Consider the following 56,319-nt stretch of genomic DNA (forward strand, 5'->3'; position numbering starts at 1 on the left):
CGCTGCCGGTGGCGCTGGCGGTGATGACGTTAGCCAGCGACGAGTAGGTGCCGAAACTGATGGAACCAAAGTCGTTAGTGGTGCCGGAACTGTTGCCGCCGGTGACCACGCACCCGGCGCCGATGGTCATTGTCACGCCCAGCGTGCCCTGAATGGTGCCCGCTGCGTTGGCTGCGCCACTGATGCACAGCAGAGGTGTTAACGAGAGCAAAACCAGCAGAGTTTTTTTCATCATGATTCCTTGCCATGTCAGAGAAAGTCCGCAAAAACGCCACCCAGAGCTGAGTTGCACGCATTTATTTACTTACATTTAAATTAATAGGATAAGAACGTGAAATTGTCTTTATCAAAGGTCAAAACTTTTTAATTGGCACAGGGCAAGCGTGCGTGGGTGAAATAACGTGATGGTGAAATGATTAGAATAATAACGAATGGCGATAGGAATATTGTTATCTTTATTTATCGCCGGGGAAAGCGGCTCCCCGGCGCCAGGGCGATTACAGGTGAAAATCCAGCGCGCCGTCGCGCACCAGCTCGCGCGGCAGGTTGTTCTTGATGCGGCTGCCGATGCGTTTGGCGATGCCCAGCGGTTGCCCCTGATAGGTGACGATGCACTCGTCGCCCGCCGGCGGCTGCTCAGGGTAGAGATCGCGGCCGTGATACCACTCCTGGGCCAGCGCGGCGTCCAGCTCGAAATGCTGTTTGCCGTCGGCGCCCGCGAGGGCGATCGCCGCTTCGTGCTGCCAACGGAAACCTTTCGGGAAGCGCTCCGCCAGCTTGAGGCCGATACGCGAGAAGCGCACTTTGCCGAACAGCGGCTCCAGCTCGGCCGGGAAGAGCCAGATTTCCTTGTCGCGCTCCCACAGCCTGCTGTCATCGCCCCAGGTTAAGCCGGATGCGGCGGCGGCTTGGGCGATCAGCGCCGCCTCTTTGCCGGACAGCGGGCTGAACGGGAATTTACCGACTTTATAGGTCGGCTTCGCCAACGGCGCCACGGCGTGTTTTTTACGCAGGCGGGCGACGAAAAACCCTTCGCTGTCGTAAATCTGCGGGAAGACGTGCAGGAAGCCCTCGGCGGTCAACGCCTTGTCGGCGCCGGGGAACAGCTCACCCAGCGGCTCGATGCTGACCGCGTCGCCATAGGTGTCCAGCAGCCAGCGCACCACCTGCTGATTTTCCTGCGCATTGAGGGTGCAGGTGGAATAAACCATCACGCCGCCCGGCGCCAGCGCATGAAACGCGCTGTCGATCAGCTCGCGCTGGGTGGCGGCGATCTCGGCGACGCTTTCCGGCGACCAGTTGCTCATGGCGTCCGGATCTTTGCGCACCACGCCTTCGCCGGAGCAGGGGGCGTCGAGCAGAATGGCGTCAAAACTCTCCGGCAGCGCGGCGCCGAACACCCGGCCATCGAAGTGGGTCAGCGCCGTATTCTTCACGCCGCAGCGGCTGATATTGGCGTGCAGCACTTTCACCCGGCTGGCGGAGTATTCGTTGGCGACGATGCCGCCCTGATTATCCATCAACGCGGCTATCTGGGTGGTTTTGGAGCCCGGCGCGGCCGCCACGTCCAGCACCCGATGGGGCGCTGCGCCGCCGGCGAACAGCGCGCTGACCGGCAGCATCGAGCTGGCCTCCTGAATGTAGAACAGGCCGCTCAAATGTTCGGCGGCGCTGCCCAATCGCAGCTCTTCATCGTCGCGCTCGATCCAGAAACCTTCCGCGCACCAGGGAATGGGTTCCAATCGCCAGTCGTAGTCCCGCACCAGCGCCAGGAAGTCGGTGACGCTGATTTTCAGCGTGTTGACGCGCAGGCTGCGGCGCAGCGGGCGCTGGCAGGCGGCGATAAAATCGTCCATCGCCAGTTCGGCGGGCATGATGGCGCGGGTGGCGTCAAGGAAAGCGGGGGGCAGAAAAACGGCAGTGGATTTGGCCACGGGGCGAACTCTCAGGGTGCAATAAAGACAAGGGCGAGAGTTTATCACAAAGCGGAAAAAAACAGGGCCCGGCATTGCCGGGCCCTGAGGGAAACGCGAAAGTTAATCGCGCGGAATGGCGGTGCCCCAGGTTTTCCAGTCCTTCGGCTCTTCCGGATTCAGCAGGAAGTGCTTGTTCGGTGTCGCTTTCGGCGCCAGCGGAATGGTTGGCGGCGTGGCGAAGGCGATGCCGCCGCGGATGAACTGCTGGAAGGTGCCACTCTTGATCACGCCGCCGGTCAGGCCGAACTGCAGGTTGTAACCCGACGCCAGCCAGAACACGCTGTTGTTGCGCACCAGATGCTGGTACTTCTTGCTGATGCGCAGCGCGACGTGCACCCGATCGGACATGGCGCCGAGGTAGAAGCCGGTGATGGTGCCGACCTCCACGCCGCGGAACAGCACCGGCGTGCCGATCTGCAGCGAGCCGGTTTCGGCCGCGTCGAGCACGACGCTCAGGCCGTCCAGATAGCGAGAGTCGGTGATGCTGGCCTGCTGCAGTTCGAAGGTGCGCAGCTCGCGCCCGCGGCCCGGCTCCACGTTGATATAAGGCTGGAGCAGGGTATCGAGGTTGCTGACGCCGGCGGCGGAGATCTCCGGCGACACGATCGAGAAGCGGCTGCCGAGGCGCGCGAAGGTCTGCACGTATTCCGGATACAGCACCGCTTTGGCCAACACTTCGTTGCGCTCCGGCGCCAGCTGCAGCGACTCCACCTGGCCGACGTCGATGCCGAGGTAACGCAGCGGCATGCCCGCCGACAGCTTGCTGGCGTCATAGGTTTTCAGCGTGATTTGGCTGCCCACCGCGCGGGCGGCGGTTTCGCTGGCGTACAGTACGCGGTTGGCGCCTTTGTTCAGCGTCACGCCCTGCAGGTTGTCGAAGCTGATGGCGCCTTTCAGCGCGCGGTTGAGCGGTGAAGCCTGCACCGTCAGGCCGCTGCCGTTGAGCTGCACCTTGGCGCCGCCTTCGGCCCAGAAGATGCTTTCACGGGTCAGCAACTTACGGTATTCCGGGCTGATGTAGACGTCCACCTCAAACTCGTTGGCCTTCGGCCGAACGTTAACGATCTCGCCCACCTGGAATTTACGATACAGCACCACTGAGCCGGCCTGCACGTCCGGCAGGCTGGTGGCGCTGAGGGTCAGGGTGGTGGAAGGGGCGTTGCCGACGATGCCTTCCTCGGCTTTTTCGCTGTTGGCGTACAGCGGGTACTGGCCGCCAGGCTCCCCTTTGCTGCCGGGGATAATGCGCACGCCGCCGTCTACCCATTCCTGCGCACTGGCGCCGAGCACTTCCATGCCGTCTATTCCCAGCTTGACGTCGAGGCGGCTGTTGACCACGAATTTGCTGTCTTTGTGCAGCAGGCCGCGATATTGCGCATCAACGGCGGCGGTGAACACCACGCCGCCGGCGGTCAAGGTGCGGCTCAGGATTTGGCCGACTTTCACGCCGTGCACCACCAGCGGTTGCCCGACGTCGATGCCGTAGCTTTGCGGCGCCGTCAGCGTGACGGTCAACACGCCCGGCTGTTGCAACAGCGTTTCGCTGCTGTCCAGTACGTTGAAGCGCTGCTGCGGTTCGCCTTCACCCGGCACCAGTTCCAGCGTGGTGCCGGTCAGCAGTTGGCTGAGCTTGGCGTCGTTGAGGCTGATGCGCGGGCTGCGCATCACGATGCGGGTGCCGCTGCGCATCAGATCGACCACCGAAGGATCGATGGTCAGTTCACCGATGACTTTGCTGTCCTGTTGCAACGTCAGCTTGGTCAGGGTGCCGACCTGCAGCCCCTGGTACATCAGCGGCGTGCGGTTTTCACTCAAATTGTTGCCGCTCGGCAGATCCAGCAGAATATTGACGCCGCGCTGGCTGTGGGCCAGGTCCGGGTAAAGGGTATAGTTCTGATCGCCCTTGGCCTGCTGGCCATCGGCCGGCGAATCGAAGGCGATGGCGCCGTTGACCAGCGCCGCCAGGCTCTCCATCTGCACCGTGGCGCCGGACAGGCTGAAATCGCCCTTGAAGCCGGAGACATTCCAGAAGCGGCTGTTGCTCTTCACCAGGTTGGCGAAGCGGCGGTCGATCAGCACGTCGATGGTTACGCCCCTGTTGCCTTCGCTGATGGTGTAGTCATACACCTTGCCGACCGGGATTTTACGGTAATAGACCAGCGAGCCGCTGTTGAGCGAACCCAGGTCGTCGGCGTGCAGGTGAATCATCAGCTCGCCGGTGTTCAGGCGGTACTTCGGCTGGGTATCGAGCGCGGTGAAGTGGGTTTGCTCCTTGCCGCTGCCGGGCATCATGCCGATATAGTTGCCGCCGACCAGCGCATCGAGCCCGGATACCCCGGCCAGCGAGGCCTTGGGCGTCACCAGCCAGAACTGGGTGCCTTCGCGCAGCGAGTCTTCCAGATCGCTTTTGATGCTGGCTTCCACCACGATGCTGCGCAGATCTTTGCTCAGGCTGATTTTTTGCACCGTGCCGACCTCAACGCCCTGGTAGCGTACCGGCGTGCGGCCGGCGACGATGCCCGCCGCCGATTGGAAATCGATGGTGACGGTGGTGCCGCGCTCCTGGAAATTGTTATAGACCAGCCACCCGGCGATCAGCAGGGCGATGAACGGCAGTAACCAGAACGGTGAAATGCGGCGTTTGTTCTTGACCCGCGCTTCAGTCGGTGTAGTCGGCGTTTCCTGTTGCATGTGCATCCCAAATCAATCGGCTATCGAGCCATTCAACGGCAAGAATAGTCAAAATGACCGCCGAGCCAAAGTAAAACGCGGCCGGTCCCATAGTAAAAGATAACAGTTGATCGCGATTTACCAGCGACATCATCAAGGCGATAACGAACAGATCGAGCATCGACCAACGGCCGATCCAGGTGACCAGGCGCAGCAGACGGATGCGCGTCTTCAGGCTGTGCGAGGTTTTGAAGTGGATGCTCAGCAACAGCACGATCAGCACGATCACCTTGGTGAAGGGCACCAGTACGCTGGCGATGAACACGATGGCGGCGATCGGCACGTTGCCGGAGGTGGCCAATGAGACCACGCCGGAGAAAATGGTGTCTTCCAGCCGTGTGCCGTTGGCGTAAATGATGGAAATCGGCAGCAGGTTGGCCGGTATCAGCAGGATCATCGCGGCGATCAGCGCCGCCCAGGTTTTCTGCAGGCTGTAGGGCTGGCGATGGCACATCGGCACATGGCAACGCGGGCAGCGGCCGCGCGCGTCGGGATAGCCGGTATAGTGGCAGGACAGACAAATGTGCAGCGCCGTCGGTGGGCCTTCCGGCTGTTCCTGCGGATAGTAGCGCTCCCACAGCTGCTCCAGGTTGACGTGGATCAGCGTCAGGATGCTCAGCACCGTGAGCGACAGGTAAGCGATCAGCGCGCTGCCGGGCTGGATGTCGGCGTAATCCTGCACTTTGATCGCCGCCACCGCCATGCCGATCAGATAAATGTCCAGCATCACCCACTCTTTGAGCCGCTCCAGCATCAGCAGCACCGGGCGCAGGTTCATGCCGAGCGCATGGCCAAAGCGCAGGTACAGCAGCGACAGCACCAGCGTCAGCGGGGCGCCGATGGTGCAAAACGCCACCATGCTGGCGGTGAGCGGATCGCCCTGGCGGCTCATCTGCCAGATGCCCTCCAGCAAACTGGCGTCGATGCGCGTGCCGAGCAGGCGGATGCTGATCAGCGGCTCGGTGAAGGCGAACGGCATCAGCAGCAGCATGGCGATCGCCATGGCGGTCAGGCGCGTCATCGACCAGTCGCGGCCGCTCACCACCTTGGCGTTGCAGCGCGGGCAATAGGCGGCCTGATTGCCGCTGAGCGGCGGCAGCACGAACAGCAGGTCGCACTCGCAGCAGCGTTGGTGGCGCGCTTTGGAAAGGGGGGCGGTGATCGCGTGTATTTTCATTTTTGACAAGTAGCTGCCCTTGAGCCCGCCGGAACTGTCAGCGTAGCTGAAAAATAAACCGGCCGCGTCACCGGCGATCGGGCGCCGGACGGTAAAACGAGGTAAACCGGGATTCTGAGCGGCAAACATACCCCGAGCGACGGGGTTTTGTGAAGCAACAGATGATTAACCTTGTGGCTATACGCATTTAATGCTTATTTTATAGGGCTTAAGCTTTGGGCTTCTGGCCATCTTCACTGTTTTAATGGTTAACACATGACAAAAGAACAATTCTACGCGGAATTAAAACGTGACCTGAGCGCGTTGCTCGGCGGGGAAACCAACTTTATCGCGGCGCTGTCCAACGCCAGCGCGTTGCTCAACGAGCGTCTGGATGACGTGAACTGGGTCGGTTTCTATCTGATGGATGGCGACCAACTGGTGCTGGGGCCGTTCCAGGGCAAGATCGCCTGCGTGCGCATTCCGGTGGGTAAGGGCGTGTGCGGCACGGCGGTGGCGGAAAATCGCGTGCAGCGCGTCGGTGACGTGCATGCGTTTCCGGGCCATATCGCCTGCGATGCGGCCAGCAACGCGGAAATCGTGCTGCCGCTGGCGGTTGGCGGCCGAGCGATCGGCGTTTTGGATATCGATAGCACGGTTTATCAACGCTTCGACGAACAGGACGAAGTGGGCCTGAAAGCAGTGGTGGCGGGGCTTTGTGAGCAACTGGAACAGTGTGACAGTGCGAAATATGTGACTGTGGCGGCAAGTTGATCGACGGTTAACGTGGCAATTACCGATGGCGTCATTATAATGACGCCTGTTCATGCCTGTGGCTTGTTGGCAATACCGTTGTAATCAGGAAATTTCATGGAAAATCAACCTAAGTTGAACTCTAGTAAAGAAGTCATTGCTTTTCTTGCCGAGCGTTTTCCGCTCTGCTTTAGCGCCGAAGGCGAAGCTCGTCCGCTGAAAATCGGTATTTTTCAGGATTTGGTAGAGCGCGTGCAGGGGGAAGAGAATCTCAGCAAAACGCAATTGCGTTCTGCCCTGCGCCTATACACCTCAAGCTGGCGTTACCTGTACGGCGTCAAGGTTGGCGCGCAGCGCGTCGATCTGGACGGCAATCCGTGCGGTGAACTGGAGCAGCAGCATGTCGATCATGCTCGCCAGCAGCTTGAAGAAGCCAAAGCGCGCGTTCAGGCACAGCGTGCCGAACAAAACGCCAAAAAACGTGAAGCCGCCGGCGAATCCGCCGATGCCGCTCCGCGCCGTCCGCGTCCAGCCGGTAAAAAGCCCGCTGCGCGTCGCGAAGGCGGAGCCGCGCCGGAAAACCGCAAGCCGCGCCCACAAACTCGCCCACAGCCCGCTCGCCAACCTCGTGCAGCCAAAGAGGAAAGCCAGCCGCGTTATGCGCCAGTCACGGATATCTCTAAACTGCAAATTGGCCAGGAAATCAAAGTCAGAGCAGGCAAGAGCGCGATGGATGCTACCGTACTCGAAATCGCTAAAGATGGCGTACGTGTGCAGCTCTCTTCCGGTCTGGCGATGATTGTGCGCGCAGAACACTTGCAGTTCTGATACGGAGGCCAACCCAGGCATGAACAAATTCGTCAGATTAACAGCGATTGCAGGGCTGCTGTGGGCGGGTGTCAGTTACGGCGCGGAAACAGCCAACATCCGCATCGGCCAACTGCCCCAACTGCAACAGGAACCCCAGCACGCTACGGTGAGTGAGCGCGTCACCTCGCGCTTCACTCGCTCTCATTACCGCCAGTTCGCCCTCGATGCGGAATTTTCAGGCAAGATCTTCGATCGCTACCTGAACATGCTGGACTACAATCATAACGTGTTGCTGGCCTCCGACGTGGCGCAGTTCGCCGGCAAACGCAATCAGGTTGGCGAAGAGCTGAAAACCGGCAAGCTGGACACCTTCTACGCGCTGTTCAATCTGGCGCAGAAACGCCGCTTTGAGCGTTACACCTATGCGTTGTCGTTGCTGGACAAGCCGATGAACTTCACCGGCAACGGCACTATCGATCTCGACCGCAGCAAAGCGCCGTGGCCGAAAGACAAGGCCGAGCTGGATAGCCTGTGGGATGCGAAAGTCACGTATGACGAGCTGAACCTCAAGCTGACCGGCAAGACCGACAAAGAAATCCGCGACACGCTGACCAAGCGCTATCAGTTCGCCATCAAGCGCCTGACGCAAAGCAACAGCGAAGACGTCTTCCAGCTGGCGATGAATGCCTTTGCGCATGAAATCGACCCGCACACCAACTATCTGTCGCCGCGCAACACCGAGCAGTTCAACACCGAGATGAGCCTGTCGCTGGAAGGCATCGGCGCGGTGCTGCAGATGGATGACGACTATACCCTGATCAACTCGATGGTACCGGGCGGTCCGGCGGCGAAGAGCAAGGCGATCACCGTGGGCGATCGCATCGTCGGCGTCGGCCAGGCCGGCAAACCGATGGTGGACGTGATTGGCTGGCGCCTGGACGACGTGGTGTCGTTGATCAAAGGGCCGAAGGGCAGCAAGGTGCGCCTTGAGATCCTGCCGGCCGGCAAGGGCACCAAAACCCGCGTGGTCACCTTGACCCGCGAGCGCATCCGTCTGGAAGACCGCGCGGTGAAAATGACCATCAAGACCGTCGGCAAAGAGAAGGTGGCGGTGTTCGACATCCCCGGCTTCTATGTCGGTCTGACCGATGACGTGAAAGTGCAACTGCAGAAGATGGCCAAGCAGAACGTCAAAAGCGTGATCATCGATCTGCGCACCAACGGCGGCGGCGCGCTGACCGAAGCGGTGTCGCTGTCCGGCCTGTTCATTCCGAGCGGCCCGGTGGTGCAGGTGCGCGACAACAACGGTAAAGTGCGCGAAGACGCCGACACCGACGGCGTGACTTACTATAAAGGCCCGCTGGTGGTGCTGGTCGATCGCTTCAGCGCCTCCGCCTCCGAAATTTTCGCGGCGGCGATGCAGGATTACGGCCGCGCGCTGATTGTCGGCGAGCCGACCTTCGGTAAAGGCACCGTGCAGCAGTACCGTTCGCTGAACCGTATCTACGATCAGATGCTGCGCCCTGAGTGGCCGGCGCTCGGTTCCGTGCAGTACACCATTCAGAAGTTCTACCGCGTCAATGGCGGCAGCACCCAGCGCAAGGGCGTGACGCCGGACATTCTGATGCCGACCGGCGTCGATCCGGCGGAAACCGGCGAAGCGTTTGAAGACAACGCCATGCCGTGGGACAGCATCAATGCGGCGACCTACAGCAAGACCGGCGATATGGCGCCGTTCGAGCCGGAGCTGCTGAAAGATCACCAGCAGCGCATCGCGCAAAATCCGGAGTTCCAGTACATCGCGCAGGATATCGCGCATTACAAGGCGCTGAAGGATAAACGCAACATCGTGTCCCTCAATCTGGCGGTACGCGAGAAAGAGAATCACGATGACGACGCGACCCGTTTGAAACGCATCAACGAGCGTCTGGAACGTGCGGGCAAGAAGCCGCTGAAATCGCTCGACGATCTGCCGAAGGATTACCAGGAGCCGGATCCGTACCTGGATGAAACCGTGCATATCGCGCTGGACCTGGCTCATCTGGAAAAGGATCAGCCCGCTCAGCAGCCGACGCCGGCCAAATAAGGCCGCGGCTTTGCCTGTGAAAAACGCACCCTCGGGTGCGTTTTTTTTTGGTTGCGGCAAACCCGGCTTAAGCCGGTTCCTTGCGGTGACGCAGCCCGAGCTGAATGCAGGAAACCACCACCAGCAGACAGCCGAACAGCGACAGCAGCAGCGGGATCTCATGCCAGAACAGCCAACCCCAGGCGATGTTGAACACGATGCCGATATAGCGCACCACCGAGACCACGATCAGGTTATCGGAAGAGAAGGCCTGGGTTAAGACGACCTGCCCCAACAGCGACACCAGGGCGATGGCGAGCAGAATGGCGAACTGATAGGCGTTGGGCCAAACGAACGCGTTCCACATCAGCGGCAGCGAGATCAGCGTTGCGATGAACAGGAAGTAGAACACGATCTCGTAGTTGTGGTGGCGCTTGCTGAGTTTGTTGACCGACAGATAGGCGATCGAGGCGAACACCGCGCTCATCACGCCGACCAGCGACGCCAGGGTATAGGCCGAGAAGTGCCACGGCCGCACCAGCAGCACGGCGCCGATGATGACCATCGTCAGCCAAAACGCGGTGCAGGCGCTGACCCGTTCACGCAGCACCAGCAAGGAGAGCAAAATGGAGAAAAACGGCGACAGATAGGCCAGCATGCTGGCGTCGGCCAGCGTCAGATGGGCGATGCTGTAAAAATAACAAATGAGATACAGCCCGCCCATGGTGCCGCGCAACACCAGCAGCGGCCGGTCTACGCGGCTGAAGGCGATGCGGTGGCGGTACATCAGCAGCAGAACCAGCACACAGCCGATGCTGCTGCGAAAGAACACGATTTCACCGGTGGGAATAGCATCGGAGATGGTTTTAACCAGCGCGTTCATGACGCTGAAAATCAATGAGGCAAAAATGGCCAGTAGCGCACCCTGATTCATGCTTGCCTCCGCCATTGTCGGTAAATGATGTCCGCCTGCTCGTCGCAGGTATCGTCCAGCAACGAGCGATGGCAATGCTCGGCGCCGATCCGGGTGACGAAGCGCTGCAGCGCCTGCTGAAAGCGGGCCAACAGACGCTGGGCGGCGGGCATCTCGACGTCAAGCCGCTGCGCCAGCAAGACCAGGACGCGCAGTTTGCGCACGTCCTCTTGCGGCACGCGCGGCAGGTGCCAGCGCCCCTGGGCATCCTGGAAGACGCGGGCGACCCTGACGGCGGAAAAATCATAGTAGCGGCCCTGCGCGTCCGGCTCGGAATAGGGGTCGACCAGCAGCGCGGTATAACGCGTAAACAGCGCATAGCATTGCTCCGTCGGCGCGAGCTGCGGGAATTGGTCAATCCAGCGGCGGCTCACCATACGGGGCGGAACCGGGTAGTTGTCGTCATTCAAAAAGCGCAGCAGGTTAATGGCCTCGATGCCGAGCCGGTTGAGCAACTGCTGGTAATCCTGCGAGAGCGCCAGCATGTCGGCGATCGCCTCGGGACAGATGGGGCCCTCGGGGTGGGTTTTATACAGGTACTGGATCGGCGCCTGCGGCTGGAATATCGCCTGCAGCGTGGTTTCGGCCAGCGCCAGCGGAGGATGAACATAATTGGTGATGCTGAAGCGCTCGGCGGCGAGCAGGCTGTTGCAGCGTTGGGCGTCAATGCCGTGACGCGCCAGCAGCGAGCAAAGCCAGTCGAGTTCGGCGCAGTCTGACCTTGCGCCTGCGCCGGCCAGATAAATCCGCTGCTTGAACGCCTTGGTGTAGGCGCGGTAAGGCTGTTCGGCGTTCTGGTATTTGGTATCGGCGTAGTAGCTCGACAGGCTGATGACCTCGACGTGGGATTGCCCGGCCTCCTGCAGCAGGCTTTGCGCCATCAAGCCGGAGCCGATGGAGGGAGAGAGCAGGATCAGTGAGCGCAGTTGGGGCAACGCCGCCCATGGCACCTGTCGCAGCACGTCATGGTATTGATCTGCGGGGACGGCAAGGATCAGTCTGCGCCAGTCGCCGCCGACGAGCGCCAGATCATCGCAATAGCGGTCAATCGTCACCTGCGCATCGTCTTGGGTGCGCTGCGCCTTACCGGCGCCCGTCAGCCACAGGCTGGGCGTGTGCGCCAGATGTTGCTTCAGGCGGCGCCCTTTTTCGCTGGTGCGGTTGTACAGGCCGATGCGCGCATTGCCCGCGGTCTTGATGTCCGCAGCCAGTTGGATCGCCGCCGGGCCGGCGCCGAGGATCAGGGTGGGAAAGGCATTATTCATGGCGGTGAGGCTCCAAAATCAAGAGATCGTACAGCGGGGTGCTGAGCGGTTTACCGCTGACGCGCCAGGGCGAGCCGGCGGCCTGGTGGTGGTAAGGGCAGTTGAAGATCGACTTGAGGCCGTTGCCATAGCGCACCAGCAATTTGCCGCACTGGGGCAGCAAAGGCCGCAGCGCCTTCAGCAAACCTTGCTTGTCCGCCACCAGGGAGGCGATGATGATGTGATCGATATCGTTGCGCGTCAGGCCGTTCAGCTTGTCGATGCAGGGCATCTGCTGCACCAGCCCCAGGTGGCGCGTGAGCCGGCGGGCAAAACGCTGGGCCGCCGGATCGCAATCGTAGCAAATGACGGTGGCGGAGAGCCTGGCGACCAGCGCCAGCGCCGTGGTGGGCAATGCACCGCTGCCCACCAGCAGCACCCGTTCGCCGGGTTTAATGTCGGCGGCCGCGATCTCCAGCTGCAGCGCGCGGTCGAAACTGTTCAGGTAGGCGTTGGTTTGCGCCGGTTCCCGGCACAGCGCCGAGACGCGATGCTTCTCGTAGTCGCACAACGCGGCGTTGGCCGTCGCCCGCAGTTGGGTGATCTGCGCCGTTATCAAACGGTCGTTTTCCAGCTTTTGACGATAGGCCTGCAGCTGCGGTTCGTCGTTAAAGGCCTGCAGGCGGCTGAAACGACGTTCCAGCAGGGAAAAATGGCGCCTGTCTTGCCGGGCGGAACGGTGAAGCTGGTGAATTTCCTGTTGCAAGCCGGCGAGTTGCGCCAGCATGTCCGCCTTGGTCAGAGTGTACATGGGGATTCTCCGTGTGCGTGTAACAGCTGTGTCGGCAGCAGATAGGGGTAGCCCTGCGGGCTGACGCCGTTTTCGATGCCGACGCCAAATACGCGAGACACCATCGGATGTCCCATCATCTGATGGGTATCGCCGTGGCAAACGACGCGTCCGTGCGCGAGCAGCGTGAGTGAGTAGCAATAGCGCAGCGCCAATCCCAGATCGTGGATCACCAGCAGCGTGATGCAGCGGTGGCGCCGGCCGTAGTCGGCGATCTGATTGAGCACGCGCAGCTGGTGGTGGATATCCAGCGCGCTGGTGGGTTCGTCGAGCAAAATGATCTGCGGCTGAGAGACGAAGGCCTGAGCCAGCATCACCAACTGTCGCTGGCCGCCGCTGAGACGGTTGAAGGGGCGATCGGCGAGCGCGGAAATGCCGCATTCCGTAAGCGCCTGCTCGACCGCATCGGCCTGGGCGGCGCTGACGCGCCAGCTCAACTGGCGTACCTTGCCCAGCAGCACCATGTCAAAAGCGGTCAATGCCGAATCGCAGCGATTAAGCTGCGGCACATAGGCGATACGGCTGGTTTTCGGATCGAGAGGGCGCTCGCGGTAAGCGATCTCGCCGCTGCACGGCACCATGCGGTTAATCGCTTTGAGCAGCGTCGATTTGCCGGCGCCGTTGGGGCCGATGATGCCGCCGAGCTGCGCCTCCGGCCAGCTCAATGAAACGTCTGCCAATAGCGAGCGGCGATGCAGCGAGACGCCGACGCGGGTGAGAGTCAGTTGAGTCATGGGCGTTTAACCTGTCGAGTGACGAAGTAAAACAGCACCGGCACGCCGATCAGGGCGATAACGATGCCGATGGGCACCACGCCGTTCGGCATCACCAGCTTGGCGACGATCGAGGCGCACAGCAGCAGCAGGCTGCCGCAGAGGGCGGAAATGCAGATCAGGTAGCGCTGATCCTCACCCACCAGAAAGCGGGCGAAATGCGGGGCGATCAGCCCGACGAACCCGATGGTGCCGACAAACGAGACCGAGGCGGCCGTCAGCAAGGTCGCCAGCAGAAAGGCCAGCTTGCGCAAGGCGCTGACATTGATGCCCAGCCCCTGGGCCTGCTCTTCGCCGGCGGACAGCGCCGTCAGCCGCCAGGCGAGCCGCAGACTGACGAACAGCGCGCACAGCAACACGACGCCGGTGATCGCCACGCCGTGCATATTGGCTTTGAGCAGGCTGCCGAACAGCCAAAAGACAATTTGCTGCATGGCTTCCGGCGAGGCCAGAAACAGCAGCAGCGATTGCAGCGACTGAAAGAAAAACAGCACCACGATGCCGCTCAACACTAATATTTGCGGCGTCATGCCGCGGCGTTGTCCCAGCAGATAGACAGGCACGCAAGCTAACAGCGCCATCAGCGAAGCCAGCAACGGCGTGCCCAGCGCCAACGCGCCGCCCAGGCTGAAGCCGGTGAGGATCGCCAGCGCCGCGCCGAACCCCGCCGCGGCAGAGATCCCCAGCGTATAGGGGCTGGCGAGGGGATTGGCCAGCACGGTCTGCATCAGCAGGCCCGCCAGCGCCAGGCTGGCGCCGACCACCAAGGCGGTGAGCGTCATCGGCAAGCGAATCGACCAGAAAACCGCCTGATGCAGTGCGTTGCCGGGGGCAGAGCCGGGCCAAAGCATCCGCACGATATCCGTGAGGCCAAGTTGCGCGGCGCCGACGGTGAGATCGATGGCGGTCGCCGCCAGCAGCGCGCCGAGCAGCGCCAGCGTCAATAGCCCGCGGCGCAGCCTGCGCCGTCGCAAAAACGCACGTCCTGTGTGGGCCACGGTTATTCTCCTTGCCAGCGTTGCAAGAAGATGCCGTCCGCCTCTATCGGCAAATATTGATGGTAGAACTGCGCCAGATTGCGCGCGGGATCAACATCGGCAAACGCGGCGGGATAGAGCGCTTTTGCCAGATACTGGACAAAGATAAAATCGTAAATCGTGCGCGCGCCGCCATGGTAAAGCGCATAAAGACGCTGATTTTTTACCGCCGGCAGTTGCGGCCATCCCGCCCGCCGGGCGTATTGCGTCAGGCGCGTCTGTAGGGGGGCTGCCTGCGTGCCGTAGCCCATCGGCACGGCGTTCGGCATGTTTTCCCAGTCGCCACCGGCGAGAAAAATCACCTCGGGCCGTCGGGTCAGGACATAGTCGGCGCGCAAGGGGGAAGGGCTGCCGACGACGCCGGCGGCGATATTGTCGGCGGCGGCCAGCTGCAGCAGCGGCCCCCAGATCGATGCGCCATAGCTGCTGCTGTACTCGCTGGGGCCCTTGTCCCCCAGCTCAATGTAGGTGACCGGCGGCGGCAGCTGCGCCTGGCGGATGCGCCGCCGGGTATCCTCGAGACTTTGGCGATATTCGTCGGCCAGCCGTTCCGCTCGCTCGGCGTGGCCCATCGCCTGGCCCATTAACCGGATGCTGGCGAGCTTGACTTCAACGCCCTGATTGAAGTCGACGACGATGTAAGGAATGTTGAGCTGTTGCAGCACCGGCAGGTAGTTGGCGAAGCCGTCGAGCTGCCACTTCGCCAGGATCAGCAGGTCTGGTCGCGTGGTCAGCAGGCGTTCAAAATCGAAGCTCTGGTTATAGAGCGAACCGACATCGACCAGTTGAGCGAGCCGTGGCAGCGCCGCCTGATAGCGCGTCCATTGGCTGGCGCGCAACGCCCAGTCGCTTTTGGAGAAGGCGACGACCTGTTGATAACTCTCCGGGCCGTTCACCGCCAGAAAATCTTCGTAGTAAAAGCCGATATAGGCGCGCTGTGCGGGGGCGGCCAGGGTAACCTGGCGTCCTTCAACGTCGGTGAGGTGAATTTCAGCGTGCGCGACCTGGCAGAAAAGCAGCCACGTCGCCAGCATCCAGACGACACGCGATAACATGATTGACATCCCTTTATGATTAATTGTGATGTTATAATGTAACAATTGATCGCGAGATTCAAACTTTCGTCGCCGCTGAATCAGGCGGGGCATGATGAAATGCGCGGAGCGGATATTGGCCTATAAAGCGTGAGGATAACGGTTCTCGTTGTCATGGCGTGCGGGCAAAGAAATTTTTCTGCAAAACCCCTCCGCCTTGCGCAACAATCGTTTACAATTTGCCAAATCCCGGTCGCGCGTCGTTTTTGTAAAGTTTCGTATTTTTAGTAGGTTAATGGCGCGCAACTCTTGAAACTGTGACGAATGCCCATACGATCCAGGGTATCTGGACAGTGTTTTGTTAACATTTATGAGGAAGTAAACATTTTATGATGCGTATAGCTCTGTTCCTGCTCACCAACCTGGCGGTGATGTTGGTTTTCGGGCTGGTGCTCAGCCTGACAGGAATCCAATCCAGTAGCGTTCAGGGCCTGATGATCATGGCCGGTCTGTTCGGCTTCGGCGGCGCTTTCGTGTCGTTGCTGATGTCCAAATGGATGGCGCTGCGCTCCGTGGGCGGGGAAGTGATTGAACAGCCGCGTAACGAAACCGAAAACTGGCTGCTGGAAACGGTGCGCCGTCAATCGCAGCAGGCGGGCATCGCCATGCCGCAGGTCGCTATCTACCACGCGCCGGACATCAACGCCTTCGCCACCGGCGCACGGCGCGACGCTTCGCTGGTCGCCGTCAGCACCGGCCTGCTGCAGAGCATGAGCCGCGACGAAGCGGAAGCGGTTATCGCGCACGAAATCAGCCACGTCGCCAACGGCGATATGGTGACCATGACCCTGATCCAGGGGATCGTGAACACCTTCGTCATCTTCATTTCGCGCCTGATCGCACAGGTTGCCGCCGGCTTCCTGGGTAACCGCGACGGTGAAGGGGAAGGCAACGGCAACCCGATGATTTACTTCGCCGTGTCGATGGTGCTGGAACTGGTGTTCGGCATCCTGGCGAGCATCATCACCATGTGGTTCTCGCGTCACCGCGAATTCTATGCCGACGCCGGTTCCGCCAAACTGGTGGGCCGCGAGAAGATGATCGCCGCCTTGCAGCGTCTGAAAACCAGCTATGAACCGCAGGAAGCGGGCAGCATGATGGCGTTCTGCATCAACGGCAAATCCAAGTCGTTCAGCGAGCTGTTCATGTCGCACCCGCCGCTCGACAAGCGCATCGAAGCGCTGCGCACCGGTCAGTACCTGAAGTAATCGGCTGAATGAAATGAAAAACCCCGGCTTGCCGGGGTTTTTTTTATGGCATGCCTGAACCGCTTTTTCAGCGGTGGCGACGGATTCAGCAATGAAATTCGGCAATGAATGGGGTGAGCGCTTCACCGAAGTTTGCGGGCGTTAATGCCGTGCAGCAGCGCCCGAAGTCCCTGAAGCCTACCTGCAAACCGCGTCTTTCGGCCTCTCAGCCTGGGCAGGCGCGGTGCCAGATCACCCGGTGAGAGGGCAAGCCGCATCGGGCCCGGTCACGACCGCCTGTTTGGCTTTGGAAGCACATGTTATATGCTCTGGCACAATGACATTTGTCCCTGAGGCCCTATGAAAATCAACCACCTTCCCTTACTCAACGGTGATGAGGTGTCGGCGCGCCTGGCCGCATTGGCTGGCGGTGTCGCCGATGCGGTTGCGGAATTGTTGAACCGGCATGATGACGATGATGAATCGCCGGCTATTCGCTGGCATTCAGGCGATCTGCGCCTGCCGGCGTTTTTCCCTGACGAGCACGACGGCCACGATTACGATTACCTGATCGTGGACGGCGATGTGATCGTGGAGGGATGCCTGGCGGTGTCACCGCAGCGAGAGGACGGCGGCATTGTCGTGCTGGGGCGGCTGCAGGCGGATACGCTGATTTGCTGGGGCGGGCTGGTCGTGCGTGACGATGTCCGCATACGCCATGCCTATTGCAGCTCAGGAAACGACGGCGCGCTCGTGGTGGGGGGAGACCTGACCGCGCTCACCCTGGTAGAAACGGGGGAGTTTATCCATGTCCATGGCGACCTCGACGCGCGATGTCTCGCTTCGTTGCAGAACTTCGTTCAGGTTGACGGAGAGACGCGCTGCGACTGCCGCATCGACAGCGCGCAGTCCGAAGATCTGATAAAGCGCATGTTCGCCCCCGGCCTGCTCAAGGCCTTCGAGGGGATGGATAACGACGGTCAACGGCTTGTTGGCTGGTATCCGGATGACGACGCCTATTTAGCCTGTTTACGACAAGGCCGCAGCCCGTTGAGGTGCGGCGACTGACGCCTGGCCTGCCATGCTCCCGGCACCGCACCCGACGCGGCCCGGCCGCCAGTGTTGGCCCCGTCGGTTTTACAATCGATGGGGGCTCGGCTCTTTTATGTGCGCTATTTCACCTCGCGGCTGGGCTGCGCCGTTTGCGTCGTCGGTTGAGTGATGCGCAGGCTGCTGACGGCCGCCGCCAGGGTGGCGAACACCCCAGCCAGGATCAGTGAAGCGTGGGTGCCGGAGGTCGGGAACAGGTTGAACATCAGCGCCACCAGCGCGGCTCCCGAGGTTTGTCCCAGCAGACGGGCAGTGCCCAGCATGCCGCTGGCGCCGCCGCTGCGGTTGCGCGGCGCGGCGGAGATGATGGTGTGGTTGTTGGGCGACTGGAACAGGCCGAAACCGGCGCCGCACAGCACCATGCGCCAGATGATGTCCATATTCGACGGCGCCGCAGGCAGCAGCGCCAGCGAGAACAGCCCGAGCGCGAACACCGCCAGCCCGACGCAGCCCAGCAGGCCGGCATGCACGCGTTCCACCAACCGGCCGGCGATCGGGGCCATCACCACGATCGCCAGCGGCCACGGCGTCAGCAGCAGCCCGGTCGCCACTTCGTCGCGGCCCAATGCGCTTTGCAAGAAGAAGGGCAGCGACACCATCGCCAGCATTTGCGCGGCAAACGAGCAGATTGAGGTGCCCATCGACAGGGCGAAGATCGGAATGCGCAGCAGATCGACCGGCAGCAACGGAAATTCCTGGCGCAGCTGGCGGCGTACGAACACCGCGCCAATCGCCAGCAGCGCGGCGATCTCGCTGAAGATCAGCGTCAGGCTCTGGCCCTGGGCGAAGCCGCTGATGGCGGTGATCAGCAGGCCGAAGGTCAGCGCGTTCAGCACGGCGCTGGTGGGATCGAAACGGCGGTTATCGCTTTTTTGGCCGTTGGCCGGCAGGAATTTCATCCCCAGCAGCAGCGCGACGATGCCGATCGGCAGGTTGATGGCGAACAGCCATTGCCAGGACGCGACCGACAGGATAGCGGCCGCCACCGTCGGCCCGGCCGCCGAGGAGCAGGCGACGATCAGCGAGTTGATGCCCATGCCGCGGCCGAGAAAACGCTGCGGGTAGATGATGCGGATCAGCGCGGTGTTGACGCTCATGATGGTGGCGGCGCCAAAGCCCTGCAGCACGCGGGCGATGGTCAGGGTGAGCAGCGAGTCGGACAGGGCGCAGAACAGTGAGGTGATGCTGAACACCAGCAATCCAGCCTGATAGATGCGGCGATAGCCGACCAGATCGCCGAGCGACGCCAGCGACAGCAAAGAGACGGTGATCGCCAGTTGATAGGCGTTGACCACCCAGATGGAACTGGCCGGACTGGCGTTGAGATCGCGCGCGATGGTGGGCAGCGCCACGTTGGCTATCGCGCCGTCGAGCACGGATACGGTAATGCCGAGGGCGATGGCGAGGATCGCCCCATAGCGTTGCGGGACGGGGAGGCCGTCGGAACAAGGACGCATGCAGGTCTCAGCGGTATTTATTCAGGAGAGTATTATCATGCTAATCATATTCGCCTGCGATTGCATGCCCCTTGTCCGCTTAATTGTAAACGGCGGTGAGCGGCAGGCGGTTATTCATTTGGCTTCAATCGCTTAGCCTTCAGCTGCGTTGCGCGTCGCGATCTGTTCCGATTATACTGAAACCCTTGTTTAAATTTCCTGAAACAAAACCGTTAAGTAGGGTATTCGCCATGGCTAACGCAGATTCAGACAAGCAACCGGATGCCGTCTCATCCGTGATGAAAGTGTTCGGCATTTTGCAGGCGCTCGGCGATGAGCGCGAGATAGGCATTACCGAACTGTCCCAGCGGGTGATGATGTCTAAAAGCACCGTCTACCGGTTTCTGCAGACCATGAAAGCGCTGGGTTACGTTTCACAGGAGGGCGAGACGGAAAAGTATGCGCTGACGCTCAAGCTGTTCGAACTGGGCGCCAAATCGTTGCAGAACGTCGATCTGATCCGCAGCGCCGACGTGCAGATGCGCGAGCTGTCGAATCATACCCGTGAAACCATCCACCTCGGCGCCCTGGACGAGGATGGCATCGTCTACATCCACAAGATCGACGCGATGTACAACCTGCGCATGTATTCGCGCATCGGCCGCCGCAACCCGCTGCACAGCACCGCCATCGGCAAGGTGCTGCTGGCCTGGCGCGAGCGGGATGAGGTGGCGCAGATCCTGTCGCAGATTGAATTTACCCGCAGCACCGAGCATACCCTGACCAGCGCCGCCGAACTGTTGCCGGTGCTGGATCGGGTGCGTGCGCAGGGATACGGCGAAGATGCCGAAGAGCAAGAAGCGGGGATCCGCTGCATCGCGGTACCGGTCTTTGACAGGTTCGGGGTGGCGATCGCCGGGCTGAGCATCTCTTTCCCGACGCTGCGCTTTTCCGAAGCGGCGCGGGAGGAGTATGTGGCGTTGCTGCACGTCGCCGCCCGACGCATTTCCGAACAGCAGGGCTATCACGACTACCCGTTCTGACCTGCGTTTCGATGAGCAAGGCGCCGCCATGACGGCGCCTTGCTGTTATTTTGCGCCGGGCGTCAGCCGCTGAGAAATCCGCTCCAGCACCAACATCAGCAACAGCGTGGCCGCCACCAGGATCATGGTCAGCGTTGCGCCATTGGCGATGCTGCCGCGATCGGTCAGGCTGAAGATCGTGACCGGCAGCGTCGCCCAGCTCGGCGGGTAGATCATCATGGTCGCGCCCAGCTCCCCCATCGACAGCGACAGGCTGAGCGCGAAGGCGGAGATCATGTAGGGGGCGATCATCGGCAGGGTGACGTGGCGCAGGCGAAACAGCGGCGAAGCGCCCAGGCTGGCGGCGACGTTCTCGTAGTCGTCAGGCAGCCGGGTCAGCCCGGCCATGACGTTGCCGAAGGTAAAGGCGGAAATCAGCACGAAGTGGGCGGCGGGCACGATCAGGAAGGTGCCGTTCATCTGCAGCGGCCCCTGGCTGAACGCCACCAGCATCCCCAAACCGATAGAGACCGAAGGCACCGCGCTGGGAATGAAAAACAGCGTGCCCAGCAGCCGTCGGCCGCGTTCAGGCACGTGGCGCAGCGCCAACGCCGCCCAGGTGCCGCACAACAACGCGAACAGGCTGGCGCTGAAACCGATAGCCAGACTGGCGATCAGCGCGTCCCAGGAGGCGCCGCTGAACGCCTGGCGGAAGTGGCTGAGGGTGAAGCCGCTCGGCAGCACGCCGCTCCACTGTTCACTGAGGCTGGACATCAGGATCACCGCCAGCGGCAGGCAGAAGAACAGGGCGAACAGCGTGACCGCCAGTGTGCAGGTCAAGGTGCGTCCGGTGCGGGACCATATCAACATCGTCAGTTCCTCAGCCCGGCGCGCGCCGCGGCGTAGCGGTAAAGGGAGAACAGCCCGAGCGACAGCGCGATATTCACGACGGCGATCGTGCAGGCGACGGCGTAATCCGACTCCAGAATCGCTTTGGTGTAGACCATCATCGGCAGCGTGGTGACGCCCTTGGCGCCGATAAACAGCACGATGCCGAACTCATTGGTGGTCAACAGCAGGCACAGGCTGCCGCCGGCCAGCAAGGCCGGCAGCGCGGCCGGTAAAATCACCTGGCGCACCACCCGTCCCGGCCGGGCGCCGAGGATGCTGGCGGCCTCGAGCTGGCTGCGGTCGATCTGCGACAGCGCCGCCATCAGCGGGCGCATCACCAGCGGGGTAAACACGGTGATTTCCGCCAGGATCACCCCCCAGATGGAGTAAAGAAAATCCACCGGCGGCAGGGTGAAACCAAAAGTCGCCATCAGCGTGCCGTTCAGCAGGCCGGCGGAACCGTAGATGAACGTGAAGGCCAGCGTGATGAGGAAGGTCGGCATGGCGATAAAGGTATCGATCACCCGGGCGATCAGACGGCTGCCGGGGAACGGCGTGAACACCAGCAGCAGCGACAGCAGGGTGCCGAGCACCAGGCAGCCCAGCGTCGCCAGCAGCGCGATCTGCAGCGTGTTGAGAAGGGCGCCGACAAAGCGGCGTGATTCGAACGCCTGCTGCAGCGCAGCGGCGCTGAACAGCCCTTGGTCGTCGGTAAACGCCTGTTTGACGATCAACGCCAGCGGGTAGAAAAACAGCGTCGCCAGCGCCAGCAGCGGCAACAGGATCCACAGGCGGCGCGGCAAACGCAGCCGCTGGGCCGGGCGAATAAGCGTAGAGTCGGTCATGTCAGTCCTCGATCAGTACCGCATCGTCGGGGGCGAAATAGAGCGGCACCCGTTCGCCGATCTGCGGCATCCGGCTGCGATGGGTGGTGACCACGCGCAGCGGGTGGCCTTGCGCGTCGAACTGCAGGTGCGTCAGTTCACCCTGCCAATGAATATCGCGCAGCGTGCCGATAAGGCAGTTGCTGCGCTGAGCGTCGGCATCGAGCGCAATATGCTGCGGCCGGATGCACAGCAGCTTGTCGAAGCCGCGTTGTGCGCCGTAGGTGAAACAGCCGATCACTTTGCCGGCGCAGCTGACGGTGGTCATGCCTTGCCCGGTGGTGGTCTCCAGCGCGGTGGCCGGCAGCAGGTTGGCGCGGCCGAGAAACTCGGCGGCGAAGCGGTTCGTCGGATGGTGGTACAACGCGCGGGTTTCGCCGTGGGCGATCAGGTGGCCGTCGCGCATGATGCCGATCTTGTCCGCCAGCGTCAGCGCTTCGCCCTGATCGTGGGTGACGTACAGGATGGTCAGATGCGGCAGCTCGCGGTGCAGGCGGGCGATCTCTTCCACCATGCTGTGGCGGATTTGCGCGTCCAGCGCCGACAGCGGTTCATCCAGCAACAGCACTTTGGGGCGCACCGCAATGGCGCGGGCGATCGCCACCCGCTGTTGCTGGCCGCCGGAAAGCTGGCTGGGATAGCGCCTGGCGTAGGCGGACATGCCGACGATGGCCAACGCTTCTTCGACGCGCTCGGCGGTCAGGCCGCGCGGCTTGCCCTGGGCGCGCAGGCCGAACGCCACATTGTCTTCGACGCGCATATGCGGAAACAGCGCATAGTTCTGCACCACCATGCCCAGGCCGCGTTCATAGGGCGGCACGTCGGTGACATCGATATCGCCGATGGCGATGCGTCCGGCGGACGGCTGCACGAAACCGGCAATCGCTCGCAGTACGGTGGTTTTGCCCGAGCCGGAGGGGCCGATCAGCGCCAGCACTTCGCCGGGCGCGATGGTGAGCGTCAGGGGTTTCAGCACTTCGGTGCCGCGGTACGACACGCTGACGCGGTCGAGCTGAATGCCCGACGGCCCGGCGATGTCCCGGCTGTTATCCCGCGCCTCAGCGCGGGAAGCGAGAAGAGAAGGCATGGTCAGCGTCATTCTGTCACCTTGTGCCAGCGGGAAATGTCGGCGGACAGGCTGCTCACCACCTGATTCCAGTCCGGCGCCCAGATATCCACGCCCTGCAGCGCAGCCTGCGACTGCCTGAAGTTATCGTCGGTCGGGGTCACGTCTTTACGCACCGGCATGCCGTAGGAAATGGCGCTGACGCTGCTCTGCGCCACTTTGCTCAGCAGGAAATCGATCAGCTTTTTGCCGTTGGCGCTTTGCGGCGCGCCTTGCACCAGGCCGATGTAGTAAGGCAGCACCAGCGTGCTGCGCTTGCCGTCCGGCCCGGCCGGCCAGAACACCTTCACGTTCGGGTTGCTGCGCATCTGCGCCAGGTTCATCTGCAGATCGCCGTTGGCCACCAGCAGCTCCCCTTTATTGACCAGCGCGGTCAGCTTGCCGGTGGAGGCGGAAGGGCCGACGTTGTTGCTTTGCAGCTTGCCGAGGTAGTCGAAACCGGCGTCTTTGCCGCCGAAGCTGTGGAACGCCTGCAGCATCACCGCAGTGCCGTCGCCCGCCTGGCCCGGCGTGGAGTACTGCAGCTTATTGCGGAACTGCGCGTCCAGCAGCTGTTGGTAGCTGGCGGGCGCCTGCGGCAGCAGTTTGGCGTTATAGATGAAGCTCAGGTAGTTGTTCACCAGCGGCACGAACTGTGGCTGCGCATCGGCGATTTGCGCGGCCGCCTGCGGGGTAAAGTCCTGCAGCAGTTTTTCCGCCGCCGCGCGTTGAATGAACGGCGGCAGCGTCACGAGCACGTCGGCCTGCGGGTTGCTGCGCTCTTTCGACAGGCGTTCCACGATGGCGCCGGAGCCGCCTTCGACGTACTGCACCTTGACGCCGGTCGCCTGGGTGAAGGCGTCGAACTGCGTTTGATACCAGCTGTGATCGCCGTCGTGCAAACCATCGGCGGAGTAGACGGTCACCACCGCCTCGGCGGCCCAGAGCGGCGCGGCGCCGAGTGCGATGGCGGTCATCACGACCAGTCGAGAAAGTTTCATAGCTTCAGCCTCACTGTTACGGGTTAATGCGAAACTGGTATACACCAGATATGCGGCCACGCTAATCGGCGAATATGACAAACAAATGAAATCAGCAAAATATCATTGCCGGGAACGGGGAGGACGACGCGGGAGAGAAAGGCGGGCCTGCGTGCGCAGGCCCCGTTGGGCAGGGGGTTAAAGCGTATCGACTTCGATGCGCAGGCTGTCGTGGCGCCAGTATTCGATATCGAAATCGAGAATGCGGCCGTGCTGATCGTAATTCAAGCGGCGCAGCAGCAACGCGGGCAGGCCGACCATGGCACCCAGCGCGTTGGCGGCGCGATAAGGCAGGGCGGTCGGGTAGAACGACAGGTGCATGTTGCTGTAAATCAAATCGTAATGCTGCTGATAAACCTCGGTCAGGCTGCCGTTGAGATCGTGGCTGAGCAGTTCCGGCACCCGTTGCGGCAGGCAGTGGTTCTCGCAATAGCAGATGGCGCGGCCGTCGGCATAGCGCACCCGGCGCAGCAGATACACCTGATCGAACGGTTCGAGCGCCAGCGGTTGCATCACGTCGAGCGGCACCGTGGTTTTTTCGCCGGACAGCAGCGCTGTGCGTGGCGTGCGCCCTTGCTCCTGACAGAGACGGTGGAAGTTGGTGTTTTGCGTCGGATCCAGCCACAGCCGCTCCGGCGTGACGAACCAGCCGCGACGATCGGCGCGGTAGATGGCGCCGGTGGCTTCCAACTGCGCCAGGCTCTCGCGGATGGTGACGCGGGTGGTGGAGAAGATGGCGCACAGCTCGCGCTCCGAAGGCAGCTTGTCGCCTGCCTGCAGCGCGCCGCGGGTGATGCGCGCCTGAAGCTGATCCTTGATCTGCAGATAGTGGGGCATATCGCCCGGATGTTCTTTCATTTCATCTCGCTATGGCATCGGCCTGGCATTCCGGCCCGCTTATTATACATAGCCAGATGAATTTTTTGTTTCACCGCGCTTTGCAGTTTGACCTGGGAAGGAATTTGCCGCCACAATCAGCGTAATCTGGTATAGACCAATAGGTGAATAACATGTCCGACCGTAACTACCTGCTGTTGACCCCCGGCCCGTTGACCACGTCGAAAACGGTGAAAGAGGCGATGCTGTATGACAGCTGCACCTGGGATGAAGATTACAACCTCGGCGTGGTGCAGCGCATTCGCCAACGGTTGGTGGCGCTGGCGACGCCGTCCGCCGGCTATACCTCGGTGCTGCTGCAGGGCAGCGGCAGCTTTGCGGTAGAGGGCGTGCTGGGCACGGTCATCGGCCCGCACGACAAGCTGCTGATCGTCAACAACGGTGCCTACGGGGCGCGGATGATCGAAATGGCGCGGCTGATGGATATCGACCACCACGCGTTCGACTGCGGCGAGGTGAACGAACCGGACGTGGCGGCGATGGAGGCGGTGCTGAAAAGCGATGCGCGCATCAGCCATATCGCCATGGTGCACTGTGAAACCACCACCGGCATGCTCAACCCGCTGCAGAAGGTCGCCGGTCTGGCGGCGCGCAACGGCAAGACCTTTATCGTCGATGCGATGAGCAGCTTCGGCGGCATCCCGCTGGATGTGGACGCGCTGGGCATCGATTTTCTGATCAGCTCCGCCAACAAATGCATTCAGGGCGTGCCGGGCTTTGCTTTCGTCATCGCCCGCCGCAGCGAACTGGAGAAATGCGCCGGCCGTTCGCGCTCGCTGTCACTGGATTTGTATGCCCAGTGGCGCTGTATGGAAGACCAGGCCGGCAAATGGCGCTTTACGTCGCCCACTCACACCGTGCTGGCCTTCGCGCAGGCGCTGAAAGAGCTGGAACAAGAGGGCGGCATTGCCGCGCGTCACGACCGCTATCACGCCAATCAGCGTCGGCTGGTGGCGGGCATGCGTGAACTGGGCTTTGAGACCCTGCTGGACGATGCGCTGCATTCGCCGATCATCACGGCGTTCTATTCGCCGAAGGCCGACACTTACCGCTTCGCCGAGTTTTATCAGCGCCTGAAGCAGCAGGGCTTCGTGATTTATCCCGGCAAAGTGTCGCAGAGCGACTGCTTCCGCATCGGCAACATCGGCGAAATTTATCCGCAGGATATCGAACGTTTGCTGGCGGCCGTCGGGCAGGCGATGTACTGGAATCAATAAGGATTGACCATGAAACAGATCAACGCAGTGATCCTCGACTGGGCCGGCACCACGGTGGATTTCGGCTCCTTTGCGCCGACGCAGATTTTCGTCGAGGCGTTCAAACGCACTTTCGATATCGACATCAGCCTGGCGGAAGCGCGCATTCCGATGGGGCTCGGCAAATGGCAGCACATCGAGGCGCTGGGCAAACTGCCGGCGGTCGACGCGCGCTGGCGACAGAAGCTGGGCCGCTCGATGAGTCACCAGGATATCGACGCGCTGTATCAGGCGTTTATGCCGCTGCAAATCGCCAAAGTGGTCGACTTCGCCGATCCCATCGAGGGCGTGCCGCAGGTGATTGCCGGGCTGCGCGAACAGGGCATTAAAATCGGCTCCTGCTCCGGTTATCCGCGCGCGGTGATGGCGGTGCTGGCGCCTGCCGCAGCGCAGCGCGGCTACGCGCCGGATTACTGGGTCGCCACCGACGATCTCGCGGCCGGCGGGCGACCGGGGCCGTGGATGGCGTTGCAAAACGTGATTGCGCTGGGCATCGATGCGGTGGCGCATTGCGTGAAGGTGGATGACGCCGTGCCTGGCATTGCCGAAGGGCTGAACGCCGAGATGTGGAGCGTCGGGCTGGCGCTGTCCGGCAACGAGTTTGGCGCGACCTGGCAGGAGTATCGCCAAATGCCGCAAGGGGAGATCGAGCGCCGTCGCACGGCCGCCGCCGATAAGCTGTACGCGGCGGGCGCGCACTATGTGATAGACACGCTGGCGCAATTGCCGGGTGTGATCGCCGATATCAACCGGCGGCTGGCGAACGGCGAGCGGCCGTAACGACCGAACGCAGGGCATAAAAAAACCGGGGATCATCCCCGGTTTTTTCGTTCGCGGAAGGCGTTAACGGTGAGCCAATTCGACTTCGTCTTCGCTGTCCATCACGGCTTTATCGGTTTGCTTCATCAGTTGGCTGGTGATGGTGCCCGCCGCCATGGAACCGTTGACGTTCAGCGCGGTACGGCCCATGTCGATCAGCGGTTCGACCGAGATCAGCAGCGCGACCAGCGTCACCGGCAGGCCCATCGCCGGCAGCACGATCAGCGCGGCGAAGGTGGCGCCGCCGCCCACGCCCGCCACACCGGCGGAGCTGAGGGTGACGATGCCGACCAGGGTGGCGATCCACACCGGATCCAGCGGGTTGATGCCGACGGTCGGCGCAACCATCACCGCCAGCATCGCCGGGTAGAGGCCCGCACAGCCGTTCTGGCCGATGGTGGCGCCGAACGACGCCGAGAAGCTGGCGATGGATTCCGGCACGCCCAGGCGGCGAGTCTGCGCTTCCACGTTCAATGGAATGCTGGCGGCGCTGGAGCGGCTGGTGAAGGCGAAGGTGATTACCGGCCACACCTTGCGGAAGAACTTCAGCGGGTTCACGCCGGTGAAGGCCAGCAGGATGGCGTGTACCACGAACATGATGGCCAGACCGATGTAGGAGGCCACCACGAAGCTGCCGAGCTTGACGATGTCGTGAATGTTGGAGCCGGCGACCACTTTGGTCATCAGCGCCAGCACGCCGTACGGCGTCAGCTTCATGACCAGACGCACCAGCTTCATCACCCAGGCCTGCAGGGTATCGATAGCCACCAGCACGCGCTCGCCTTTCGGCTTGTCGTCTTTCAGCAGCTGCAGCGCCGCCACGCCGAGGAAGGTGGCGAAAATCACCACGCTGATGATCGAGGTCGGGCTGGCGCCGGTCAGATCGGCGAACGGGTTTTTCGGGATGAACGACAGCACCATCTGCGGCACGGTCAGATCGGCCAGTTTGCCTACGTAGTTGGTCTGGATGGCCGTCAGGCGCGCGCTTTCCTGCGCCCCCTGCACCAGGCCTTCGGCGGTCAGGCCGAACAGGTTGGTGACCAGCACGCCCACCAGCGCCGAGATCAGCGTGGTGAACAGCAATGTGCCGATAGTCAGAACGCTGATTTTGCCCAGCGAAGAGGCGTTATGCAATTTGGCGACCGCGCTCAGGATAGAGGCGAAGACCAGCGGCATGACGATCATTTGCAGCAGTTGCACATAGCCGTTGCCGACGATGTTGAACCAACTGATGGATTCTTTCAGTACCGGGTTGTCGGCGCCGTACACCAGCTGCAGCCCCAGACCGAACACCACGCCGACCACCAGGCCGACCAGCACTTTTTTCGCCAGGCTCCATTGCTTGTGGCGGGTTTGCGCCAGCAGCAAAAGGAGCGCGACAAACACCAGCACGTTAATCACGAGCGGAAGATTCATCCCCAATATCTCCAATAATCTTTCTTATATAAAAACGACTACGCACCATTAGGTGTGTCGCGATGTAAATATCGTAACAGTTTGCCGAGGGGCCTACTTATATCCAAATGGAATTTAATATAGCTTTTTGTGTGATTTTGTTCGTTTTATATACGTATGGGTGATGGGTTGAGCGATTTTTTGTGATCAGAGTCTAATATTTCTGATTTGCTCTACGTAGGATTGCACCGGGAGGGTGAAATCACCTTGCCAGCAGATGGCAAACGCCACCAGGCAGAGGCACAGCACGCGCTCCAACTGATTGCCTTTTTGCGAGTTGAGCAGCGGCAGGCGAAAACGCCAGCGGCACGGCCACAGCAGCGGTACGCCGGCGGGCGTGAGCATGTCGGCCAGCAGATGGCTGAAGTAACCGATGATCATGGCGTGCAGCGCGTCGGCCGGGATCGGCCAACTGCGCGGCACATCAAGCTGAAACAGCGCCATGCCGCCGGCGATCGCCAGCAGGCTGTGGGTGAAACCGCGGTGGCCGAAGGCGCGGGCGATGGGAATGGCGATCCAGCGCAGACGCTGGCCCAGCACCGACTTGGGGTGATCGATGTCCGGCAGCAATGAGGTCAGCAGCGCGGCGGGTATGATGTGCCACCAGTCGCCGGTAGCCAGCTCTGGCGTCACTTCCGCCTTCTTGGCGAAGATCGCGCAAGCGACAGAGAATATAAGGTGTCCTTCCGCGGTCATGCTGTTGCGATTCCGACTGGTAAACTGTTAATTTATCCAGTATATGGAAAAATTCCCAGTAGTGGAAGCAGTTACCCTGTAACCAATTGTTTATTTTTCCCTGTTTTACAACGGCTTGTTACGGCAATGGGTAACAAAGCATCGATTTTGACGCGCGAGAACAAAAAGCGGGCGATGGGGGGCGTATGGCGGTGAGAAAAAAGACGGTTGCTCGGCGTGTGGCGGGAGGAAGCGGCGGCCTTGAACCGCGCTGCGTGGCAGTGACAACGCGCCGCGGGCCGTCGCTTTCCCTGCCATGCAGCATAATGAGAACGTCATGCCAATTCAATAAAATGAAACGGTGTTTCGTTTATTTTGCGGTGCGGATCCCTTTTATGACGCAGAGCGGCAAACCCAGGGCGCCGATGGCCGGCGCCGCAGGTCAGGCAAAGTGGGCGGGGGTGAGCTGTTCCAGGGTGTCCAGCTTGTGGTCCGCCAGCGCCCAGCGCGGATCGTGACGGTATTCGGCTGCCGGGATCACGATGGAACGCATGCGTGCGGCCTTGGTGGCGATCATGCCGTTAAACGAGTCTTCCAGCGTGATGCAGCGCAGCGGATCGCTGCCCAGGCGTTCGGCGGCGATCAGGTAGACCTCCGGGTGCGGCTTGCTGTACGGCAGGTATTCGGCGGAAACCAGCTGATCGAAGTAATCCTCAAGCTCGAACATCTTCAGCACCTGCCGTTGCATGTGCAGCGGCGAGGCGGAGGCGAGACCGATGTTCAGCCCCTGGCTGCGGCACAGCTCCAGCGCCTGCTGAACGCCCGGCAGCAGCGGGCGCGTCTCGTGCACCAGCTCGATGGCGCGCTCGATAATCCGCGCCGACACCTCATCAAGCGAAACCCCTTGCCACGGCATCGCCTGATACCACATCTTCACCACCAGATCGATGCGCAGCCCCAGCGTGTCCGGCAGCTTGTGACGGTCGGACAGATCCAAACCCAGCGCGCCGAAGATATCCAACTCAGCCTGCAGCCACAGCGGTTCCGAGTCGATCAACAAGCCGTCCATATCAAAAATTGCGGTTTCAATGCGTTGCGAATAAGCCATTAACGATTAACTCCTGCCGGCGCGGGTGAATGTGCCCGACACTTTATCATCGCCGGTGACGAGACTAAAACCTTTGCCTGCGCGTTTGGCTTTTGCCAAAACGCAGGATATTCCACACCTCGCGCAATTTTAGCCACCAGCGCTGGTGTTGACGCTCGGTGACCTGTTGCAACATGCGTGCGTAGTCCAGCACCAAACCCGGCGTCCAGGTCATGCTTTCGCCGCGGCTGCGCAGTACCGCCAGCATCCACAGGTTGGGATCGAGCACCAGCAACAGAAAGCGGCGCCACAGATGTTTATCACCCAGCACGCCTTCCAACGCGCTGTCGAGCGCGCCGATGACCGTGGTGGAGCAGTTGCGCCGGGTCAGATTGTAGGTGGCGTCCTGCCGATAACGCAGCCAGAATGCGCGCAGTGCCGCCGGGTTATAGCGGTAGAATTGAATTTTCTTGTCCGGGGGGCACCAGGCGGCGATCTCGCCCGCCAGGTCGGGCAGGAAACGCCCGTCGACGTTGTTCTGTTCGCCGGCATGCAACAACTGGCGGAAATCCTGAACGGAATGGCTGATGTCGTTGAGCGGGTAGTGACTGATATACACATCCGGCGCGAGCGCCAGGGCGGCGTGACCGGTGGAGATATTGCCGCCGCCGTCAACCGCCGCGATGTATCGGTCGACGATGTAACGCCGGCGCGGATCTTTAGCCGCACCAATCGGTGTCCAGACATACACCGTGAGCGGTGCAGTCTCATCCTCCGGGTGCGGTGGCTGCCGCGCGGGGTGCTGATTCAGAGAGAAGCTTGTCAGTCTCCGGGCGATACGCAATAAGGCCCAGCCGGAAAGCACCATCATCACGCCGAGGCAAAAGGGCACCGTCATCCGATGCGGCGCCGGCCAGCCGACAAAAATCATCAACGAAAGCAGGATCTCGCCGCTGCCCGCCAGCGCCACGCCTTTCCATCGACTGTGTTGAATCACCGTGGAGGAGGCGATGCGCACGGCGCCGTCAAGCAGCAGCGCGCTGCCAAACACCACGGTGGCGACGATGTTATCGTCTGCGGGCACGTCCAGCATTAAAAAGGCCATAAAGACAAAACCCAATCCTTTCAGCAGCACCGGCCTGCTGGCCGAAGAGCCGATCACCAGCGCGGCGGATACCGCCACCAACCCCTCCAGCGCCAGGATGACCGCCAGGGCATCCAGCGCCAGCACCGACCGGCCATCCTGCAGGATGTCGAACAGCATCAGCGCCCCTGCGGCTATCCACAGCCAACCGAACAGCACCAGCAGACGGCGCTGACCGTGCAGCGCCTGCGCGCCCAGCAATAAGATAATCAGTCGAATCATGGCGGCCTCTGCCCGAATGGATAACGTTATCTCTTCAATGATAGTGTGCCGGCGCGGTTAAGTTTTTGATTTCGACTAATTCGGCTAAGCTTGTAGCACAGCGGGAGTGAAGAAAACGGTGGGCGAGTTTCGCCAACAGCAGGTAGACTTAGCCGATTCGGTTACGTCGCTAACAAGGGGAACACATGACGTATCAACAGGCCGGGCGTCTCGCCATTTTGAAACGCATTCTCGGATGGGTGGTTTTTATCCCGGCGTTGCTGTCGACGCTGATTTCCGTGCTGGGTTTTATCTATCAGCACAGTGAAAAAACCAAGGGCATCAACGCGGTGATGCTGGATTTCGTCCACGTGATGGTGGACATGGTGCGTTTCAACACGCCGTTCCTGAACCTTTTCTGGTACAACTCACCGGTGCCCGACGTGGATAAAAGCCTGTTCAGCGGCGCCAATCTGATGTTCATCATCATCTATATTCTGATCTTCGTCGGGCTGGCGCTGCAGGCTTCCGGCGCGCGCATGTCGCGTCAGGTCAAGTTCATCCGCGAAGGGTTGGAAGACCAGATGATCCTGGAGCAGGCCAAGGGCAGCGAAGGGCACACGCGCCAACAGCTTGAGGAGCGCATTACGCTGCCGCACCACACCATCTTCCTGCAGTACTTCCCGCTGTACATCCTGCCGATCGTGATTGCGGTGATCGCCTGGTTCGTGATCCGCCTGTTGGGGCAGTTGGCCGGCGCGGCCTGAACCATGAACGGGGCGCCGCTCGGCGCCCCGGAACGTTATGACGCTTCGGGCTGCAACAGCGCCTCCACCGCGCGTTGGGCAGCCACCAAATGCTGGCCGCCGAACAGATTGCTGCGGTTGAGCAGGTAGTACAGCTGATACAGCGGCTGGCGTTCGATAAATCCGGCCCCCAGCGGCCACACGCTCTGATAGCCGTCGTAGATCTGCGGCGGCAGCTCCGGATACAGCGGCAGCATCGCCAAATCGCACTCTCTGTCGCCCCAGTAGCTGGCCGGATCGAACAGTATCGGCCCGTTGGCGGTCATCGCGCAGTTGCCCGGCCACAGGTTGCCGTGCAGCAGAGAAGGCTGCGGCTGGTGGTGCTGCAAGCGCAGATACACCCGATCGACGATGTCGTCGATGTCGCCGAAGGTCATGCCTTTTTCCGCCGCCAGCTGCAGCTGCCAGCCGATGCGCTGCTCGGCGAAGAATTCCGACCAGCGGCGTTGCCAGGCGTTGGGTTGCGGGGTGGTGGTCAGATCGCTGTCGAAGTCGAGACCGAACTGCGGTTGCTCGCTCCACTGGTGCAGATGCGCCAGTTGTTGCCCCAGGCAGTAGGCGCCATGGGCGTCGAGGGGTTTCAACTGCTGATACTCCAGCAGCAGGAAGCTGTAGTCGCGATCGCTGCCGACGCCGTACACTTCCGGCACCCGCACGCTTTTGCTGCGCGCCAGCAGCGCCAGCTGATCGGCCTCGGCGGTGAATATCGGCAGTTGTTCACGGGCGTCGCATTTCACGAACACCTCGTTGTCACCGTAACTCACGCGCCACGCCGGGTGAATGTCGCCCCCGGGCAGTTCAATCCTTTCGCGTATCTCTGCGCTGCCAAGATGTTCACTTAACAGACGGCTAACGGCTTGCCACATGGTATTTCCCCCTCTGTGCTGCCTGATAATTCATTAGGTTAGCGTCTTTCCCGTGGTGAAAACACGACGCGGCGCACAGCCGGCGTCAAAATAGGCGATTTTTTCAGCATCCCGCCAGCTCACAGTATATACCCTATTGATTAATTTAAGCGCAATACCGGTTGCAACTTGATGACAACGGATAAGGGGGCAGAGGAAACAGGATGCGGCGGAGAGCGCCGCCGCATCAGAGGAGGGCGTTTAACTGTCGCTCAGGGCGGTTTGGTTACGCTGTAACGGACGCAGTTTACCGTACAGTAAGGCGATAACGAACAGCACGGCCTGCACAATGACGATGCAGGGCCCGGTTGCGCCGTCGATGTGGAAACTGATCAGCGTGCCGAGCACGCAAGAGAACACCGACACCACCGTCGCCACCATCAGCATGCGATCGAAGCGGCGGCACAGCATAAAGGCGATGATGCCGGGGGCGATCAGCATGGCGATCACCAGGATCACCCCCACAGCCTGCAGCGAGGCGACGATGGTCATCGCCAGCAGACACAGCAGCCCGTAGTGCAGCAGCTTGACCGGCAGGCCAATCACCCGCGCATGGTGCGGATCGAAACAGTAGAGCATGAAGTCTTTGCGTTTAAGCAACACCACCGCCAGGGTGAAGCCGGCGATCAGCAGGGTTTGCTTCAGCTCGCCGTCGGTGATGCCCAGCATGTTGCCGAACAGAATGTGGCTCAGGTGCTGGTCGGTGTCGATGCGCGAGAACAGCACCAGGCCGAAGGCGAACATGCCGGAGAAAACGATGCCCATCACCGTGTCTTCTTTCACCCGGCTGTTCTCTTTCAGGTAGCCGGTGGCCACCGCGCAGAAGATGCCGGAGAGGAAGGCGCCGATCGCCAGCGGAATGCCGATGACGAACGCCACTACGATGCCGGGCAAGACGGCGTGCGAGATGGCGTCGCCCATCAGCGACCAGCCCTTGAGCACCAGATAGCAGGAGAGCACGGCGCATACCACGCCGGTGACGATGGCGGCGACGATCGCCCGCTGCATGAACGGGTAGGCGAAGGGTTCGCTGAGCAGTTGGTAGAGCGTGTCCATCAGCGGCCTCCGGTTGGTGACTGTGCTACGCGACGTTTTGCCGCCAGCAGGCCGTGTTTCGGCGCGAAGCAGAACGCCGCCAGGAACACCAGCGTTTGCAGGGTGACGATCACCCCGCCGGTGGCGCCGTCGAGGAAGAAACTCAGATAGGCGCCGATGCCGCTGGTCAATGCGCCGATGATGATGGCGATGATCACCAGCCGGCTGAAGCGGTCGGTCAGCAGATAGGCGGTGGCGCCCGGCGTGATCACCATGGCGATCACCAAAATGGCGCCGACGGTTTGCAGTGCGGCGACGGTGCAGGCGCTGAGCAGGGTGAAGAACAGGATCTTCAGCTTCAGCGGCGACAGGCCGATCGACACCGCGTGGCTTTCGTCAAAGAACACCGCCAGCAGATCTTTCCACACCAGGCACAGGATCAGCAGCGAAACGCCGATGATGATCTCCACCTGCAGCACGTCTTCGTCGGCGATGCCGAGGATATTGCCGAAGATGATCGACTGTACGTTGACCGAGGTGGGGTTGAGCGACACGATCAGCAGGCCGACGGCGAAGAAGGTGGAGAAGATAAAGCCGATGATGGCGTCTTCGCGCAGCCGGGTGATGTGGCGCACCAGCGTCATCGCCAGCGCCGCCAGCATGCCGGTGAAGAAGGCGCCGGCGGCGTAGGGCAGGCCGAGGGCATAGGCGCCGGCCACGCCGGGCACCACCGAGTGCGACAGCGCATCGCCCATCAGCGACCACCCTTTCAGCATCAGGTAGGCGGACAGAAACGCGCAGGCGGCGCCGACGATGGCGCTGACCCAGATGGCCTTCACCATGTAGTTATAACTGAAAGGTTGCAGCAGAAGGTCCAGCATCAGGATTGTTTCTCCCTGGCCTGACTGTTGGCAGGCGGATCGCTCTTGGTGTGGCCATAGAACACCGCCGGGCGTTCATCGTCGGTCAACACCGTGACGGTGCGCGGATCGTTGTCGTCGTGCAGATCCGGGCCGGAGAGGTTGATATGGCGCAGCACGCCGCCGAACGCCAGCTCCAGATTGCTCTGGGTGAAGGTGGTTTCGGTCGGGCCGGCGGCCAACACCGTGCGGTTGATGAGGATCACCCGATCGCAGAACTCCGGCACGCTGCCGAGGTTATGGGTGGAAACCAGGATTAAATGCCCCTCGTCGCGCAGCGAGCGCAGCAGATCGATAATGGCATTCTCGGTTTTCACATCCACGCCGGTGAAAGGCTCATCCAGCAGCAGCACCGTGCCCTGCTGCGCCAGGGCGCGCGCCAGAAACACGCGCTTCTTCTGACCGCCGGAGAGTTCGCCGATCTGCCGGCCGCGCAGCTCGCTGAGGCCGACGCGCTCCAGCGCCTTGTCGACCCGCAAGCGATCCTCGCGCGACGGAATGCGCAGGAAATTCATCTTGCCGTAGCGGCCCATCATCACCACGTCTTCCACCAGCACCGGGAAGTTCCAGTCGACGTCTTCGGTTTGCGGCACGTAGGCGATCAGGTTCTTTTTCAGCGCGTCCGCCACCGGTTTGTCGCTCAGCGACACCCGGCCGCTGGTGGGCTTGACCAGCCCCATAATGCTTTTGAACAGCGTCGATTTACCGCTGCCGTTAACGCCCACCAGCGCGCAGATAGAACCGCCGCTCAGGGTAAAACTGGCGTTATGAATGGCGGTGTGCCCGTTGTTGTAGGTCACGGTGACGTCGTCCACGCTCAATTCAGGGCGGACAAACAGCTCATGGGTCATTGATCGAATCCTTTGGCGATGGTTTGCACGGTGGTGTTAAGCAGATCGATATAGGTCGGCACCGGGCCATCGCGGGTGGACAGCGAGTCCACGTACAACACGCCGCCGTATTTGGCGCCGGTCTCTTTCGCCACCTGCTTGGCCGGCTTGTCGGAAATGGTGCTCTCGCTGAACACCACCGGAATATGGTGGGCGCGCACCGCGTCGATCACCCGGCGGACCTGTTGCGGCGAGCCTTGCTCATCGGCGTTGATCGGCCACAGATAGACTTCTTTCAGCTGATAGTCCTGCGCCAGGTAGCTGAAGGCGCCTTCACTGGTCACCAGCCAACGCTGCGCGGCCGGAATGCGCGCCAGGCGTTCGCGCAGCGGAGCGTCCAGCGCGCCGATTTTCTCTGCGTAGGCCTTGGCGTTGCGGTTGTAGGTTTCCGCATTGGCCGGATCGTGCGCCACCAGCGCTTTGCGGATGTTTTCGATATATACCAGCGCGTTGCTCGGTGACATCCAGGCATGCGGGTTCGGGTTGCCGTTATAGGGCCCTTCACGGATCGGCAGCGGGGTGATGCCTTCTGTCACGACTGCCGCCGGCACCTGCTTGATGTTCTCGAAGAAGCGCTGGAACCAGCGTTCCAGGTTCATGCCGTTCCACAGGATCAGGTCGGCGTGCTGCGCTTTGACGATATCGCGCGGGGTGGGCTGGTAATCGTGGATCTCGGCGCCCGGTTTGGTGATGGATTCCACGACGGCGGCGTCACCCGCCACGTTCTGGGCGATATCCTGAATGATGGTGAAAGTGGTCACCACGCGCAGCTTTTTTTCCGCCAGCGCGGGTTGGCTGACCAGAGCGGCGCCGAGCAGCAAACAGGCGAGCGTGAAGGGGCGTAACAGTGCGGCAGCGCGGGGAGGGCGACTGCGACGAAAAGCGCAAGTTATCAATGGCATGATGACGTCTCCTGGTTCAAATGAAAATGATTATCAATATCAATTGAAGCGAAGTCAAGCGTCACTTGCCCACCGCCGGCGGGGCTATTTCTCCAACTGAAAAATAATACCGTCCGGGGAGTTATAGCATTTTATGTATCAGTATGTAACCGCTGAAGGTAGTCCTTACAGGTGCAGATCGCCACCTCCGGCTGTTTTCCCAACGCCAACTGCCCGAACCCCTGCGCAAGTCGCTGCACATCCTCTTGATCCAGAACGGTTATGAACGCAAAACTGTTGCTGCCGAGCTCATGATGAACGCCATTTTCGTCTGTCACCGACGTGACAAAACCTTCACGGGTCAATTGCCCGGTCAGCTTGGCCAGGTCGGTCAGTCCCGCTTCCTGATAGCGAAAAGTCACCACAAAGCAGCTTGTTGCAGATTGACTCATAAATCACCTCTTGGTATATGGATAGCTTGAGATTAGTCCAAAAAATTACTGCAGGTGTCCTTACAAGTTGTATATGCTACGCAACTCATTGAAAGGAGTGAGGGATTCTGTGAAAACAAAAATAGGTTGCCTTACGGCAATTTTGCTTTTGTCGGGGTGCGCCAAAGACCCGCAAACGGCGAGCAATATTTCAGGCAGTGGCACAACGCGCGGCGGTTGGTTAAAACCCCCTCCGCAGGCACCGGTAAACCGCACAGGCACCCCGGTTGCTTATAACGATTACATTCGTCAGGCCGCCAGCAACTACGGCGTCGACGAAACGCTGATTAAAGCGATTATTCAGGTGGAGTCCGGGTTTAACCCGAACGTGGTCAGCACCTCGAACGCAGTGGGATTGATGCAGCTGAAGGCTTCTACCGCCGGCCGCGACGCCTATCGCATGAAAGGACGAAGCGGGCAACCCAGCTCGCGTGAGCTGAAGGATCCGGCGGTCAATATTGATCTGGGAACGGCCTATATCAATATTCTTCAAAGCCAGCAGCTAGCCGGGATCAACAACCCACAGACTTTGCGTTACGCCACCATCGTTTCGTATGTGAACGGGGCGGGCGCCATGTTGCGCACTTTCTCCTCGGACAAGCGCGTGGCGGTTAATCGCATCAATCAGATGAGTCCGGATGAGTTTTATCAGCACATCCAGAAAAAGCACCCGGCACCGCAGGCGCCGCGCTATTTATGGAAAGTGACCACCGCTTATCAGGCGATGTCGCAGTAATCCCATCCTTTGAATCGGCCGCCGAACGCGGCCGATTTTGTTTTCGGCGTCAGTTTTTAGCGCGACCCGCCTCTCATTTTTCGTTATTTCCTCATCGCTTATCAGAAAAACCGCACAAAAAGTTAAATTTACGTTAGCAGATAAATCTTTACGTTCATTCAATAAGTTACCGGTAACATTTTTGCTTTTGCTCGCATTCTGACCTTCAATAAATAGACAAATAAGTAACAAATTATTTTAAAAACCCGTATCGATCGCAAGGTTGCGGTTAAATAGTTGTGACTATCTTTGGATGGAATGTGACATGTCGAATCATAAAACCAACAATTCGCGGCGCGATTTCTTGTTGAAATCGATGACCTTAATTCCTGCGGCGGTAATTGGTGGCAGCGGCGTTGGCGCGCTGACGGCCCCAGCACCAGCGGTCGCTGCCTCGAACACTTCAACGCAGAACGATTACCAACCGACCTTTTTCACCCCGGAAGAGTGGGCCTTCATCAAGACCGCCGTCGCGCGCCTGATCCCGGCCGACGAACGCGGCCCTGGCGCGCTGGAAGCCGGCGTGCCGGAGTTTATCGATCGCCAGATGAACACGCCGTACGCCACCGGTTCCATCTGGTACATGCAGGGGCCGTTCAACCCCGATGTGCCGAAGGAAATGGGCTACCAGCTGCCGCTGGTGCCCAAGCAAATCTACAACCTCGGCATCGCAGACGCCGACGCCTACAGCAAGAAAACCGCCGGCAAGCCTTTCGCCGAACTGGATGGCGCGCAGCAAGACGCCCTGCTGCAAAAGTTCGAGTCCGGCGAGGCGGAGTTCCAGCAACTGCCGTCGAAACTGTTCTTCTCCTATCTGCTGCAAAACACCCGTGAAGGTTTCTTCAGCGATCCGATCCATGGCGGCAACAAAGACATGGTTGGCTGGAAGCTGATTAATTTTCCGGGCGCGCGCGCCGATTTTATGGACTGGGTTGAGCGAGGGGAGCGTTATCCCTTCCCGCCGGTCTCGATTCGTGGGGAGAGGGGCTAACCATGGCAACGGTAATGAAAAAAGTAGACGCGGTGATCGTCGGCTTCGGCTGGGTGGGCGCGATCATGGCCAAAGAGCTGACCGAGGCCGGCCTCAACGTGGTGGCGCTGGAGCGCGGCCCGATGCGCGACACCTACCCGGACGGGTCTTATCCGCAGGTGATCGACGAGCTGACCTATAACATTCGACGCAAGCTGTTCCAGGATCTGTCGAAAAGCACCGTCACCATTCGCCACAACAGCAGCCAGACCGCGGTGCCTTACCGCCAGCTGGCGGCGTTCCTGCCGGGCACCGGCGTCGGCGGCGCCGGTCTGCACTGGTCGGGCGTACATTTCCGCGTCGATCCGATCGAACTGCGCATGCGCAGCCATTATGAAGAACGCTACGGCAAAAACTTCATTCCGAAGGACATGACCATCCAGGACTTCGGCGTGACCTACGACGAGCTGGAACCGTTCTTCGACAAAGCGGAGAAAGTGTTCGGCACTTCCGGCACCGCCTGGACCATCAAAGGGCAGAAAGTGGCGCAGAAGGGCGGTAACCGCTTTGCGCCGGATCGCTCCGACGACTTCCCGCTGCCGGCGCAGAAAAACACCTACTCCGCCCAGCTGTTCGAGAAAGCGGCGCTGGAGGTGGGTTACCACCCTTACAACCTGCCGTCCGCCAACACCTCGGACTCTTACACCAACCCGTACGGCGCGCAGATGGGCCCATGCAACTTCTGCGGTTTCTGCAGCGGCTACGCCTGCTACATGTATTCCAAAGCCTCGCCGAACGTCAACATCTTGCCGGCGCTGCGCATGGAGAAACGCTTCGAACTGCGCACCAACGCCAACGTGCTGAAGGTCAACCTGACCGATGACAAGTCCCGCGCCACCGGCGTGAACTACGTCGATGCGCAGGGCCGTGAGATTGAACAGCCGGCCGACCTGGTGATCCTGGGCGCGTTCCAGTTCCACAACGTGCACCTGATGCTGCTGTCCGGCATCGGCAAGCCTTACGATCCGGTGACCGGCGAAGGCGTGGTCGGGCGCAACTTCGCCTACCAGAACATGACCACCATCAAGGCGTTCTTTGATAAAGACGTCTTCACCAACCCGTTCATCGGCGCCGGCGGCAACGGCGTGGGCGTGGATGACTTCAACGCCGACAACTTCGATCACGCCAAAGAAGGCTTCGTCGGCGGTTCGCCGTTCTGGGTCAACCAGGCGGGCACCAAGCCGATCTCCGGCCTGCCGACCCCACCGGGCACCCCGGCCTGGGGCAGCAAGTGGAAAGCGGCGGTGGCGGATGCCTACACCCACCACGTCTCGATGGACGCCCACGGCGCGCACCAGTCGTACCGCAACAACTATCTGGATCTCGATCCCAACTACAAGAACGTGTTCGGCCAGCCGCTGCTGCGCATGACGTTCGACTGGCAGGAAAACGACATCAAGATGGCGCAGTTCATGTACGACAAGATGGCGCCGATCGCCAAGGCGATGAACCCGAAACTGATCGCCGGCAGCCCGAAAAACGCCAACAGCCACTTCGATACCACCAGCTACCAGACCACCCACATGAACGGCGGTGCGGTGATGGGGGAAGATCCGAAGACCAGCGCGGTCAACCGCTATCTGCAGAGCTGGGATGTGCACAACGTGTTCTCGATCGGCGCATCTGCCTTCCCGCAAGGGCTGGGCTACAACCCGACCGGCACCGTGGCGGCGCTGGCTTATTGGTCTGCCCGCGCCATACGCGAGCAGTATCTGAAAAACCCAGGCCCATTGGTGCAGGCATAAGGACGGCGAACGATGAAAGCATTTGTACCGGCACTGGTTCTCAGTGCAGTGAGTTTCTCCGTTTGGGCGCAGGACGCCACCGTCAGCAGCGAGCTGATCAAGCGCGGCGAGTACCTGGCGCGCGCCGGTGACTGCGTGGCCTGCCATACCGATGGCAAGAACGGCAAGACCTTCGCCGGCGGCCTGGCGATGGAGACGCCGATCGGCACCATCTACTCGACCAACATTACGCCGGACAAGAAAACCGGCATCGGCGATTACAGTTTCGAGGATTTCGACAACGCGGTGCGTAAGGGCGTAGCCAAAAACGGCAGCACCTTGTACCCGGCGATGCCGTACCCGTCGTTCGCGCTGGTGAAAGAGGACGACATGCGCGCCATGTATGCCTATTTCATGCACGGCGTGCAGCCGGTGGAGCAGGCCAACAAGGACTCCGACATCCCGTGGCCGCTGTCGATGCGCTGGCCGCTGAGCATCTGGCGCGGCATGTTTGCGCCGTCGCCGGCGGATTTTGTCGCAGACGCCAAGGCCGATCCGGTGATTGAGCGCGGCCGCTACCTGGTGGAAGGCCTGGGCCACTGCGGCGCCTGCCATACCCCGCGCAGCATCACCATGCAGGAGAAAGCGTTGAGCAACAGCGAAAGCGACGACTACCTGTCCGGGAGCAACGCGCCGATCGATGGGTGGGTGGCTTCCAGCCTGCGCGGCGACCGCAAGGACGGCCTGGGCAGCTGGAGCGAAGCCGAGCTGACCGAGTTCCTGAAAACCGGCCGTAACGACAAAGCCATCGTGTTCGGCGGCATGAGCGACGTCGTGGAGCACAGCCTGCAATACCTGAGCGACGACGATCTGACCGCCATCGCGCGCTACCTGAAATCGCTGCCGCCGAAAGACGGCAAGCAGCAGGCGGCGCCGGTCGAAGACAGCGTGGCCAAGGATCTGTGGCGCGGGAATGACAGCAAGCCCGGCGCGGCCCTGTATGTCGATAACTGCGCGGCCTGCCACCGCACCGACGGCGTGGGCTACAAGCGCGCCTTCCCGTCGCTGAAGGGCAATCCGGTGGTGCAGACCGAGGACGCGACCTCGCTGATCCACATCGTGCTGACCGGCAACACCACGCCGGCGGTGCAGGGCGCGGTGTCCAACATCACCATGCCGCCGTTTGGCTGGCGTTTGAACGACCAGCAGGTGGCGGACGTGGTGAACTTCATCCGCTCCAGCTGGGGCAATAGCGCCAAACCGGTGAGCGCCTCCGACGTGGCCGACGTGCGTAAAGACCGCTCGATGATCCGCGATGAGAAGGAGATGGGCAGCGCCGAGGTGCCGGACCATCCGGACGCGAAGAAGTAAACCGTTTAAGGGCTCCGCAAGGGGCCCTTAGTTTTTCTGCTGCCGCCTGCTTTTTCAGCAGATTGTGTTCGCAAATCGTCCGTTCAGCCGATAAAACATAGACCCGCAGCGGATTTTTCATTATCCTTTGCCGTCCTTTCATCAGGCGTAAGTATGAAATATCGCTTTAATTCACTGATTATTATTAAAAAACTCGCGGAGAAGGATATCCCGTTAGGCGCAATCGTTGTCGCCGCAGATTAAGGTAGACTGTCTCATGAGTACGATTTCTCCCGATTCAGGCACGCTGACGGCCGCTCAGACTGCCAAATGGAACAAAACCGACACCGTCTGGATGTTCGGTCTCTATGCGACTGCGGTGGGCGCAGGTACGTTGTTCTTGCCGATCAACGCCGGCCTGAACGGCCCGCTGGTGCTGCTGTTGATGGCGCTGTTCGCTTTCCCGCTGACCTATTTGCCGCACCGCGCGCTCAGCCGCTTCGTGCTTTCCGGCTCCAGCCGCGACGGCAACATTCACGATGTGGTGGTGGAACACTTCGGCGTGCTGGCCGGCAAAATCATCATGGTGCTGTATCTGATGGCGTTCTTCCCGATCGTGCTGGTGTACAGCATTTCGATCACCAACGCGCTGGACAGCTTCCTGATCCATCAGTTTCACGTGGCGCCGCTGCCGCGCCTGTGGCTGAGCCTGGCCGTGGTGGTGGTGCTCAATCTGGTGCTGCTGCGCGGCAAAGACAGCATCGTGGCGGCGATGGGCATGCTGGTGTTCCCACTGCTGGTGTTCCTGATGGGCATTTCGCTCTATCTGATGCCGAGCTGGAATACCGCCAACTTCGTGCATGGCCTGGCCGCCACCCGCTTCGACACGCCGGGGTTGTGGCATTCTCTGTGGCTGGCCGTGCCGGTGATGGTGTTTTCCTTCAGTCATGCGCCGATCATCTCTTCCTTCGCCTCGACCCAGAAGAGCCTGTACGGCGACAAGGCGGAACGCCGCTGTGCGCGCATCATGCGCTACAGCTATGTGCTGATCTGCGTTACCGTGCTGTTCTTCGTGTTCAGCTGCGTGCTGAGCCTGTCTCATGAAGACATGCTGCAGGCGAAAGAGCAGAACATCACGGTGCTGACCACGCTGGCCAACAAGTTCTCCAACCCGCTGATCGCCTACCTTGGCCCGGTGATGGCGATGCTGGCGATGGCCAAATCCTATCTCGGCACCTCGCTGGGGGTGACGGAAGGGGCGACCAGCCTGATCGATGGCGTCACGCGCGCGGTCGGCAAGCCGCTCAGCTCGCGCATGACGCACCGTATCTCGGCGGTGTCGCTGTTCCTGCTCACCTGGGCGGCGACGGTGTGGAACCCCAGCGCGCTGCATATCATCGAAACCATCAGCGGCCCGCTGATTGCGGCGATCCTGTTCATCTTGCCGATGTACGCCGTGCGTGCGGTGCCGGCCATGCGCCAATATCGCGCGGCGAGCAACGTCTTCGTGCTGGTGATGGGGCTGATCGCGCTCTCGGCGCTAATCTACGGCCTGATGTGATCCCCTGGGCGCGCCGGCTCCGGCGCGCCTCTTATCCTTCCTTTACACATCCCTTTGCAATTAATCGTCGGCATGCCGGGCGTTATCTTTGATAATGCAAGCCATTCTCATTAGTATTTCCTGAATGTATTCATGACTAAGGAGTCTTTCGTGCACCGTCGAATCACTTTGCCGGCGCTGGTTTGCGCCGCCTTACTCGCCTCTCCGGCGATGGCCACTACCTATCCGTTGACCCTGACCGACACCTCCGGCCAGACGGTCACCCTCCCGCAGGAGCCGAAACGCATCGTGGTGCAGGACGGGCGCGACATTCTTACGCTGGCGCTGCTCGATCGCGCCAACCCGTTCGGCCGGCTGGTGGCCTGGAATAACCTGCTGAAGAAAAGCGACGCGGCGACCTGGGAAATCTTGCAGAGCAAATGGCCGGCGGCGAAAAACATCATCGACATGGGATTCAGCGATAAAGGCGAAGTGAATCTGGAGAGCGTGATCGCCAAGCGGCCCGATCTGATGATCGCCCAGCTGCGCTCCAAACCTTCCCTGAGCCAAACCGGCGTGCTGGATAAGCTGAAGGCGCTGAACGTGCCGGTGTTGTTTATCGATACCATGCTCAAGCCGGTGGAAAACACGCCGAAAAGCGTGACGCTGTTGGGGGAAACCCTCAACCGCGAAAGCGAAGCCAAGCAATATACCGATTATTATCAGCAGCATTATCAGGCCATTCTGGCCAAAACGCAGGCGGTGGAACCCAAACCGTTGGTGTTCTTCGAAGCCAAGGCCGGTCTGAATGGCCTGGAATCCTGCTGCTTCACCCATGCGCACGTCGGCTGGGGCGCGTTGGTCGAAGCGGTCGGCGCGCGCAACATCGGTTCTGCGCTGCTGCCGGGTGCGACCGGCGACGTGGCGCTGGAAAAAGTGATCAGCATGAAACCGGATGCCTACATCGTTTCCGGCTCGCAGTGGGCCAGCAAGACCAACGCCGCGGTGCCGTTCGGCTATGGCGTGACGCAGCAGCAGGTGGATGAGGCCTTCAACCGCATGAAGCAGCGCCCGGGGTTCTCGCAGGTGTCGGCGGTGAAGGAAGGGCGGTTCTACGGCATCTACCATAACTTCTACAACCACCCGTACAACATCGTCGGGCTGGAGTATCTGGCGAAGTTTATCTATCCGGCGCAGTTCCCGGATTTGGATCCGGCCAAGACCTACAGCGAGATCCTCAGTCGCTTTACCGAAGTGCCGGAAGGCAAGGGCATTTTGGGCGCGCAGGCGCCAGCGGGGAAATAACGGCAACGGGCGCGATGTCGCGCCCGTTTTTCATGGTCAGGCGGCGGCCGGTGTATAGGTGGAGATGATCTCCAGCACGCCGTTGATGATGAACTGAACGCCCATGCACACCAGCAGGAACCCCATCAGGCGCGAGATCGCCTCGATGCCGCTTTTCCCGACCAACCGCATGATGGCGCCGGAACTGAGCAGGCAGGCCCACAGGATCACCGCGACCGTCAGGAAGATGGCGACCGGCGCCACGGCCAACACCCAGGGTTCAAAGCCCAGCGAGTTCGCTTTGACGCTCGACGCCGAGCTGATGATCATCGCGATGGTGCCCGGCCCGGCGGTGCTCGGCATGGCCAGCGGCACGAAGGCGATGTTGGCCGACGTCTTGTGGCGCAGCTCGTGCGACTTGCTCTCCACCTCCGGCGCGTCTTCGGGGCTCTGCTGCGGGAACAGCATGCGAAAACCGATGAAGGCGACGATCAGGCCGCCGGCGATGCGCAGGCCGGGGATCGAAATGCCGAAGGTGTTCATCACCACCTGCCCGGCGTAAAACGCCACCGTCATGATGCAGAACACATAAACCGAGGCCATCAGCGACTGCTGATTACGCTCTTCGCGCGTCATATTGCCGGACAACCCGAGCAGCAACGCCACCGTGGTCAGCGGGTTGGCCAGCGGCAACAGCAGCACCAAACCCAGTCCGATGGCCTGGAATAACTGCAAAATACCCGTCATAAAATAGACTCCCTGTGCAACGTTCAAGCCGCCAAACGGCGGCCCATGAGCTGAACAGCCTAGCCTGCCGTACGCCTGGCGGCAATGGGGATAGCTCGTAACGTTAATTAACCGTCGGCCCGGGCGTTCAGCGTCGCCGGCCGGCGAAATTCGTCGGCGGGAGACTCATCGTCATCGCCGCACTCGCCGGCGAGCTCAGGTTCATCCTCACACCCCAGCGGCGCCTCGTTGACCGCAATCGCGCGCGGCACCGAACGTGCGCCAAAATGCACCAGCCCATATAACGTCGCCAATGCCGCGCACGCCACGATGAGGGCTGCGAGTAACCGGTTCATGTTGTGCGCTAAGACCTTGTTCATTGGTGGATAGCGTAAGAATAGTGACGCTAAGGCGGTCTGTCAGCGTAGCGCCGCTGAAAGTAAACGCACGTCTGAAGTCATTATCATTAATTATTTTTAACTGTTTTCACCCTTTAACCGCCTGATTGATGAAGCGAGTCTATAATGGTAAGGCTTTCTGGCATTTCTTTATAATCGAAAACTTAAAAGGAGTTTTACTATGGAAGTGGCAAAAGAATGGGTAGCGGCGAAAAAAATCTCCTGGGGCAGCGTCATCGGCGGCGTGATCACCGTATTGGCTGTTTCACTGTTGCTGTCGACGTTAGGCACCAGTCTTGGATTCTCCATCGTGGATCCGACATCAGACGATCCGATAAACGGCGCCGGTACCACCGTAGTGATTTGGTCCGCTGTTTCAATCATTATTAGTTTGGCTGCCGGCGCTTTTATTGCCGGGCGTTTGGCTGCTAATGACGGACTTATTCATGGCTTCCTGGTATGGGCGACGTCACTGATTGTGGCGGCGGTGCTGGGTGGGATGCTGGTCGGGTCTGCCGTGAAGGCGACCGGCAATGCGCTGGGCGCTATCGCTTCGACCTCCGGCAGCTTGCTCTCCGGCGCCGGTTCAGCGATTGGCAAAGGGGCATCCGGATTGGCGGACGCCGGCGGTAAAGTGTTTGACAAGTTGGGCATTGACACAACCTTGGAACCTGAACAGCTGCAAGGCGATGTGGTTACGGCGCTCAAAAAAAGCGGTATCCCGTCATTGCAGCCTGAATTCATGCAACAGCAGTTGAATGCGGCCAAAACTGATTTGGCGGACGCAGTAAAAGCTCTGGCACTTCAGCCTGACAATAGCGACGCCATTATTAATCAACTGGTCGCCAAGCTTAAAAAACAGGGTGAGGCCATCTCGCAAGATGTGGATCAAGACGCCCTGAAAAAGGCCTTGGCGGAAAATACCGATATGACGCCGCAGGAAGTGGACCAGACGGTGAAGAATTTGGTCGAAGCCAAAAATAAAACTGCGCAGCTGGTTAATCAGCGTTTGGATGACGCCGAAGCAAAAATCAATCAGGCAAAACAGGAGTATGTGGAGCTGAAACAGAAGGCGCGCGAACAGGCTGCCGCTGCTGCGGACGAATTGTCGCGGGCCGCATTGTGGTCGTTCTTTGCGCTGTTGATTGGCGCAGTGGTCAGTGCGTTGGCCGGCTTGTGGGGCGTTAACACCAATGTCCGCCGTATCGCGGTATCACCTGCGCAGGCGTAATCTTCAGGCTCCTTTGCGCGTCTCGATGATATAGGGATGAGAGCCTGGAATACTGACGACGATGAAGTGACTGCCAGGAAAGACTGGCCTTACCCCGGCCCAGGTGCCGGGGTTTTTTATTGTTTCGGCGTAATTAACGACCACCTTTCGTGCGGCGCAGGGCATTAGGCATCAATTGCCACGATCCCTGAGAACAGGTGGATACCATAGATGCGCTGTAAATAATAATGAGTGTGATTATGAAACAAGAACTGCATATTTTACTGGGGAAAATCGGCGCATTCGCGCTTTCCGCCGCCTTCATGGCGGCATTGGTCGGCCTGGTGTTTATCGATGTGCACTGGCTGCATAACTTCGTGCATGAAACCTCGTTGACCGAAGCGGCGCAGGAGCTGTTGCTGCTCGCCATCTCCGGCGGTTTCTTCGCCGCGGCTCGGCGACAGGCCGAGCGTCGTTCCGCCTGGCTGCTGGTTGGCGGCTTCTTTCTCTGCATGCTGATCCGCGAGATGGACTTCGCTTTCGATGCGTTGTGGCACGGCGCCTGGGTGTGGTTCGCGCTGGCGGTCGCCTTGGCCTGTCTGTGGCATGCCGCAAGGCATATTGCGGCTACGGCGCGCGGCCTGGTCTATATCGTGTCGCACCCCGGCTACGGCATGATGTGCGCCGGCCTGCTGTGTATCCTGGTGTTTTCACGCCTGTTCGGCATGAGCGCGCTGTGGCAAACGCTGATGCTGGACGGTTACAACCGGGTGGTGAAAAACATGGTGGAAGAGGGATGCGAACTGCTGGGCTACGGCCTGTGCCTGCTGGCCACCCTTAGCTATCTGAAAGGCGTGTTTGCGCCGGATAGAGCGAAAGCGTGAGGGCGGCGGCGCTTTATTTATCCGGAACAATTTTAGTGATACTATTCGCTTAGCCGAATGCGGCTGAGAAGGTATGCGTTCCATTCTGTATACCCAGTGAGGTTTCAATCTGGCAATTGTGGGCGAGATCTGAAACCTGGCTGACCAAACCCAAAATCCAATTTTCGTACTGCATGTGATCTGTCGTGTGGGTCACCACTGTAGATAAGGAATTATTAATGCCTGTTATTACCCTTCCTGACGGAAGTCAGCGTCATTTCGACCACCCCGTTTCCCCGATGGATGTCGCGCGCGATATCGGCCCTGGCCTGGCGAAAGCCTGTATCGCCGGCCGTGTCAACGGCGAGCTGGTCGACGCCGGCGATCTGATCGAATCAGATGCGCAGCTGGCCATCATCACCATCAAAGACGAAGACGGTCTGGAAATCATGCGCCACTCCTGCGCGCACCTGCTGGGTCATGCGATCAAGCAGCTGTGGCCGGATACCAAAATGGCGATCGGTCCGGTGATCGACAACGGTTTCTATTATGACGTGGATATCGACCGCACCCTGACGCAGGAAGACTTGGATCTGCTGGAAAAGCGGATGCACGAGTTGGCCGATAAGGATTACGACGTCATCAAGAAGAAGGTCAGCTGGCAAGAAGCCCGCGACACCTTCGCTGAGCGCGGCGAAATCTATAAAGTGGCGATCCTGGATGAGAACATCAGCCATGACGATCGTCCGGGCCTGTATCACCACGAAGAATACGTCGACATGTGCCGCGGTCCGCACGTGCCGAACATGCGTTTCTGCCACCATTTCAAACTGCAGAAAACCTCCGGCGCTTACTGGCGCGGCGACAGCAAAAACAAAATGCTGCAGCGTATCTACGGTACCGCCTGGGCAGACAAGAAGCAGCTGAACGCCTACCTGCAACGCCTGGAAGAAGCGGCCAAGCGCGATCACCGCAAGATCGGCAAACAGCTCGACCTGTATCATATGCAGGAAGAAGCGCCGGGCATGGTGTTCTGGCACAACGACGGTTGGACTATCTTCCGCGAGCTGGAAGCCTTCGTGCGCATGAAGCTCAAAGAGTACCAGTACCAGGAAGTGAAAGGTCCGTTCATGATGGACCGCGTGCTGTGGGAAAAAACCGGCCACTGGGAAAACTACAAAGACGCCATGTTCACCACCGCGTCGGAAAATCGCGAATACTGCATCAAGCCGATGAACTGCCCGGGTCACGTGCAGATCTTCAACCAGGGCCTGAAGTCGTACCGCGATTTGCCGCTGCGCATGGGCGAATTCGGCAGCTGCCACCGCAACGAGCCTTCGGGTTCCCTGCACGGCCTGATGCGCGTGCGCGGCTTCACGCAGGATGACGCCCACATCTTCTGTACCGAAGAGCAGGTGCGCGCCGAAGTGAACGAATGCATTCGCATGGTCTATGACGTGTACGGCACTTTCGGCTTCGACAAGATCGCCGTCAAGCTGTCCACGCGCCCGGAAAAACGCATCGGCACCGACGACATGTGGACCCGTGCGGAAGAAGACCTGGCCGCCGCGCTGACCGAGAACGGCATTCCGTTCGAGTACCAGCCGGGCGAGGGCGCCTTCTACGGACCGAAAATTGAATTTACCCTGCATGATTGTTTGGATCGCGCATGGCAATGTGGTACCGTGCAGCTCGATTTCTTCTTGCCGGGCCGTTTGGGCGCATCGTACGTTGGCGAAAACAACGATCGCGTCGTGCCGGTAATGATTCACCGCGCCATTTTGGGCTCCATGGAACGCTTCATCGGTATCCTTACCGAAGAATATGCCGGGTTCTACCCGACCTGGATCGCTCCGGTGCAGGTGGTGGTGATGAATATCACCGACAGCCAGTCTGATTACGTCCAGCAATTGACCAAAAAACTGCAGGATGCAGGTATTCGCGTGAAAGCGGACTTGAGAAATGAGAAGATTGGCTTTAAAATTCGCGAACATACTTTACGTCGAGTCCCTTACATGTTGGTGTGCGGTGACAAAGAGGTCGAAGCAGGCAAAGTTGCCGTTCGTACCCGCCGTGGCAAAGACTTGGGAAGCCTGGACGTAAACGAAGTCGTAGACAAGCTGCTGAAAGAGATTCGCAGCCGTAGTCTTCATCAACTGGAGGAATAAAGTATTAAAGGCGGAAAACGAGTTCAACCGGCGCGTCCTAATCGCATTAACAGAGAAATTCGCGCGCAAGAAGTTCGCCTAACCGGCGTCGATGGCGAGCAGATTGGTATTGTCAGTCTGAATGAAGCTCTTGAAAAAGCTGAGGAAGCGGGCGTTGATTTAGTAGAAATCAGCCCAAATGCCGAACCGCCAGTTTGCCGAATCATGGATTACGGCAAATTCCTCTACGAGAAGAGCAAGTCGACGAAAGAACAGAAGAAGAAGCAAAAAGTTATCCAGGTTAAGGAAATCAAATTCCGTCCTGGCACCGATGATGGCGACTATCAGGTCAAACTACGCAACCTGATTCGCTTTCTGGAAGATGGCGATAAAGCCAAAATCACCCTGCGTTTCCGCGGGCGTGAGATGGCGCACCAGCAGATCGGCATGGAAGTGCTTAACCGCGTCCGTAAAGACCTGTGTGAAGATATGGATCTGGCAGTGGTCGAGTCCTTCCCTACGAAGATCGAAGGCCGCCAGATGATTATGGTGCTCGCTCCTAAGAAGAAACAGTAAGGCTTACAAGTAATGGAACCCGCGCGGCGCTTGCGCTGTGTGGGTTTTATTCGCCCAACTGATTCGTTGTTTAACAATGCGAAGTGGATTTAATTAAAATGCCAAAGATTAAAACTGTACGTGGTGCAGCCAAGCGCTTCAAAAAAACCGGCAGCGGTGGTTTTAAGCGTAAACATGCCAACCTGCGTCATATTCTGACCAAAAAAGCAACCAAGCGTAAACGTCACCTGCGTCCGAAAGGCATGGTGTCTAAAAACGATCTGGTCCTGGTTACCGCGTGCCTGCCGTACGCATAAGCCATTTTTTTTGAATTTAGAATAAGACTTTAGGAGAGAGCATATGGCTCGCGTAAAACGTGGTGTAATTGCACGCGCACGTCACAAGAAAATCATGAAGCAGGCGAAAGGTTACTACGGTGCCCGTTCGCGCGTATATCGTGTTGCCTTCCAGGCAGTAATCAAAGCAGGTCAGTATGCTTACCGTGACCGTCGTCAACGTAAGCGTCAGTTCCGTCAGCTGTGGATTGCACGTATCAACGCAGCTGCTCGTCAGAACGGTCTGTCTTACAGCAAGTTCATCAACGGCCTGAAAAAAGCCTCGATCGAAATTGACCGTAAGATCCTGGCTGACATCGCAGTCTTCGACAAAGTGGCCTTCGGCGCACTGGTTGAGAAAGCGAAAGCAGCTCTGGCGTAAGTCAGTAGAAGAGGGAGCTTGCTCCCTCTTTTAATCTTTGTTTTCAGCGACAAATATTGACTTTCATTGCCCGCCGCTATATCACTGGTGGACAATCATCGACAAGGTACCGCAATTATGCACGCAGCTATTTTTCGTTTCTTTTTTTACTTTAGCGCCTGATTTCAGGAGGCTTTGCGCGTAAGAAAAGAAACGAAAAGTAGCGCCTAAGCCTCCCTCGTGGAGGCTTTTTTGTTTTTGGCCATCGTCCCGCCTTGCAAAGCGTTGCGGTCAGAACGGCGGGTACTCAGCCGGCCCTGCGCCGCGCAGGCGAGCCGCCTGGCCGGCAACGCATTGAAAAGTCTTTGAAGATTGCTCAAAGGCGTGTTCGAATAATAGATAACAATTACTTAGGGCCATCCCGGCCAGAGGAAGAGGAAAGCAATGCCACATCTCGCAGAGCTGGTTGCCAATGCCAAGGCAGCCGTAGAAGATGCCCAGGATGTTGCCGCGTTAGATTTGGTGCGCGTCGAATATTTTGGCAAGAAAGGTCATTTCACCTTGCAGATGCAGTCTCTGCGCGACGTACCGGCGGAAGACCGCCCGGCGGCCGGCGCGGTGATCAACCAGGCCAAGCAAGAGGTGCAAGACGCCCTGAACGCGCGCAAGAACGCGCTGGAAAGCGCCGCGCTGAACGCGCGCCTGGCGGCTGAAACCATCGACGTCTCCCTGCCGGGCCGTCGCATGGAAAACGGCGGCCTGCACCCGGTGACCCGTACCATCGACCGCATCGAAACCTTCTTCGGCGAGCTGGGCTTCTCCGTCGCTACCGGCCCGGAGATTGAAGACGATTACCATAACTTCGACGCGCTGAACATTCCAGGGCATCACCCGGCGCGCGCCGACCACGATACTTTCTGGTTCGACGCCACGCGCCTGCTGCGCACTCAGACCTCCGGCGTGCAGATCCGCACCATGAAGAACCAGCAGCCGCCGATCCGCATCATTGCGCCGGGCCGCGTTTATCGTAACGACTACGATCAGACTCACACCCCGATGTTCCACCAGATGGAAGGGCTGATCGTTGATAAAGACATCAGTTTCACCAACCTGAAGGGCACGCTGCACGATTTCCTGAATAACTTCTTTGAAGAAGACCTGCAGGTTCGTTTCCGTCCGTCCTACTTCCCGTTCACCGAGCCGTCCGCCGAAGTGGACGTGATGGGTAAAAACGGTAAATGGCTGGAAGTGCTGGGCTGCGGCATGGTGCATCCGAACGTGCTGCGCAACGTGGGCATCGATCCGGAAGTTTACTCCGGCTTCGCCTTCGGTATGGGCATGGAGCGCCTGACGATGCTGCGTTACGGCGTCACTGACCTGCGCGCATTCTTCGAAAACGATCTGCGTTTCCTCAAACAGTTTAAGTAAGGCGGGAATATCACATGAAATTCAGTGAACTCTGGTTGCGCGAGTGGGTAAACCCGGCCATCAGCAGCGAAGCATTATCCGATCAAATCACCATGGCCGGTTTGGAAGTGGACGGCGTGGATCCAGTTGCCGGCGCGTTTAACGGCGTCGTGGTGGGTGAGGTTGTCGAGTGCGGTCAGCACCCGAACGCCGATAAACTGCGCGTCACTAAAGTTAACGTGGGCGGCGATCGCTTGCTCGACATCGTCTGCGGCGCGCCGAACTGCCGCACCGGCCTGAAAGTGGCGGTCGCCACCGTAGGCGCGGTGCTGCCGGGCGATTTCAAAATCAAGGCCGCCAAACTGCGCGGCGAACCTTCGGAAGGCATGCTGTGTTCGTTCTCCGAACTGGGCATTTCTGACGATCATGACGGCATTATCGAACTGCCGCTGGATGCGCCGATCGGCACCGACATCCGTGACTATCTGAAACTGAACGACAACACTATCGAGATCAGCGTCACCCCGAACCGCGCCGACTGCCTGGGCATCATCGGCGTCGCGCGTGACGTGGGCGTACTGAACCAGGTTGCGCTGACCGAGCCGGACATGAGCCCGGTGCCCGCGACGATTGACGCCACGCTGCCGATCCGCGTTGACGCGCCGCAGGCGTGCCCGCGTTATCTGGGCCGCGTGGTGAAAGGTATCGACGTCAAGGCGCCAAGCCCGCTGTGGATGCGTGAAAAACTGCGTCGTTGCGGTATCCGTTCTATCGATGCCGTCGTCGACGTCACCAACTATGTGCTGTTGGAACTTGGCCAGCCGATGCACGCTTTCGATCTGAGTCGCATCGACGGCGGCATCGTGGTGCGCATGGCGGAAGAAGGGGAAACCTTGACGCTGCTGGACGGCAACGAAGCCAAACTGAACGCCGACACCTTAGTGATCGCCGATCACCAAAAAGCATTGGCGATGGGCGGCATCTTCGGCGGCGAGCATTCCGGCGTCAACGGCGAAACCCAGGACGTGCTGCTGGAGTGCGCTTTCTTCAGCCCGCTGTCGATCACCGGTCGCGCGCGCCGTCACGGCCTGCACACCGATGCTTCTCACCGCTATGAGCGCGGCGTCGATCCGGCACTGCAGTACAAAGCCATGGAGCGCGCCACGCGCCTGCTGCTCGACATCTGCGGCGGCCAGGCCGGCCCGATTATCGACGTGACTCACGAGAATGAACTGCCGAAGCGCGCCACCATCACGCTGCGCCGCGAGAAGCTGGATCGCCTGATCGGCCACGTGGTGCCGAGCGAGCAGGTCAGCGACATTCTGCGCCGCCTGGGTTGCCAGGTGACCGAACAGGGCGACAGTTGGCAAGCGGTCGCGCCGAGCTGGCGTTTCGATATGGAGATCGAAGAGGATCTGGTGGAAGAAGTGGCGCGCGTTTACGGCTACGACAACATTCCGGATGTGCCGGTGCGCGCCGATTTGGTGATGACCCAGCATCGCGAAGCCGATCTGACGCTCAAGCGCGTGAAGACCATGCTGGTCGATCACGGTTATCAGGAAGCGATCACCTACAGTTTCGTCGATCCGAAAGTGCAGGCGCTGCTGCACCCGAATGAAGAAGCGCTGATCCTGCCGAGCCCGATTTCGGTCGAAATGTCGGCGATGCGTCTGTCGCTGTGGACCGGTTTGCTGTCCGCGGTGGTGTATAACCAGAACCGCCAGCAGACGCGCCTTCGCCTGTTCGAAAGCGGCCTGCGCTTTGTGCCTGATAGTGCGGCAGATCTGGGTATCCGTCAGGACGTCATGCTGGCGGGCGTGATCGCCGGCCATACGCACGATGAACATTGGGATCTGGCGCGCAAGCCCGTCGACTTCTATGATTTAAAAGGGGATCTGGAGTCTGTCCTCGAGCTGACCGGTAAATTATCCGAAATTCAGTTCCGGGCGGAAGCCAATCCGGCCCTGCATCCAGGGCAAAGTGCGGCGATTTATTTGCACGGCGAACGCGTTGGTTTCATCGGTGTGGTTCACCCGGAACTTGAACGTAAACTGGATCTTAACGGCCGCACCGTGGTGTTTGAACTGGAGTGGAACAAGCTTGCGAGCCGCGCCGTGCCTCAGGCGCGGGAGATTTCGCGCTTCCCGGCAAACCGCCGTGATATCGCCATTGTGGTGGCTGAAAACGTCCCCGCAGAAGATATTTTGGCCGAGTGTAAGAAAGTTGGCGCAAATCAGGTAGTTGGCGTAAACTTGTTTGACGTGTACCGTGGCAAGGGCGTGGCAGAAGGTGACAAGAGCCTGGCTATCAGTCTGGTATTGCAGGATACCGCTCGTACACTGGAAGAAGAGGAGATAGCCGCTACCGTTGCAAAATGCGTAGAGGCTCTAAAACAGCGATTCCAAGCATCCTTGAGGGATTGAACCTATGGCGCTTACTAAAGCTGAAATGTCAGAACACCTGTTTGAGAAGCTTGGGCTTAGCAAACGGGACGCCAAAGACCTGGTGGAACTGTTCTTTGAAGAGGTCCGTCGGGCCCTTGAGAATGGCGAACAGGTAAAACTGTCGGGTTTTGGCAACTTTGATCTGCGTGACAAGAACCAACGTCCGGGGCGTAACCCGAAGACCGGCGAAGACATTCCGATTACGGCGCGCCGCGTGGTGACCTTCCGTCCGGGGCAGAAGCTGAAAAGCCGGGTAGAAAACGCCAGCCCGAAAGGGTGAGTGACGTGACATCAAAAAAGGCCGCTTGCGCGGCCTTTTTCTTTTCTGGGACAAAATTCAGTTTATTCCTAATCGATAGACATGACTTCATTGAGCCGTTAAGTCGGCACGGCGAAAATCATTGCCCTTAATTGCGGAATATTCTTATATCTTATTTTATGTAATGCGTGGCTTTTATTTCTCACTTCAATAACGGCCGTAATAATGGCCAGGGCCATCGCCACGGTGGCCGCCGCCTCCGTGAGGACCCCAGCAACAGGCGCTAAGGGTTGAGGCCAGGGCGACCACGGCC

52 protein-coding genes, 1 pseudogene and 1 other annotated feature are annotated in these 56,319 nt (G+C 60.0%); of the genes and pseudogenes, 25 read left to right on the forward strand and 28 right to left on the reverse strand.

The window, feature by feature from the left end; translation table 11 throughout:
* The 4 genes and pseudogenes from H7A77_RS20605 to yebS form a co-directional block, all read right to left on the reverse strand.
* A pseudogene (locus tag H7A77_RS20605) lies at positions 1–232 on the reverse strand (spore coat protein); the annotation flags it as partial.
* A gap of 265 nt (positions 233–497) precedes the next feature.
* Entirely contained in the window at positions 498–1,934 is a 1,437-nt protein-coding gene (gene rsmF / locus H7A77_RS20610) for a 16S rRNA (cytosine(1407)-C(5))-methyltransferase RsmF (protein ID WP_060660801.1), read from the reverse strand.
* A gap of 102 nt (positions 1,935–2,036) precedes the next feature.
* Positions 2,037–4,667, reverse strand: coding sequence for a PqiB family protein (locus H7A77_RS20615; RefSeq protein WP_182074585.1), 2,631 nt, complete (start codon positions 4,665–4,667; stop codon positions 2,037–2,039).
* On the reverse strand, positions 4,636–5,883 hold the full coding sequence (gene yebS / locus H7A77_RS20620) for a membrane integrity lipid transport subunit YebS (protein WP_033644263.1): 1,248 nt from the start codon (positions 5,881–5,883) through the stop codon (positions 4,636–4,638). The genes H7A77_RS20615 and yebS overlap by 32 nt, the downstream gene beginning before the upstream one ends.
* 255 nt (positions 5,884–6,138) lie before the next feature.
* Here yebS and H7A77_RS20625 point away from each other — a divergent pair, with 255 nt between their 5' ends.
* The 3 genes from H7A77_RS20625 (at position 6,139) to prc (ending at position 9,511) form a co-directional block, all read left to right on the forward strand.
* Positions 6,139–6,636, forward strand: a complete 498-nt coding sequence (locus H7A77_RS20625; protein WP_033642843.1) for a GAF domain-containing protein — start codon at positions 6,139–6,141, stop codon at positions 6,634–6,636.
* 96 nt (positions 6,637–6,732) lie between these two features.
* Positions 6,733–7,443 (forward strand): RNA chaperone ProQ, encoded by a 711-nt coding sequence (proQ, locus tag H7A77_RS20630; RefSeq protein ID WP_004931497.1) that lies wholly within the window; start codon positions 6,733–6,735, stop codon positions 7,441–7,443.
* Between the two features lie 19 nt (positions 7,444–7,462).
* Complete coding sequence (gene prc, locus H7A77_RS20635; protein WP_033642845.1) at positions 7,463–9,511, forward strand: carboxy terminal-processing peptidase; 2,049 nt, start codon at positions 7,463–7,465, stop codon at positions 9,509–9,511.
* A 67-nt stretch (positions 9,512–9,578) separates the two neighbouring features.
* On the opposite strand, the gene H7A77_RS20640 is transcribed toward prc, so the two are convergent.
* The 6 genes from H7A77_RS20640 to H7A77_RS20665 are packed head-to-tail and all read right to left on the reverse strand — an operon-like array spanning position 9,579 to position 15,422.
* Positions 9,579–10,424 carry a DMT family transporter gene (locus H7A77_RS20640; RefSeq protein WP_182074586.1) on the reverse strand — a complete coding sequence of 282 codons (846 nt, stop codon included), beginning with the start codon at positions 10,422–10,424 and terminating at the stop codon, positions 9,579–9,581.
* The gene (locus H7A77_RS20645; protein WP_182074587.1) at positions 10,421–11,728 is read right to left on the reverse strand and encodes an opine metallophore biosynthesis dehydrogenase; all 1,308 of its coding nucleotides are present in this window, start codon (positions 11,726–11,728) and stop codon (positions 10,421–10,423) included. The genes H7A77_RS20640 and H7A77_RS20645 overlap by 4 nt, the downstream gene beginning before the upstream one ends.
* Positions 11,721–12,518 (reverse strand): nicotianamine synthase family protein, encoded by a 798-nt coding sequence (locus H7A77_RS20650; protein WP_060660799.1) that lies wholly within the window; start codon positions 12,516–12,518, stop codon positions 11,721–11,723. The genes H7A77_RS20645 and H7A77_RS20650 overlap by 8 nt, the downstream gene beginning before the upstream one ends.
* Positions 12,506–13,291 (reverse strand): ABC transporter ATP-binding protein, encoded by a 786-nt coding sequence (locus H7A77_RS20655; protein ID WP_182074588.1) that lies wholly within the window; start codon positions 13,289–13,291, stop codon positions 12,506–12,508. Before H7A77_RS20655 ends, H7A77_RS20650 begins: the two co-directional genes overlap by 13 nt.
* Positions 13,288–14,328 (reverse strand): iron ABC transporter permease, encoded by a 1,041-nt coding sequence (locus H7A77_RS20660; RefSeq protein ID WP_033652483.1) that lies wholly within the window; start codon positions 14,326–14,328, stop codon positions 13,288–13,290. Before H7A77_RS20660 ends, H7A77_RS20655 begins: the two co-directional genes overlap by 4 nt.
* Before the next feature lie 2 nt (positions 14,329–14,330).
* Positions 14,331–15,422, reverse strand: a complete 1,092-nt coding sequence (locus H7A77_RS20665; protein ID WP_182074589.1) for an ABC transporter substrate-binding protein — start codon at positions 15,420–15,422, stop codon at positions 14,331–14,333.
* Between the two features lie 368 nt (positions 15,423–15,790).
* Here H7A77_RS20665 and htpX point away from each other — a divergent pair, with 368 nt between their 5' ends.
* Complete coding sequence (gene htpX, locus H7A77_RS20670) at positions 15,791–16,669, forward strand: protease HtpX (RefSeq protein ID WP_033652481.1); 879 nt, start codon at positions 15,791–15,793, stop codon at positions 16,667–16,669.
* Positions 16,670–17,008: 339 nt separating this feature from the next.
* Positions 17,009–17,716, forward strand: coding sequence for a hypothetical protein (locus H7A77_RS20675; RefSeq protein ID WP_182074590.1), 708 nt, complete (start codon positions 17,009–17,011; stop codon positions 17,714–17,716).
* A 104-nt stretch (positions 17,717–17,820) separates the two neighbouring features.
* Here the strand turns inward: H7A77_RS20675 and H7A77_RS20680 are convergent, their stop codons facing one another.
* Positions 17,821–19,215 carry an MFS transporter gene (locus H7A77_RS20680; protein WP_182074591.1) on the reverse strand — a complete coding sequence of 465 codons (1,395 nt, stop codon included), beginning with the start codon at positions 19,213–19,215 and terminating at the stop codon, positions 17,821–17,823.
* 230 nt (positions 19,216–19,445) lie between these two features.
* Here H7A77_RS20680 and kdgR point away from each other — a divergent pair, with 230 nt between their 5' ends.
* Positions 19,446–20,237 carry a DNA-binding transcriptional regulator KdgR gene (gene kdgR / locus H7A77_RS20685; protein ID WP_033642855.1) on the forward strand — a complete coding sequence of 264 codons (792 nt, stop codon included), beginning with the start codon at positions 19,446–19,448 and terminating at the stop codon, positions 20,235–20,237.
* Between the two features lie 45 nt (positions 20,238–20,282).
* On the opposite strand, the gene H7A77_RS20690 is transcribed toward kdgR, so the two are convergent.
* The 5 genes from H7A77_RS20690 to phnR all read right to left on the reverse strand — a co-directional run bounded on the left by H7A77_RS20690 (position 20,283) and on the right by phnR (position 24,994).
* Entirely contained in the window at positions 20,283–21,086 is an 804-nt protein-coding gene (locus H7A77_RS20690; protein ID WP_042784335.1) for an ABC transporter permease, read from the reverse strand.
* 2 nt (positions 21,087–21,088) lie between these two features.
* Positions 21,089–21,952: a 2-aminoethylphosphonate ABC transporter permease subunit gene (phnU, locus tag H7A77_RS20695; RefSeq protein WP_182074592.1), complete on the reverse strand. Its 864-nt coding sequence runs from the start codon at positions 21,950–21,952 to the stop codon at positions 21,089–21,091.
* A gap of 1 nt (position 21,953) precedes the next feature.
* The gene (phnT, locus tag H7A77_RS20700; protein ID WP_049866717.1) at positions 21,954–23,078 is read right to left on the reverse strand and encodes a 2-aminoethylphosphonate ABC transport system ATP-binding subunit PhnT; all 1,125 of its coding nucleotides are present in this window, start codon (positions 23,076–23,078) and stop codon (positions 21,954–21,956) included.
* 8 nt (positions 23,079–23,086) lie between these two features.
* A complete protein-coding gene (locus H7A77_RS20705; protein WP_182074593.1) occupies positions 23,087–24,097 on the reverse strand; it encodes a 2-aminoethylphosphonate ABC transporter substrate-binding protein in 1,011 nt (336 codons plus the stop codon).
* Between the two features lie 177 nt (positions 24,098–24,274).
* On the reverse strand, positions 24,275–24,994 hold the full coding sequence (gene phnR / locus H7A77_RS20710; protein ID WP_069100110.1) for a phosphonate utilization transcriptional regulator PhnR: 720 nt from the start codon (positions 24,992–24,994) through the stop codon (positions 24,275–24,277).
* Between the two features lie 152 nt (positions 24,995–25,146).
* Here phnR and phnW point away from each other — a divergent pair, with 152 nt between their 5' ends.
* On the forward strand, positions 25,147–26,250 hold the full coding sequence (phnW, locus tag H7A77_RS20715) for a 2-aminoethylphosphonate--pyruvate transaminase (RefSeq protein WP_033652472.1): 1,104 nt from the start codon (positions 25,147–25,149) through the stop codon (positions 26,248–26,250).
* A 9-nt stretch (positions 26,251–26,259) separates the two neighbouring features.
* A complete protein-coding gene (gene phnX, locus H7A77_RS20720) occupies positions 26,260–27,069 on the forward strand; it encodes a phosphonoacetaldehyde hydrolase (protein WP_182074594.1) in 810 nt (269 codons plus the stop codon).
* Between the two features lie 63 nt (positions 27,070–27,132).
* Here phnX and H7A77_RS20725 read toward each other — a convergent pair whose 3' ends face one another.
* The 4 genes from H7A77_RS20725 to H7A77_RS20740 form a co-directional block, all read right to left on the reverse strand.
* The gene (locus H7A77_RS20725; protein ID WP_033652470.1) at positions 27,133–28,524 is read right to left on the reverse strand and encodes an L-cystine transporter; all 1,392 of its coding nucleotides are present in this window, start codon (positions 28,522–28,524) and stop codon (positions 27,133–27,135) included.
* 186 nt (positions 28,525–28,710) lie between these two features.
* Positions 28,711–29,259: a metal-dependent hydrolase gene (locus H7A77_RS20730; protein ID WP_033642861.1), complete on the reverse strand. Its 549-nt coding sequence runs from the start codon at positions 29,257–29,259 to the stop codon at positions 28,711–28,713.
* 421 nt (positions 29,260–29,680) lie between these two features.
* Positions 29,681–30,346: a hexitol phosphatase HxpB gene (hxpB, locus tag H7A77_RS20735; RefSeq protein WP_094142158.1), complete on the reverse strand. Its 666-nt coding sequence runs from the start codon at positions 30,344–30,346 to the stop codon at positions 29,681–29,683.
* A 64-nt stretch (positions 30,347–30,410) separates the two neighbouring features.
* On the reverse strand, positions 30,411–31,691 hold the full coding sequence (locus H7A77_RS20740; RefSeq protein ID WP_046686946.1) for an HdeD family acid-resistance protein: 1,281 nt from the start codon (positions 31,689–31,691) through the stop codon (positions 30,411–30,413).
* Positions 31,692–31,876: 185 nt separating this feature from the next.
* On the opposite strand from H7A77_RS20740, the gene H7A77_RS20745 reads away from it, so the two are divergent.
* A complete protein-coding gene (locus H7A77_RS20745) occupies positions 31,877–32,437 on the forward strand; it encodes a YniB family protein (protein ID WP_025302601.1) in 561 nt (186 codons plus the stop codon).
* A gap of 35 nt (positions 32,438–32,472) precedes the next feature.
* On the opposite strand, the gene H7A77_RS20750 is transcribed toward H7A77_RS20745, so the two are convergent.
* The 6 genes from H7A77_RS20750 to ghoS form a co-directional block, all read right to left on the reverse strand.
* Complete coding sequence (locus H7A77_RS20750; protein WP_033642864.1) at positions 32,473–33,342, reverse strand: fructosamine kinase family protein; 870 nt, start codon at positions 33,340–33,342, stop codon at positions 32,473–32,475.
* Between the two features lie 240 nt (positions 33,343–33,582).
* On the reverse strand, positions 33,583–34,437 hold the full coding sequence (locus H7A77_RS20755) for a metal ABC transporter permease (protein WP_147838880.1): 855 nt from the start codon (positions 34,435–34,437) through the stop codon (positions 33,583–33,585).
* Entirely contained in the window at positions 34,437–35,297 is an 861-nt protein-coding gene (yfeC, locus tag H7A77_RS20760) for an iron/manganese ABC transporter permease subunit YfeC (protein ID WP_016927980.1), read from the reverse strand. The genes H7A77_RS20755 and yfeC overlap by 1 nt, the downstream gene beginning before the upstream one ends.
* Positions 35,297–36,187 carry a manganese/iron ABC transporter ATP-binding protein gene (locus tag H7A77_RS20765; RefSeq protein ID WP_033642866.1) on the reverse strand — a complete coding sequence of 297 codons (891 nt, stop codon included), beginning with the start codon at positions 36,185–36,187 and terminating at the stop codon, positions 35,297–35,299. Before H7A77_RS20765 ends, yfeC begins: the two co-directional genes overlap by 1 nt.
* Positions 36,184–37,128, reverse strand: coding sequence for a metal ABC transporter substrate-binding protein (locus H7A77_RS20770; protein WP_108680601.1), 945 nt, complete (start codon positions 37,126–37,128; stop codon positions 36,184–36,186). The genes H7A77_RS20765 and H7A77_RS20770 overlap by 4 nt, the downstream gene beginning before the upstream one ends.
* Positions 37,129–37,259: 131 nt before the next feature.
* Positions 37,260–37,559: a type V toxin-antitoxin system endoribonuclease antitoxin GhoS gene (gene ghoS, locus H7A77_RS20775; protein ID WP_033642868.1), complete on the reverse strand. Its 300-nt coding sequence runs from the start codon at positions 37,557–37,559 to the stop codon at positions 37,260–37,262.
* A 109-nt stretch (positions 37,560–37,668) separates the two neighbouring features.
* Between ghoS and H7A77_RS20780 the strand changes: the two genes are divergently transcribed.
* The 6 genes from H7A77_RS20780 to H7A77_RS20805 all read left to right on the forward strand — a co-directional run bounded on the left by H7A77_RS20780 (position 37,669) and on the right by H7A77_RS20805 (position 45,322).
* A complete protein-coding gene (locus tag H7A77_RS20780; protein WP_004931439.1) occupies positions 37,669–38,334 on the forward strand; it encodes a transglycosylase SLT domain-containing protein in 666 nt (221 codons plus the stop codon).
* Positions 38,335–38,638: 304 nt separating this feature from the next.
* Positions 38,639–39,364, forward strand: coding sequence for a gluconate 2-dehydrogenase subunit 3 family protein (locus H7A77_RS20785; RefSeq protein WP_042784344.1), 726 nt, complete (start codon positions 38,639–38,641; stop codon positions 39,362–39,364).
* Positions 39,365–39,366: 2 nt separating this feature from the next.
* Positions 39,367–41,148 (forward strand): GMC family oxidoreductase, encoded by a 1,782-nt coding sequence (locus H7A77_RS20790; RefSeq protein ID WP_004931432.1) that lies wholly within the window; start codon positions 39,367–39,369, stop codon positions 41,146–41,148.
* A 12-nt stretch (positions 41,149–41,160) separates the two neighbouring features.
* Positions 41,161–42,498: a cytochrome c gene (locus tag H7A77_RS20795; RefSeq protein ID WP_033642870.1), complete on the forward strand. Its 1,338-nt coding sequence runs from the start codon at positions 41,161–41,163 to the stop codon at positions 42,496–42,498.
* 256 nt (positions 42,499–42,754) lie between these two features.
* On the forward strand, positions 42,755–44,038 hold the full coding sequence (locus H7A77_RS20800; protein ID WP_089191618.1) for an HAAAP family serine/threonine permease: 1,284 nt from the start codon (positions 42,755–42,757) through the stop codon (positions 44,036–44,038).
* 150 nt (positions 44,039–44,188) lie between these two features.
* Positions 44,189–45,322: an ABC transporter substrate-binding protein gene (locus H7A77_RS20805; protein ID WP_116286382.1), complete on the forward strand. Its 1,134-nt coding sequence runs from the start codon at positions 44,189–44,191 to the stop codon at positions 45,320–45,322.
* A gap of 36 nt (positions 45,323–45,358) precedes the next feature.
* Here the strand turns inward: H7A77_RS20805 and H7A77_RS20810 are convergent, their stop codons facing one another.
* Both H7A77_RS20810 and H7A77_RS20815 read right to left on the reverse strand, forming a co-directional pair.
* Entirely contained in the window at positions 45,359–46,048 is a 690-nt protein-coding gene (locus H7A77_RS20810) for a MarC family NAAT transporter (RefSeq protein ID WP_033652461.1), read from the reverse strand.
* Between the two features lie 107 nt (positions 46,049–46,155).
* On the reverse strand, positions 46,156–46,383 hold the full coding sequence (locus H7A77_RS20815; RefSeq protein ID WP_069100111.1) for a hypothetical protein: 228 nt from the start codon (positions 46,381–46,383) through the stop codon (positions 46,156–46,158).
* Between the two features lie 223 nt (positions 46,384–46,606).
* On the opposite strand from H7A77_RS20815, the gene H7A77_RS20820 reads away from it, so the two are divergent.
* From H7A77_RS20820 to ihfA, 10 genes are all read left to right on the forward strand, one after another.
* Positions 46,607–47,656, forward strand: a complete 1,050-nt coding sequence (locus H7A77_RS20820) for a YrzE family protein (protein WP_033642876.1) — start codon at positions 46,607–46,609, stop codon at positions 47,654–47,656.
* A gap of 239 nt (positions 47,657–47,895) precedes the next feature.
* Positions 47,896–48,519 (forward strand): hypothetical protein, encoded by a 624-nt coding sequence (locus tag H7A77_RS20825; RefSeq protein WP_047576017.1) that lies wholly within the window; start codon positions 47,896–47,898, stop codon positions 48,517–48,519.
* A gap of 218 nt (positions 48,520–48,737) precedes the next feature.
* A complete protein-coding gene (thrS, locus tag H7A77_RS20830; protein WP_025159696.1) occupies positions 48,738–50,666 on the forward strand; it encodes a threonine--tRNA ligase in 1,929 nt (642 codons plus the stop codon).
* Between the two features lie 3 nt (positions 50,667–50,669).
* Positions 50,670–51,221, forward strand: a complete 552-nt coding sequence (infC, locus tag H7A77_RS20835; RefSeq protein WP_048233542.1) for a translation initiation factor IF-3 — start codon at positions 50,670–50,672, stop codon at positions 51,219–51,221.
* A gap of 98 nt (positions 51,222–51,319) precedes the next feature.
* The gene (gene rpmI, locus H7A77_RS20840; protein ID WP_004931418.1) at positions 51,320–51,517 is read left to right on the forward strand and encodes a 50S ribosomal protein L35; all 198 of its coding nucleotides are present in this window, start codon (positions 51,320–51,322) and stop codon (positions 51,515–51,517) included.
* 43 nt (positions 51,518–51,560) lie between these two features.
* The gene (gene rplT, locus H7A77_RS20845) at positions 51,561–51,917 is read left to right on the forward strand and encodes a 50S ribosomal protein L20 (protein WP_004931417.1); all 357 of its coding nucleotides are present in this window, start codon (positions 51,561–51,563) and stop codon (positions 51,915–51,917) included.
* 113 nt (positions 51,918–52,030) lie between these two features.
* Positions 52,031–52,153: a sequence feature (Phe leader region), on the forward strand.
* Positions 52,035–52,079 carry a pheST operon leader peptide PheM gene (pheM, locus tag H7A77_RS25505; protein WP_121626058.1) on the forward strand — a complete coding sequence of 15 codons (45 nt, stop codon included), beginning with the start codon at positions 52,035–52,037 and terminating at the stop codon, positions 52,077–52,079. (Overlaps the previous feature by 45 nt.)
* 187 nt (positions 52,154–52,340) lie before the next feature.
* Positions 52,341–53,324, forward strand: a complete 984-nt coding sequence (gene pheS, locus H7A77_RS20855) for a phenylalanine--tRNA ligase subunit alpha (protein WP_004931416.1) — start codon at positions 52,341–52,343, stop codon at positions 53,322–53,324.
* A gap of 14 nt (positions 53,325–53,338) precedes the next feature.
* The gene (gene pheT, locus H7A77_RS20860; RefSeq protein ID WP_033652458.1) at positions 53,339–55,726 is read left to right on the forward strand and encodes a phenylalanine--tRNA ligase subunit beta; all 2,388 of its coding nucleotides are present in this window, start codon (positions 53,339–53,341) and stop codon (positions 55,724–55,726) included.
* A 4-nt stretch (positions 55,727–55,730) separates the two neighbouring features.
* Positions 55,731–56,027 (forward strand): integration host factor subunit alpha, encoded by a 297-nt coding sequence (ihfA, locus tag H7A77_RS20865; RefSeq protein ID WP_004931414.1) that lies wholly within the window; start codon positions 55,731–55,733, stop codon positions 56,025–56,027.
* The last annotated feature ends 292 nt before the right edge of the window (positions 56,028–56,319 follow it).

This window comes from Serratia sp. ME47, from assembly GCF_903970925.1.
Lineage (GTDB): Bacteria > Pseudomonadota > Gammaproteobacteria > Enterobacterales > Enterobacteriaceae > Serratia > Serratia ureilytica.

What these genes read in the sequence shown, in the direction of transcription:
- H7A77_RS20615 (WP_182074585.1), bottom strand. Translation starts at nt 4,667, where the DNA reads ATGCAACAGGAAACGCCGACTACACCGACTGAAGCGCGGGTCAAGAAC.
- yebS (WP_033644263.1), bottom strand. Translation starts at nt 5,883, where the DNA reads ATGAAAATACACGCGATCACCGCCCCCCTTTCCAAAGCGCGCCACCAA.
- H7A77_RS20625 (WP_033642843.1), top strand. Translation starts at nt 6,139, where the DNA reads ATGACAAAAGAACAATTCTACGCGGAATTAAAACGTGACCTGAGCGCG.
- proQ (WP_004931497.1), top strand. Translation starts at nt 6,733, where the DNA reads ATGGAAAATCAACCTAAGTTGAACTCTAGTAAAGAAGTCATTGCTTTT.
- prc (WP_033642845.1), top strand. Translation starts at nt 7,463, where the DNA reads ATGAACAAATTCGTCAGATTAACAGCGATTGCAGGGCTGCTGTGGGCG.
- H7A77_RS20640 (WP_182074586.1), bottom strand. Translation starts at nt 10,424, where the DNA reads ATGAATCAGGGTGCGCTACTGGCCATTTTTGCCTCATTGATTTTCAGC.
- H7A77_RS20645 (WP_182074587.1), bottom strand. Translation starts at nt 11,728, where the DNA reads ATGAATAATGCCTTTCCCACCCTGATCCTCGGCGCCGGCCCGGCGGCG.
- H7A77_RS20650 (WP_060660799.1), bottom strand. Translation starts at nt 12,518, where the DNA reads ATGTACACTCTGACCAAGGCGGACATGCTGGCGCAACTCGCCGGCTTG.
- H7A77_RS20655 (WP_182074588.1), bottom strand. Translation starts at nt 13,291, where the DNA reads ATGACTCAACTGACTCTCACCCGCGTCGGCGTCTCGCTGCATCGCCGC.
- H7A77_RS20665 (WP_182074589.1), bottom strand. Translation starts at nt 15,422, where the DNA reads ATGTTATCGCGTGTCGTCTGGATGCTGGCGACGTGGCTGCTTTTCTGC.
- htpX (WP_033652481.1), top strand. Translation starts at nt 15,791, where the DNA reads ATGATGCGTATAGCTCTGTTCCTGCTCACCAACCTGGCGGTGATGTTG.
- H7A77_RS20675 (WP_182074590.1), top strand. Translation starts at nt 17,009, where the DNA reads ATGAAAATCAACCACCTTCCCTTACTCAACGGTGATGAGGTGTCGGCG.
- H7A77_RS20680 (WP_182074591.1), bottom strand. Translation starts at nt 19,215, where the DNA reads ATGCGTCCTTGTTCCGACGGCCTCCCCGTCCCGCAACGCTATGGGGCG.
- kdgR (WP_033642855.1), top strand. Translation starts at nt 19,446, where the DNA reads ATGGCTAACGCAGATTCAGACAAGCAACCGGATGCCGTCTCATCCGTG.
- H7A77_RS20690 (WP_042784335.1), bottom strand. Translation starts at nt 21,086, where the DNA reads ATGTTGATATGGTCCCGCACCGGACGCACCTTGACCTGCACACTGGCG.
- phnU (WP_182074592.1), bottom strand. Translation starts at nt 21,952, where the DNA reads ATGACCGACTCTACGCTTATTCGCCCGGCCCAGCGGCTGCGTTTGCCG.
- phnT (WP_049866717.1), bottom strand. Translation starts at nt 23,078, where the DNA reads ATGCCTTCTCTTCTCGCTTCCCGCGCTGAGGCGCGGGATAACAGCCGG.
- H7A77_RS20705 (WP_182074593.1), bottom strand. Translation starts at nt 24,097, where the DNA reads ATGAAACTTTCTCGACTGGTCGTGATGACCGCCATCGCACTCGGCGCC.
- phnR (WP_069100110.1), bottom strand. Translation starts at nt 24,994, where the DNA reads ATGAAAGAACATCCGGGCGATATGCCCCACTATCTGCAGATCAAGGAT.
- phnW (WP_033652472.1), top strand. Translation starts at nt 25,147, where the DNA reads ATGTCCGACCGTAACTACCTGCTGTTGACCCCCGGCCCGTTGACCACG.
- phnX (WP_182074594.1), top strand. Translation starts at nt 26,260, where the DNA reads ATGAAACAGATCAACGCAGTGATCCTCGACTGGGCCGGCACCACGGTG.
- H7A77_RS20725 (WP_033652470.1), bottom strand. Translation starts at nt 28,524, where the DNA reads ATGAATCTTCCGCTCGTGATTAACGTGCTGGTGTTTGTCGCGCTCCTT.
- H7A77_RS20730 (WP_033642861.1), bottom strand. Translation starts at nt 29,259, where the DNA reads ATGACCGCGGAAGGACACCTTATATTCTCTGTCGCTTGCGCGATCTTC.
- hxpB (WP_094142158.1), bottom strand. Translation starts at nt 30,346, where the DNA reads ATGGCTTATTCGCAACGCATTGAAACCGCAATTTTTGATATGGACGGC.
- H7A77_RS20740 (WP_046686946.1), bottom strand. Translation starts at nt 31,691, where the DNA reads ATGATTCGACTGATTATCTTATTGCTGGGCGCGCAGGCGCTGCACGGT.
- H7A77_RS20745 (WP_025302601.1), top strand. Translation starts at nt 31,877, where the DNA reads ATGACGTATCAACAGGCCGGGCGTCTCGCCATTTTGAAACGCATTCTC.
- H7A77_RS20750 (WP_033642864.1), bottom strand. Translation starts at nt 33,342, where the DNA reads ATGTGGCAAGCCGTTAGCCGTCTGTTAAGTGAACATCTTGGCAGCGCA.
- H7A77_RS20755 (WP_147838880.1), bottom strand. Translation starts at nt 34,437, where the DNA reads ATGGACACGCTCTACCAACTGCTCAGCGAACCCTTCGCCTACCCGTTC.
- yfeC (WP_016927980.1), bottom strand. Translation starts at nt 35,297, where the DNA reads ATGCTGGACCTTCTGCTGCAACCTTTCAGTTATAACTACATGGTGAAG.
- H7A77_RS20765 (WP_033642866.1), bottom strand. Translation starts at nt 36,187, where the DNA reads ATGACCCATGAGCTGTTTGTCCGCCCTGAATTGAGCGTGGACGACGTC.
- H7A77_RS20770 (WP_108680601.1), bottom strand. Translation starts at nt 37,128, where the DNA reads ATGCCATTGATAACTTGCGCTTTTCGTCGCAGTCGCCCTCCCCGCGCT.
- ghoS (WP_033642868.1), bottom strand. Translation starts at nt 37,559, where the DNA reads ATGAGTCAATCTGCAACAAGCTGCTTTGTGGTGACTTTTCGCTATCAG.
- H7A77_RS20785 (WP_042784344.1), top strand. Translation starts at nt 38,639, where the DNA reads ATGTCGAATCATAAAACCAACAATTCGCGGCGCGATTTCTTGTTGAAA.
- H7A77_RS20790 (WP_004931432.1), top strand. Translation starts at nt 39,367, where the DNA reads ATGGCAACGGTAATGAAAAAAGTAGACGCGGTGATCGTCGGCTTCGGC.
- H7A77_RS20795 (WP_033642870.1), top strand. Translation starts at nt 41,161, where the DNA reads ATGAAAGCATTTGTACCGGCACTGGTTCTCAGTGCAGTGAGTTTCTCC.
- H7A77_RS20800 (WP_089191618.1), top strand. Translation starts at nt 42,755, where the DNA reads ATGAGTACGATTTCTCCCGATTCAGGCACGCTGACGGCCGCTCAGACT.
- H7A77_RS20810 (WP_033652461.1), bottom strand. Translation starts at nt 46,048, where the DNA reads ATGACGGGTATTTTGCAGTTATTCCAGGCCATCGGACTGGGTTTGGTG.
- H7A77_RS20815 (WP_069100111.1), bottom strand. Translation starts at nt 46,383, where the DNA reads ATGAACCGGTTACTCGCAGCCCTCATCGTGGCGTGCGCGGCATTGGCG.
- H7A77_RS20820 (WP_033642876.1), top strand. Translation starts at nt 46,607, where the DNA reads ATGGAAGTGGCAAAAGAATGGGTAGCGGCGAAAAAAATCTCCTGGGGC.
- H7A77_RS20825 (WP_047576017.1), top strand. Translation starts at nt 47,896, where the DNA reads ATGAAACAAGAACTGCATATTTTACTGGGGAAAATCGGCGCATTCGCG.
- thrS (WP_025159696.1), top strand. Translation starts at nt 48,738, where the DNA reads ATGCCTGTTATTACCCTTCCTGACGGAAGTCAGCGTCATTTCGACCAC.
- rpmI (WP_004931418.1), top strand. Translation starts at nt 51,320, where the DNA reads ATGCCAAAGATTAAAACTGTACGTGGTGCAGCCAAGCGCTTCAAAAAA.
- rplT (WP_004931417.1), top strand. Translation starts at nt 51,561, where the DNA reads ATGGCTCGCGTAAAACGTGGTGTAATTGCACGCGCACGTCACAAGAAA.
- pheS (WP_004931416.1), top strand. Translation starts at nt 52,341, where the DNA reads ATGCCACATCTCGCAGAGCTGGTTGCCAATGCCAAGGCAGCCGTAGAA.
- pheT (WP_033652458.1), top strand. Translation starts at nt 53,339, where the DNA reads ATGAAATTCAGTGAACTCTGGTTGCGCGAGTGGGTAAACCCGGCCATC.
- ihfA (WP_004931414.1), top strand. Translation starts at nt 55,731, where the DNA reads ATGGCGCTTACTAAAGCTGAAATGTCAGAACACCTGTTTGAGAAGCTT.